This is a genomic window from Ignatzschineria indica (assembly GCF_003121925.1).
GTDB lineage: Bacteria > Pseudomonadota > Gammaproteobacteria > Cardiobacteriales > Wohlfahrtiimonadaceae > Ignatzschineria > Ignatzschineria indica.
The window spans coordinates 57,672-115,342 of the sequence record NZ_QEWR01000004.1 but is presented as its reverse complement, the minus strand read 5'-3'; the positions used below and the strand labels follow the sequence as shown (position 1 = coordinate 115,342).

General features: G+C 40.8%; 56 protein-coding genes, 1 tRNA gene and 1 pseudogene (2 of these 58 cut by a window edge). 24 read left to right on the top strand and 34 right to left on the bottom strand.

Annotation, left to right across the window (positions count from 1 at the left end; all coding sequences use genetic code 11):
• From DC082_RS07960 to gmk, 3 genes are all read right to left on the bottom strand, one after another.
• Nucleotides 1–152, bottom strand: the beginning of a protein-coding gene (locus DC082_RS07960) for a RelA/SpoT family protein (RefSeq protein WP_109236524.1). It extends 2,026 nt beyond the left edge of the window; the window shows 152 of its 2,178 coding nt (coding positions 1–152); the start codon lies at nucleotides 150–152; the stop codon falls past the left edge of the window.
• 556 nt (nucleotides 153–708) lie between these two features.
• Nucleotides 709–936 carry a DNA-directed RNA polymerase subunit omega gene (gene rpoZ, locus DC082_RS07955; RefSeq protein WP_109236523.1) on the bottom strand — a complete coding sequence of 76 codons (228 nt, stop codon included), beginning with the start codon at nucleotides 934–936 and terminating at the stop codon, nucleotides 709–711.
• Nucleotides 937–1,205: 269 nt separating this feature from the next.
• A complete protein-coding gene (gene gmk / locus DC082_RS07950) occupies nucleotides 1,206–1,853 on the bottom strand; it encodes a guanylate kinase (RefSeq protein ID WP_094567574.1) in 648 nt (215 codons plus the stop codon).
• Nucleotides 1,854–2,019: 166 nt separating this feature from the next.
• Here gmk and DC082_RS07945 point away from each other — a divergent pair, with 166 nt between their 5' ends.
• From DC082_RS07945 to DC082_RS07935, 3 genes are all read left to right on the top strand, one after another.
• Nucleotides 2,020–2,604, top strand: coding sequence for an invasion associated locus B family protein (locus DC082_RS07945; protein ID WP_094567575.1), 585 nt, complete (start codon nucleotides 2,020–2,022; stop codon nucleotides 2,602–2,604).
• Between the two features lie 445 nt (nucleotides 2,605–3,049).
• Nucleotides 3,050–4,963 (top strand): tRNA uridine-5-carboxymethylaminomethyl(34) synthesis enzyme MnmG, encoded by a 1,914-nt coding sequence (gene mnmG, locus DC082_RS07940; protein WP_109236522.1) that lies wholly within the window; start codon nucleotides 3,050–3,052, stop codon nucleotides 4,961–4,963.
• 7 nt (nucleotides 4,964–4,970) lie between these two features.
• Complete coding sequence (locus DC082_RS07935; RefSeq protein ID WP_109236521.1) at nucleotides 4,971–8,228, top strand: peptidoglycan-binding protein; 3,258 nt, start codon at nucleotides 4,971–4,973, stop codon at nucleotides 8,226–8,228.
• 144 nt (nucleotides 8,229–8,372) lie between these two features.
• On the opposite strand, the gene DC082_RS07930 is transcribed toward DC082_RS07935, so the two are convergent.
• The 22 genes from DC082_RS07930 to DC082_RS07825 form a co-directional block, all read right to left on the bottom strand.
• Nucleotides 8,373–9,503, bottom strand: a complete 1,131-nt coding sequence (locus DC082_RS07930) for a biotin--[acetyl-CoA-carboxylase] ligase (RefSeq protein ID WP_109236520.1) — start codon at nucleotides 9,501–9,503, stop codon at nucleotides 8,373–8,375.
• A 361-nt stretch (nucleotides 9,504–9,864) separates the two neighbouring features.
• Entirely contained in the window at nucleotides 9,865–11,061 is a 1,197-nt protein-coding gene (locus DC082_RS07925) for an amino acid aminotransferase (protein WP_109236519.1), read from the bottom strand.
• A 24-nt stretch (nucleotides 11,062–11,085) separates the two neighbouring features.
• A complete protein-coding gene (locus DC082_RS07920; RefSeq protein ID WP_109236518.1) occupies nucleotides 11,086–12,897 on the bottom strand; it encodes an SLC13 family permease in 1,812 nt (603 codons plus the stop codon).
• A gap of 24 nt (nucleotides 12,898–12,921) precedes the next feature.
• A complete protein-coding gene (gene ppk1 / locus DC082_RS07915) occupies nucleotides 12,922–14,994 on the bottom strand; it encodes a polyphosphate kinase 1 (protein ID WP_109236517.1) in 2,073 nt (690 codons plus the stop codon).
• 423 nt (nucleotides 14,995–15,417) lie between these two features.
• Nucleotides 15,418–15,831, bottom strand: a complete 414-nt coding sequence (locus DC082_RS07910) for a F0F1 ATP synthase subunit epsilon (RefSeq protein ID WP_109236516.1) — start codon at nucleotides 15,829–15,831, stop codon at nucleotides 15,418–15,420.
• Nucleotides 15,832–15,844: 13 nt separating this feature from the next.
• Nucleotides 15,845–17,233 (bottom strand): F0F1 ATP synthase subunit beta, encoded by a 1,389-nt coding sequence (gene atpD, locus DC082_RS07905; RefSeq protein WP_094567583.1) that lies wholly within the window; start codon nucleotides 17,231–17,233, stop codon nucleotides 15,845–15,847.
• A gap of 45 nt (nucleotides 17,234–17,278) precedes the next feature.
• Nucleotides 17,279–18,175, bottom strand: coding sequence for a F0F1 ATP synthase subunit gamma (atpG, locus tag DC082_RS07900; RefSeq protein ID WP_109236515.1), 897 nt, complete (start codon nucleotides 18,173–18,175; stop codon nucleotides 17,279–17,281).
• A 47-nt stretch (nucleotides 18,176–18,222) separates the two neighbouring features.
• On the bottom strand, nucleotides 18,223–19,773 hold the full coding sequence (gene atpA / locus DC082_RS07895; RefSeq protein ID WP_094567585.1) for a F0F1 ATP synthase subunit alpha: 1,551 nt from the start codon (nucleotides 19,771–19,773) through the stop codon (nucleotides 18,223–18,225).
• Between the two features lie 31 nt (nucleotides 19,774–19,804).
• A complete protein-coding gene (locus tag DC082_RS07890; RefSeq protein WP_109236514.1) occupies nucleotides 19,805–20,353 on the bottom strand; it encodes a F0F1 ATP synthase subunit delta in 549 nt (182 codons plus the stop codon).
• Nucleotides 20,354–20,412: 59 nt separating this feature from the next.
• On the bottom strand, nucleotides 20,413–20,883 hold the full coding sequence (locus DC082_RS07885) for a F0F1 ATP synthase subunit B (RefSeq protein WP_094567587.1): 471 nt from the start codon (nucleotides 20,881–20,883) through the stop codon (nucleotides 20,413–20,415).
• A 68-nt stretch (nucleotides 20,884–20,951) separates the two neighbouring features.
• The gene (gene atpE, locus DC082_RS07880) at nucleotides 20,952–21,185 is read right to left on the bottom strand and encodes a F0F1 ATP synthase subunit C (RefSeq protein WP_094567588.1); all 234 of its coding nucleotides are present in this window, start codon (nucleotides 21,183–21,185) and stop codon (nucleotides 20,952–20,954) included.
• Nucleotides 21,186–21,258: 73 nt separating this feature from the next.
• Nucleotides 21,259–22,080: a F0F1 ATP synthase subunit A gene (atpB, locus tag DC082_RS07875; RefSeq protein WP_109236513.1), complete on the bottom strand. Its 822-nt coding sequence runs from the start codon at nucleotides 22,078–22,080 to the stop codon at nucleotides 21,259–21,261.
• 8 nt (nucleotides 22,081–22,088) lie between these two features.
• A complete protein-coding gene (locus DC082_RS07870) occupies nucleotides 22,089–22,442 on the bottom strand; it encodes an ATP synthase subunit I (RefSeq protein WP_094567590.1) in 354 nt (117 codons plus the stop codon).
• A 102-nt stretch (nucleotides 22,443–22,544) separates the two neighbouring features.
• A complete protein-coding gene (locus DC082_RS07865) occupies nucleotides 22,545–23,390 on the bottom strand; it encodes a ParB/RepB/Spo0J family partition protein (RefSeq protein WP_189363337.1) in 846 nt (281 codons plus the stop codon).
• A gap of 35 nt (nucleotides 23,391–23,425) precedes the next feature.
• Entirely contained in the window at nucleotides 23,426–24,202 is a 777-nt protein-coding gene (locus DC082_RS07860; RefSeq protein WP_094567591.1) for a ParA family protein, read from the bottom strand.
• 61 nt (nucleotides 24,203–24,263) lie between these two features.
• Nucleotides 24,264–24,908, bottom strand: a complete 645-nt coding sequence (rsmG, locus tag DC082_RS07855) for a 16S rRNA (guanine(527)-N(7))-methyltransferase RsmG (RefSeq protein ID WP_109236511.1) — start codon at nucleotides 24,906–24,908, stop codon at nucleotides 24,264–24,266.
• Nucleotides 24,909–24,916: 8 nt separating this feature from the next.
• The gene (locus DC082_RS07850; RefSeq protein ID WP_094567593.1) at nucleotides 24,917–26,119 is read right to left on the bottom strand and encodes a molybdopterin molybdotransferase MoeA; all 1,203 of its coding nucleotides are present in this window, start codon (nucleotides 26,117–26,119) and stop codon (nucleotides 24,917–24,919) included.
• A complete protein-coding gene (gene mobA, locus DC082_RS07845) occupies nucleotides 26,106–26,720 on the bottom strand; it encodes a molybdenum cofactor guanylyltransferase (RefSeq protein ID WP_109236510.1) in 615 nt (204 codons plus the stop codon). The genes DC082_RS07850 and mobA overlap by 14 nt, the downstream gene beginning before the upstream one ends.
• Entirely contained in the window at nucleotides 26,702–27,187 is a 486-nt protein-coding gene (locus DC082_RS07840; protein WP_109236509.1) for a molybdenum cofactor biosynthesis protein MoaE, read from the bottom strand. The genes mobA and DC082_RS07840 overlap by 19 nt, the downstream gene beginning before the upstream one ends.
• A 2-nt stretch (nucleotides 27,188–27,189) precedes the next feature.
• Entirely contained in the window at nucleotides 27,190–27,438 is a 249-nt protein-coding gene (locus DC082_RS07835) for a MoaD/ThiS family protein (protein ID WP_109236508.1), read from the bottom strand.
• 229 nt (nucleotides 27,439–27,667) lie between these two features.
• Complete coding sequence (locus tag DC082_RS07830) at nucleotides 27,668–28,546, bottom strand: metal ABC transporter permease (protein WP_189363331.1); 879 nt, start codon at nucleotides 28,544–28,546, stop codon at nucleotides 27,668–27,670.
• Between the two features lie 3 nt (nucleotides 28,547–28,549).
• Nucleotides 28,550–29,272 carry a metal ABC transporter ATP-binding protein gene (locus DC082_RS07825; RefSeq protein WP_094567597.1) on the bottom strand — a complete coding sequence of 241 codons (723 nt, stop codon included), beginning with the start codon at nucleotides 29,270–29,272 and terminating at the stop codon, nucleotides 28,550–28,552.
• Between the two features lie 303 nt (nucleotides 29,273–29,575).
• Between DC082_RS07825 and DC082_RS07820 the strand changes: the two genes are divergently transcribed.
• From DC082_RS07820 to DC082_RS07775, 10 genes are all read left to right on the top strand, one after another.
• Entirely contained in the window at nucleotides 29,576–29,911 is a 336-nt protein-coding gene (locus DC082_RS07820) for a PilZ domain-containing protein (RefSeq protein WP_094567598.1), read from the top strand.
• A gap of 109 nt (nucleotides 29,912–30,020) precedes the next feature.
• The gene (locus DC082_RS07815) at nucleotides 30,021–30,821 is read left to right on the top strand and encodes a TatD family hydrolase (RefSeq protein WP_109236507.1); all 801 of its coding nucleotides are present in this window, start codon (nucleotides 30,021–30,023) and stop codon (nucleotides 30,819–30,821) included.
• Nucleotides 30,822–30,871: 50 nt separating this feature from the next.
• Complete coding sequence (gene hldE / locus DC082_RS07810; protein WP_229821680.1) at nucleotides 30,872–32,293, top strand: bifunctional D-glycero-beta-D-manno-heptose-7-phosphate kinase/D-glycero-beta-D-manno-heptose 1-phosphate adenylyltransferase HldE; 1,422 nt, start codon at nucleotides 30,872–30,874, stop codon at nucleotides 32,291–32,293.
• Nucleotides 32,294–32,508: 215 nt separating this feature from the next.
• Nucleotides 32,509–33,564 (top strand): recombinase RecA, encoded by a 1,056-nt coding sequence (gene recA / locus DC082_RS07805; protein ID WP_094567600.1) that lies wholly within the window; start codon nucleotides 32,509–32,511, stop codon nucleotides 33,562–33,564.
• A gap of 236 nt (nucleotides 33,565–33,800) precedes the next feature.
• Entirely contained in the window at nucleotides 33,801–34,745 is a 945-nt protein-coding gene (locus DC082_RS07800; RefSeq protein ID WP_109236506.1) for an RluA family pseudouridine synthase, read from the top strand.
• A gap of 104 nt (nucleotides 34,746–34,849) precedes the next feature.
• On the top strand, nucleotides 34,850–35,242 hold the full coding sequence (ybgC, locus tag DC082_RS07795; protein ID WP_109236505.1) for a tol-pal system-associated acyl-CoA thioesterase: 393 nt from the start codon (nucleotides 34,850–34,852) through the stop codon (nucleotides 35,240–35,242).
• 15 nt (nucleotides 35,243–35,257) lie between these two features.
• Nucleotides 35,258–35,965, top strand: a complete 708-nt coding sequence (tolQ, locus tag DC082_RS07790; RefSeq protein ID WP_109236504.1) for a protein TolQ — start codon at nucleotides 35,258–35,260, stop codon at nucleotides 35,963–35,965.
• A 30-nt stretch (nucleotides 35,966–35,995) separates the two neighbouring features.
• On the top strand, nucleotides 35,996–36,421 hold the full coding sequence (locus DC082_RS07785; protein WP_109236503.1) for a biopolymer transporter ExbD: 426 nt from the start codon (nucleotides 35,996–35,998) through the stop codon (nucleotides 36,419–36,421).
• A 29-nt stretch (nucleotides 36,422–36,450) separates the two neighbouring features.
• Entirely contained in the window at nucleotides 36,451–37,518 is a 1,068-nt protein-coding gene (tolA, locus tag DC082_RS07780) for a cell envelope integrity protein TolA (RefSeq protein WP_109236502.1), read from the top strand.
• 144 nt (nucleotides 37,519–37,662) lie between these two features.
• Nucleotides 37,663–38,346 (top strand): cytochrome b/b6 domain-containing protein, encoded by a 684-nt coding sequence (locus tag DC082_RS07775; protein WP_109236501.1) that lies wholly within the window; start codon nucleotides 37,663–37,665, stop codon nucleotides 38,344–38,346.
• Between the two features lie 283 nt (nucleotides 38,347–38,629).
• On the opposite strand, the gene DC082_RS07770 is transcribed toward DC082_RS07775, so the two are convergent.
• A complete protein-coding gene (locus tag DC082_RS07770) occupies nucleotides 38,630–39,391 on the bottom strand; it encodes a tyrosine-protein phosphatase (protein ID WP_109236500.1) in 762 nt (253 codons plus the stop codon).
• A gap of 178 nt (nucleotides 39,392–39,569) precedes the next feature.
• Between DC082_RS07770 and DC082_RS07765 the strand changes: the two genes are divergently transcribed.
• Nucleotides 39,570–39,659: transfer RNA gene (locus tag DC082_RS07765), tRNA-Leu, on the top strand.
• Nucleotides 39,660–39,771: 112 nt separating this feature from the next.
• Here DC082_RS07765 and DC082_RS07760 read toward each other — a convergent pair.
• The 4 genes from DC082_RS07760 to DC082_RS07750 all read right to left on the bottom strand — a co-directional run bounded on the left by DC082_RS07760 (nucleotide 39,772) and on the right by DC082_RS07750 (nucleotide 42,506).
• Nucleotides 39,772–40,143 carry a PAS domain-containing protein gene (locus tag DC082_RS07760; RefSeq protein WP_109236499.1) on the bottom strand — a complete coding sequence of 124 codons (372 nt, stop codon included), beginning with the start codon at nucleotides 40,141–40,143 and terminating at the stop codon, nucleotides 39,772–39,774.
• A gap of 353 nt (nucleotides 40,144–40,496) precedes the next feature.
• Complete coding sequence (gene ric, locus DC082_RS07755) at nucleotides 40,497–41,210, bottom strand: iron-sulfur cluster repair di-iron protein (RefSeq protein WP_109236498.1); 714 nt, start codon at nucleotides 41,208–41,210, stop codon at nucleotides 40,497–40,499.
• Nucleotide 41,211: 1 nt separating this feature from the next.
• Nucleotides 41,212–41,352, bottom strand: a complete 141-nt coding sequence (locus DC082_RS10765) for a hypothetical protein (RefSeq protein ID WP_157957423.1) — start codon at nucleotides 41,350–41,352, stop codon at nucleotides 41,212–41,214.
• 23 nt (nucleotides 41,353–41,375) lie between these two features.
• Nucleotides 41,376–42,506 (bottom strand): NnrS family protein, encoded by a 1,131-nt coding sequence (locus DC082_RS07750; protein ID WP_109236497.1) that lies wholly within the window; start codon nucleotides 42,504–42,506, stop codon nucleotides 41,376–41,378.
• 223 nt (nucleotides 42,507–42,729) lie between these two features.
• Between DC082_RS07750 and hmpA the strand changes: the two genes are divergently transcribed.
• The 5 genes from hmpA to DC082_RS07725 all read left to right on the top strand — a co-directional run bounded on the left by hmpA (nucleotide 42,730) and on the right by DC082_RS07725 (nucleotide 48,404).
• Nucleotides 42,730–43,911: an NO-inducible flavohemoprotein gene (gene hmpA / locus DC082_RS07745; RefSeq protein ID WP_109236496.1), complete on the top strand. Its 1,182-nt coding sequence runs from the start codon at nucleotides 42,730–42,732 to the stop codon at nucleotides 43,909–43,911.
• A 76-nt stretch (nucleotides 43,912–43,987) separates the two neighbouring features.
• Entirely contained in the window at nucleotides 43,988–44,425 is a 438-nt protein-coding gene (locus DC082_RS07740) for an Rrf2 family transcriptional regulator (RefSeq protein ID WP_109236495.1), read from the top strand.
• A 631-nt stretch (nucleotides 44,426–45,056) separates the two neighbouring features.
• Nucleotides 45,057–45,476 carry a site-specific integrase gene (locus DC082_RS07735; protein ID WP_268245784.1) on the top strand — a complete coding sequence of 140 codons (420 nt, stop codon included), beginning with the start codon at nucleotides 45,057–45,059 and terminating at the stop codon, nucleotides 45,474–45,476.
• 83 nt (nucleotides 45,477–45,559) lie between these two features.
• The gene (locus tag DC082_RS07730; RefSeq protein WP_229821678.1) at nucleotides 45,560–47,506 is read left to right on the top strand and encodes an AbiJ-related protein; all 1,947 of its coding nucleotides are present in this window, start codon (nucleotides 45,560–45,562) and stop codon (nucleotides 47,504–47,506) included.
• 4 nt (nucleotides 47,507–47,510) lie between these two features.
• Entirely contained in the window at nucleotides 47,511–48,404 is an 894-nt protein-coding gene (locus DC082_RS07725) for an HNH endonuclease (protein ID WP_109236492.1), read from the top strand.
• A 322-nt stretch (nucleotides 48,405–48,726) separates the two neighbouring features.
• Here the strand turns inward: DC082_RS07725 and rhuM are convergent.
• A pseudogene (gene rhuM, locus DC082_RS11105) lies at nucleotides 48,727–49,302 on the bottom strand (RhuM family protein); the annotation flags it as partial.
• Between the two features lie 318 nt (nucleotides 49,303–49,620).
• Between rhuM and DC082_RS07710 the strand changes: the two are divergent.
• Together DC082_RS07710 and DC082_RS07705 are read left to right on the top strand one after the other, a co-directional pair.
• Nucleotides 49,621–50,511: a hypothetical protein gene (locus DC082_RS07710; protein WP_109236490.1), complete on the top strand. Its 891-nt coding sequence runs from the start codon at nucleotides 49,621–49,623 to the stop codon at nucleotides 50,509–50,511.
• A gap of 107 nt (nucleotides 50,512–50,618) precedes the next feature.
• On the top strand, nucleotides 50,619–51,872 hold the full coding sequence (locus DC082_RS07705) for a hypothetical protein (RefSeq protein WP_109236489.1): 1,254 nt from the start codon (nucleotides 50,619–50,621) through the stop codon (nucleotides 51,870–51,872).
• A 216-nt stretch (nucleotides 51,873–52,088) separates the two neighbouring features.
• Here DC082_RS07705 and DC082_RS07700 read toward each other — a convergent pair whose 3' ends face one another.
• The gene (locus tag DC082_RS07700; protein WP_109201611.1) at nucleotides 52,089–53,387 is read right to left on the bottom strand and encodes a CitMHS family transporter; all 1,299 of its coding nucleotides are present in this window, start codon (nucleotides 53,385–53,387) and stop codon (nucleotides 52,089–52,091) included.
• Between the two features lie 471 nt (nucleotides 53,388–53,858).
• Here DC082_RS07700 and DC082_RS07695 point away from each other — a divergent pair, with 471 nt between their 5' ends.
• Both DC082_RS07695 and hflD read left to right on the top strand, forming a co-directional pair.
• Nucleotides 53,859–54,554 (top strand): DUF1345 domain-containing protein, encoded by a 696-nt coding sequence (locus DC082_RS07695; protein WP_109236488.1) that lies wholly within the window; start codon nucleotides 53,859–53,861, stop codon nucleotides 54,552–54,554.
• A gap of 360 nt (nucleotides 54,555–54,914) precedes the next feature.
• Nucleotides 54,915–55,517, top strand: a complete 603-nt coding sequence (hflD, locus tag DC082_RS07690) for a high frequency lysogenization protein HflD (protein WP_109236487.1) — start codon at nucleotides 54,915–54,917, stop codon at nucleotides 55,515–55,517.
• 135 nt (nucleotides 55,518–55,652) lie between these two features.
• Here hflD and DC082_RS07685 read toward each other — a convergent pair whose 3' ends face one another.
• Nucleotides 55,653–56,621 carry a KamA family radical SAM protein gene (locus DC082_RS07685; RefSeq protein WP_109236486.1) on the bottom strand — a complete coding sequence of 323 codons (969 nt, stop codon included), beginning with the start codon at nucleotides 56,619–56,621 and terminating at the stop codon, nucleotides 55,653–55,655.
• Between the two features lie 51 nt (nucleotides 56,622–56,672).
• Between DC082_RS07685 and miaA the strand changes: the two genes are divergently transcribed.
• Nucleotides 56,673–57,608, top strand: a complete 936-nt coding sequence (gene miaA, locus DC082_RS07680) for a tRNA (adenosine(37)-N6)-dimethylallyltransferase MiaA (protein WP_109236485.1) — start codon at nucleotides 56,673–56,675, stop codon at nucleotides 57,606–57,608.
• A 55-nt stretch (nucleotides 57,609–57,663) separates the two neighbouring features.
• Here the strand turns inward: miaA and DC082_RS07675 are convergent, their stop codons facing one another.
• Nucleotides 57,664–57,671: the final stretch of a TAXI family TRAP transporter solute-binding subunit gene (locus DC082_RS07675; RefSeq protein WP_109236484.1), read on the bottom strand. Its footprint extends 928 nt past the window's final position; only the last 8 of its 936 coding nucleotides appear in the window; the start codon falls outside the window, past its right edge — the gene reads right to left on this strand; it ends in the stop codon at nucleotides 57,664–57,666.

The window sequence follows — 57,671 nt, the reverse complement described above, 5'->3', positions numbered from 1 at the left end:
TGCGCAAACGCACCATAAATACATGCTCGTTCAACCTCTTTTACTTCTTCTTCCGAAAGATAGCGACCTACGATTCGCAATAAGCGACCGACCTTAATCTCAAATTCTTTACGCCAGGGAAGAAGATTTGGAGGCAATTGATATTTCTCCATAATCTACTCCTAATTAACAACGATAATTATTGTCACTCAACTGCTACACCTCTCTACAGAGATTCTATAAATTCTATAATCTATAAACTCTATAGACTCTATAGACTCTATAGACTCTATAACGATAATAACTCGAAAGAGATTATCGATGATGGATCGTAACAATAGAGTAAACAACAACTCAAAATATTCGACTGATACTTGATACTCACTTGATCATGACTTGATAAACGCGCAACAAATATGCAACAGATACCCTCATATCCCCTCAATATTTAATAGGGGCTTTAAGGGGATATACTAAAAATTTCTAGAGACTCAAGATATTTCAGGCATTTTAAGGAGGTAAATATCTCAAATAATCCTCTTAAGGCATCTTATCCTTTATATGAGCAATAATCTATCGAGAGATTCTATAGAAAGAGAAAAAAAGATGAGAAGCAATCTGCCTCCCATCTTCTTAAGATCTCAAACTATTAAGCGATCCTTTTAAACTATTTTGTAATCGCTCTTTAAATCTGTTTCCAACTGAAAAGTTTAAGTGAAAACTCAAATATTAGAAGCCTGCGTGAAAATCAGCCTCTTTTGCATTGATCTCATCCGGTGAAATTTCACCTTTAGCAATCTCACGAAGTGCAATCACTGTCGGTTTTGATGCGCGACTACGGCTTACTGTCGGCTCTGCACCACGCTCTAACTGTCTTGCGCGCTTTGCTGCAACAGCTACTAATTGAAAACGGTTATCAACCTTCTCTAAACAATCTTGTACGGTTACTCGTGCCATAAACTTATCTCCTAACAAACACTAAACATTAAAATATATTGGGAATACTTCTGAAATACTCTGGGAATATATTGAGAATATACTGAAAACACTATTGATAGCATATAAGGGAGTAAAAACGCCCTAAATCTATTTAAGAGTGAGTATTCGGGCTATCACAATGATATTCAATAACCCATCGAGCCGATATCAATCCGCTTATTACCCTAAGGTCGGCATCATACCACTCATTCTATCGATTTTAAAAGAGTCTCAGCTGAGACAGAAAATTAGAGAGACTCACCTAACAAAGCTGTCAATAAATCTCTATTTTTAACCTGCTGATAGGCGGTACGCAGTCGATTAACATGAAAAATCTCCTGTAGATCGCTGAGAGCTCGCTCAAAATCATCATTAATCACAACATAATCAAACTTCTCATAATGCTTTATCTGATTAACAGCATCGGCCATTCGTTGATCGATAACTGCTTGATCATCCTGATTCCGAGAGGAGAGGCGCTCTTCTAATGCATCTAATGAGGGAGGAAGAATAAAGATAAGTTCAGCTTCCGGCATAATTCTCTTCACAGAAGCCGCGCCTTGCCAATCGATCACTAACACCACATCTTTACCGCTCTCTGTATGTTTCTCAATCTCCCAAAGCGATGTCCCATAGAGATTACCGAAGACTTCGGCATACTCTAAAAACTCACCACGATCCACCATTGCGATAAACTCTTCTTTCGAGGCGAAGTGGTAATGAACCCCATTCTCTTCCCCTTCTCTTGGCGCCCTTGTTGTATGTGTCACCGCTCGTGTCACATAAGGATCGCGTGCCATCAGCCCATCTACCAATGTTGTCTTTCCACCACCTGATGGCGCAGAAATTACATAAACCTTACCATTACCTAATGCGCATTTTTGCGATAATTGCATTTTACCCTTCCTGAACAGATATCTATCAATCTTAACAAGGCTTCCCTTGATCGATTATCGAACTAGTATATAATAAACCTCTTGTAATGTTATTCTATTTCCATCAAAAACAGTAGAATAGTAAATCATTTGTAGCGTTCCCAATTATATGGAGTAAAAGCCAATCATGTTGAAAAAATTACTACTTAGCGCCAGTGTTGCTCTCCTTTTAGGGGGCGTAGCTGCAGCACAAAACCAAACTGAAGTTGTCTATCTCAAGCAACACGGTGATTGGAAAGTTGAGTGCTTACAAGATACCGTTCCTGAAGGAACATTTGAAAGTTGCTTAATGTCTACAACAGGCGATATTGAGTTAACCAATCCTGAAGATGAATCACAAAAGCAGAAAATTAAAGCGTTAAGAGCGTCTGTGATCTATATCGATGGCAATCCAACTTTAATCTTCAGTGCGCTTCCAGGAACGCTCTTAATTCCTGGTCTTGAATTTAAGATCGATGGCAAGCAACTTGAAATTGATGGCACAAAAGTAACCGGCTTAAGCTTTGAGCGTTGCTTACCAGATGGCTGTATCACGGGTCTTCCGATCAATGATCCTAAAGTTCTTAACAGCTTGAAAAATTCAGGCAAGCTTAATGTCAGCTATACCCATGACTTCTTAGGTCCTGAAACAAACAATGTTAAAATTGACCTCTCCATGAAAGGTTTTACTAACTCTTTAGAAGATTTAGCAAAACAATCTGAGAAGAAGTAATTCACCGATCAATTTGATGAGACCTTAAAGGTTAATGCTTGATTGATATTCAATTAATATTCAATTAACCCTCGATTAATCCTTAAGTACTTATTGAAGAGATAGTGTGAAAAGAATCGATTTTTGAAGGGATCAACATTGGTTTGATCCCTTTTTTAGATTATAATTACCGCTAAAAGATCACCCTAAAAAGAGATCTCTCAGAGAGCATCAATAGTAGAGATGATCGAAAGAAGATATAGATTCCTTCACTTCTACCACTTATCGAATTAGCGATAGAGTTGCATCTCCTTCTCACAGCAGTAATTGATGATGAAACTCCCTATAGATAGCGTCAAATCGTGACGCAACCGATGAATGCAAAATCTTTCGTTCTCCGCTCTCCCTCACTTATCCATTCAAAGATTAAAACTAAAAATTTCATAAAATTAATATAGAGATATCTATGAACTACCCACAACATTTTGGCGTCATTGTTATTGGCGGCGGCCATGCAGGAACAGAAGCAGCGCTTGCATCGGCTCGTCTTGGTGTTCCTACACTCCTTCTCACCCATAATATTGAGACTTTAGGTCAGCTTAGCTGTAATCCTGCTATTGGCGGTATTGGCAAGGGACAGATTGTAAAAGAGATCGATGCCTTAGGTGGATCGATGGCACATGCAACGGATCTTGCCGGCATTCAATTTCGTATCTTAAATGCCTCCAAAGGTCCTGCCGTTCGCTCAACTCGCGCCCAAGCTGATAGAACTCTCTATAAAACTGCGATTCGTAAGATCTTAGAGAATCAACCCAATCTCTATCTCTTCCAGCAAGCAGCTGATGATCTTATCTTAGAGGGCGATAAAGTTGCTGGCGTCATTACTCAAACAGGAATTCGTTTCCGAGGTGAGACCGTTATTTTAACAGCCGGTACATTCCTCTCTGGGTTAATCCACATCGGCATGGAGAACTATAGCGGTGGCAGAATGGGGGATACCGCTTCGATCTCCCTCTCCCACAAACTCGCTGAACTCAATCTTGGGAAAGGCCGCCTCAAAACAGGAACACCTCCCCGTATTGATGGTAAAAGTATCGATTTTACCAATATGACAGAGCAACCGGGAGATGAACCGACACCAGTCTTTTCCTACTTAGGATCACGCGCTGAACATCCCCGTCAAGTCTCCTGCTGGACAACCTTCACCAATGAGCGGACCCATGAGATTATTCGAGGCGGACTCGACCGCTCCCCCATGTACGCTGACAATAAGACAATCGAAGGCTTAGGTCCGCGTTATTGCCCTTCTGTAGAAGATAAGATCATGAAGTTTGCCGATAAAGATCAGCACCATGTCTTCTTAGAGCCGGAGGGTCTCGATACCCATGAATATTACCCTAATGGTATCTCAACAAGCCTCCCCTTTGATGTTCAGGTCAATCTTGTTCGCTCAATCCCCGGCCTTGAAAATGCACATATTACTCGCCCAGGTTACGCTATCGAATATGATTTCTACGATCCGCGCAATCTTAAGTTTACTCTTGAGACAAAAGCGATCGACAATCTCTATTTTGCGGGCCAAATTAATGGCACAACCGGCTATGAAGAGGCGGGCGCACAAGGTCTATTAGCAGGTCTTAATGCGGCTCGTCGCTATCTTGAGAAAGATCCATGGTATCCAAAACGTCATGAAGCTTATACCGGCGTCATGATCGATGATCTTATTAACCTCGGCGTTCGTGAACCCTATCGCATGTTCACCTCTCGTGCTGAGCATCGCCTCATCTTACGAGAAGATAATGCCGATGAGCGCTTAACCCCGATCGGCCGAGAACTCGGTTTAGTCGATGATTATCGCTGGGAAAAATTCTTAGAGAAGCAGGAAGCGATCGCGCAAGCAGAACAACAATTTAAAGATTGGATGATTCGGATCGATTCACCTGCTGGGAAGAAAATTGTTCAGGAAAATAAGGTTGCCCTCAAACAGAATATTCGGGCGATCAATCTTCTTAAACGCCCTGAGATCTCCCTAACAACTCTAGTTCAATTAGAGGATGAACAGGGCCCGGATCTCTCTCAATTTTCAGATGAAGTACTGCAAAAAATTGAGATTCATACTAAATATGAAGGCTATATCAATCGCAGTATTGAGGATATTAAGCGCAATCAAAAATTTGAAAATGCGCCACTTCCTAGTAATGTAGATTACAGTCAAGTGGAAGGGCTCTCTATTGAGATTCAAGAGCGCCTCAATCAAGCACAACCTGAGACATTAGGCCAAGCATCCCGAATTCAAGGGGTTACACCTGCTGCGATCTCATTGATACTCGTTCACTTAAGAAAAGGGAAACTCCCAGTCAAAAACCGAGAAAAGGATTAATAGCATTATGCGTAAAGCCATACTAAGAGTCGCGTTATCATCACTACTTGCACTATCGTTAGGCTCTGCAAATAATCTTGAGAGTATTTTACAGCAGACTCAAGATTCTAAAGTGACATCGCTCTTACAATATCAAAGTGATCCTCTACTTCACTTTCGAGATCATTATGGCTTTACGCTCTATGATTACGCCTTAACACAGAAAGAGCGGGACCTCCTTGCTTGGTTGGCAGCGGAGCAGATTCAAAGTGGAGTCGAATCTAAACTGGTACAACAGACTCAAATTTGGCTCTACCTACTAAAATATCCAGTTGATAACTTAGAAGGAAAGATCACTCCTGCGTTCCAAAATGATATCGCCTACTATCAAGAGAAACAGAGTCTCCCCCTAATTAATGCGATTACGCCAGAATGGTTTATTCCTTTAGAACGTAAAGCGCTACAACCGCTGATCGATTCCCTCAAGAAAGAGAATCCTAACATTACAGAAGCGGAATTACTCACCTTACTCAATCAGAGAATAGAGGAGAGACTCCCTTCATCAGCAAAACTATTACAAACGCCTTTTGTCACAGCGACAATGCTCAAAAATATTGAGGCAGGAACCATCTCATTCCAATTACCGAAAGGTAAAGTGGCAGAAACAGGCACAACAACAACGCTTCCTCTCTCATTCCTAACAAAAGCAGAAAAACTCAATAATACACCCCCTTTTCCCGGTCGGAAATTGCAGCTCTTCTTCGACTTTAATAATGATGAAATCGAAACGCTTCTCAAGCAGAGAGGCAGTCGCAGCAAAATCTTCACTCTGCAGACATGGTTAAGAATGGCGGGCTACTTCCCATTACCATTAACAATTGATGGTCAGCGAGGCGCTAATACACGCACAGCTATTGAGCGCTATCAAGCATCTCTAGGACAGAAACAGGATGGAATCCCTAACCCCACCTGGGAAGCGCCGCTTGAAAAAGAGGTTCGTAAAGATGTTCAACGTCAACTCACCCTCTTAGGTTTTTATGATGGAGAGATCGATGGAATTAACGGTATTGGTACGGAAAATGCGATTAAGGCATTTGAAAAGAGCATCAATCTTCCTGAAGTGGGGACCCTCTCTCCCAATATGCTCTTTCATCTCTTCAATGCTCACTTCTTGCCTGAATCGATCCTCAAAGCGGCAGAGGCAGAACAGAAACAGATAATTCAAGAGCAAAAACTTTTAAAGCCTTTGGCAAAAGAGGTCGAGAATCCTCACCAGGATGCATCCGTAACAACAATCAATCAGCAACCTGAAGAGAGCACCCCATCTAAAAGATCGAATGAGACAGATCTATCGACATCCTCTTTAGAATCTCCACTGCCCTCACTCATTCCCCCGCTACTCCAAGTAGCACTTGAAAAACTTGCCGAATCTGATGCTACAACGGAGAGTAAAGAACAGGAAGAGATCACAACAGAGAGAAGCATAGAAGCTGAGGATCGCCCAACGACCACTCTCGATCATCAGAGTCAAAATAATAGCAATGAATCAAGCGATGCGAAGGATACCGACGAACTTGATGAGGCAGAAGAGCCTACCATCGATGAGGTACGTTCACTAATCACCCTTGATGAACCTCTACGCAACTTCTCCCTCTCTCGTAGCGAGATCGATAACCTTGTGATCAAAGCACGTGTTCCTAAGATCTTCTTTACGCAGACAGCTCTCTCCCTGCTCGACCTCTATGATGGTCCACTTGATGGCGCTAATGGTCCTGCAACAAGAGAAGCAATCCGTGCATTTGAGAAAGCCTTAGGACAAAATGAGACAGGAGAGCTCCTTCCTCGCTGGGAAAACCCTCTCCGGCAGATTGCTTATCGCTTTGTACAATATCGTCTTAAAGAGGATGGTTTCTATAAAGGTGATATCGATGGATTACGTGGTCCCGGCACTCGAGAAGCGATTAAAGCCTATGAGAAATCAACTAATACTGAAGCTGTCGGCGCCCTCACGCCGGTACTACTCTTAACGCTCTTTAATGATGATCTCTCTGAAGATTCCATCAGTGATGAAGAGGTTCCTAGCGACTCTGTAGAAGATGTCTCAGAAGATGGAACTGCCCCTATTACGGCTGAAGAAGACCAAGAGTTACAAGCAGATAGCAATAAGATGGAAGAGCAATATAAAACATCTGTTAAAGCCTTTGATCTCTCCCACCCCAAAAGTAGCGAAGAGACTGCACTTGAACAGCTTCAACTTGCTTACCTAGGTTTTTACACCGGCACGATAGATGGCCTAAAAGGACCGGGTACCAATCGTGCAGTTGAAGCGTTTCAGAAATCCTTCTCTCTTCCTGTTACCGGCAAATTAGATCAGAAGAGTCGTGCACTTCTTGAAGAGGAGAATATCAATAAGTTCCAACGTTATCTTCAACGGACGGGCTATATGAAAGATCGCACAACAGGGACTTTAGGCCCTAAAACACGCCGCGCAATTGGTATTTTAAAAAATCGTTATGGCTATCAAGTAAGCGATAAACTCGATCTCCCCGCTTATCTCATTCTCATCGATGAAGAGCAGGAGACACAATTTGCGAAAAGCTACTATGAAAAGGTCGTTAAAGAGCGAGAGGCGGCAGAAAAGATAGTCGATACACAAGCCTATCTCATCGGCTTTGGTATCTTAAATGGTCGTGCTGATGGAAAGATGGGGCCAGCAACAGAGGGAGCTATCCAAACCTACCGCTCACAACAAGGGCTTAAAAAAGGAAAAGAGATCGATACTGCGCTCTTAGAGTCCTTTAAAAAGAACGCTCCCAAACAGGCTCAAACTTACCTTCAACAGTTAGGTTATCCAATAAAACCTGATGGTATTTTTGGTAAAAACTCTAAAAAGCAGTTGAATGCTTTCCTAACAAAAGCGAAAAAACCACAATCGGAAATTGTAACTGCCGAGATTCTTATGGAGTTACAGAGAGCTGTTGCCGCAAAAGTAGCAAGAGAACGTACAGCAAGTAGCAGTAGTAATACACGCAGTAGCGCACCGCGCCCTACCGCTGCCGTTCCCCCACTTAAGAAAGGACTCCAACAAGATGCAGCCTTTGCTCGAGCACCGGGAGGGACAGTAAATGGTCGCCTACAGATCGTAAAAAATGGTTCTGGCCAAGTTGTCGGCTGTAAAGTTAACAACATCACCATGGCTGCCGATTGGTGTACCGGAAAGCGTAATGGTGCTCAATGTCGCGTCCTCTACAAAAATCAACGCGTTCTCTCAATGAGTTGCAAATAGTTCAAGTAAATAGTTTAAATAACTTGAAAACAACTTGAAAAGTAGATAAGCAATATTACAAAAGAGTCATTCAAATACTATATTGCAAAAGACCTCAAAAGCTCTATTCGCTTTTGAGGTCTCTTTTTATCCATGTTCTCTCAATCAAAGCTCTCGAAGGGATAGATCTCCGGAGATAATGGTGCGAATCTCTCCATCGGGCAACTCGACTAATAGTGCACCACTCTCATCGATCCCTACTTCGCTACCAATCAATAGATCACGATCCGAGATAAGTTGCACACGACGTCCATAGAGAAGGCTAATCTTAGGCCAGATTAGAGTGAAATCAGGTAACTTCTCCCTAACAGGAATACCCTGTTCAAGGGCATAAGATTGGGCCTCAACCAATTCACAAAGATGGTAGATCTTTTCACTTAAACGCGCAATCAGTCGATTTCGATCTAACGGCTCACCCAAAATCGACTCGCAACAGGTAGGATGATTTCCCACTAATTCTAATTCTGAGTCATATTGATTATTAACCCCGATACCAATAATAACCTCAACATCATGACTATTGAAGAGACTCTCTACCAATATCCCTGCTAATTTTGATTGTCCAACCCAGATATCATTTGGCCATTTCACCTTTCCTCCCCGAATGCCTAAAGATTCTAAAACCTCTAGCAACAACGCACCGATGCGAAGACTTAAAGCGCTCAAGTAAGGGATCGATCGATGAGAAAAACGGTACTTAAAAGAGAAGTAGAGATTTTTTGCTAAAGGTGAAACCCACGTTTTTGATCTTCTTCCACGACCGCCCGTCTGCATCTCAGCTACAGCGATCTTTGCAATTACCTTCTCAGAGAGATTATTAGGGAGAGATTGATAATATTGCTCACCCCAATAGGATATGGGGCGCTGAAGATCACTATTGGTAGAATCTGTGATAAAACGCCGGATAAAACGCAATTTATCTTGTAGTGAAGATGGCAAAAATTGTGATATTTGCTGAAGATCGAGAGGATGATAACCCTTAGAGATAATCTTTCCTGCCTTGAGATCAACATCAATCAGATCCGTTAGAGTCGATAGATATTGGAGAGCCTTCTGGAAGATTGCTTCACTCCCTTTCTCTCGTAACAGTAAAGGTCCATCCCCCTGTTGCAACAACTGCTGATAGAGTTGATAATCTTCATATCCCCCTGCTGTTGCTAATTGCAAAAAGAGCTGATCAAGAAGAGCCTGCTCCGCTCGCCCTTCCCAACGATGACTCTCCCAATGATTATCCATCGATACCTGCCTATTCTCTATTAATATTCACGATTCTGTTAATGACCCTGTTAATAACCATTTAACGATCTTACCAATGATTCCCTTAGTTACTCCATTAATAATTACATTAATAGTTTCATTAACGAATCTAAGCTTAAGCGATCTAATAATCGTCAAATTATCAATCACAAAGAAAAAGAGTGCTAAATAGCACTCTTTCTACAACCGCTCTATCTCTTCAATTAACTAAAAAAGATAACACTAAAGAGAAGCGCCCAACCTACAATACAGAGTAAGGCAATAATGTAGAGCGGAAGCTTATATATAAATACACTTTCTGACATATAAAACCCCCTACAAATAGATCAATCAAATATTGCTATAGTACATTAACTACCGCATTCGCCGCAAGCTCAATATTCTGGTCATTCAACGCAGCAATACAGATACGACCGGTATCAACAGTATAGATAGCATAATCCTTTTTCATTTTTGCCACTTGATCTGCGCTAAGTCCTGAGTAAGAAAACATTCCCGCTTGATCATTGATGAAGCTAAAGTCAATCTTATCTTGCTTACTATTGAGAAGCTCTACAAATTTTGAGCGCATTGTCTTAATTCTATCTCGCATCTCTGCAAGTTCTGCCTCCCACTCTGCTCGTAGTTGGTCATCCGCTAAGACATAGTGGACAATCTGAGCACCATAAGAAGGGGGTGAAGAGTAGATTGCACGCACCATAATCTTCAATTGTGAAGTAACACGCTCTTGCTCCTCTTTATCGGAGGTAATGACCGTTAATGCTCCAATTCGCTCACTATAGAGTGAGAAAGATTTAGAAAAGGAGGTGGCAATAAAGACCGGCATCTCTTTTTCTGCAAAGATATGGATCGCTTCTGCATCTTCACGAATACCTTTTGAGAATCCTTGATATGCCATATCTAAGAATGGAATTAAATTACGCGCTTTAAAGAGCTCTGCTAACTGTTGCCACTCTTCTGTAGAGAGATCTGCCCCGGTAGGGTTATGGCAACAAGCATGAAGCACAACAATCGACTCCTCTGGAATCTCTTCCATCTTCTTGAAAAAAGCTGCAAAATCAACCCCTTTCGTTTTAGGATCAAAATAGGGATATTCCTCTACTTCAAACCCGGCGCCGGCAAAGATCGCAATATGGTTATTCCATGTCGGTTTTGAGACATAAACCTTACTATTAGGTTTAATGCTATGTAAGAAATCAGCACCTACTTTTAATGCCCCCGTTCCACCTAAAGATTGCACCGTTGCTAAACGTTGTGTCTGATAGAGCTCATGATCCTCTGTAAAGAGAAGCTTCTGTACACAATCGATATAACTTCCTAAACCTTGCATTGGAAGATAGACGCGTGGTCCTGAGTGTTCAAAAAGATAAGCCTCTGCTGCTTTTACCGCTTTTAAGACTGGCACTTTTCCTTCAGCATCTGAATAGATACCAATACTTAAGTTCACCTTCTCTTCTCTAGGGTCATTTTTATATGACTCTACTACCCCTAAAATCGCGTCATCCGGCGCTAATGGAACATCGTTAAATAGTTTCATCCTAATTCCTTATTATCTTTACTTTTATAGTGGCCAAAAATAGATCACTGCCGGCACTGCTGTTAAAATCAGTAACAGATCGAGCAACAACCCCATTCGCCAATAATCCCCAAACTGATAGCCTCCTGGTCCCATCACCAATGTATTTGAATGGTGCCCTATCGGAGTATTAAAAGCACAAGAGCAAGCGATTGCAATGATCATTAAATAGGGATCGATATTGTGCCCCATCATATTTGCAACACCTACGGCAATAGGTGCCATTATGACCGCTGTTGCTGAGCTATTAATTACATCGGTAATCAGCATCGTTACGAGCATGATTATAGATAATACTAGCATAGCAGGAAGCCCTTCTAAAAGGGGAACAATCGATGAGACAATAATATTTGTTGCCCCACTCGAGTCGAGCGCAGCACCCACGGTGATAAAACATCCTAAAAGGACAATAAGAGGCCCATCAATACTTTGGTAGACCTCTCGAAGTGAGACTAGACGGAAAATAATAAGAAGAAAAATTGCCAGCGGGAAAGCGATATGAGGCGGTAAGATCTGAAATGCCACCAATAGAATAGAGACAATAAAGATTCCAACTGTTGGCAATAATTTTGAAGAGGGCTTTAAACGTATATTACGCTCAGCAAGTGGTAGGCACCCGAGATAATTCATTGTTTCGGGTAACTCCTTCTTATCGCCCTGAATAAGCAGAATATCCCCCGGTTTTAAGGTTAAACGGGAGAAGCGTTGCCGTATACTCTCGCTCTGGCGTGAGATCCCTAATATATTGATTTTATAGCGCTCTCGAAGATAGAGCTCTGAGATCATATGCCCTGCAATTCTAGCCCCGGGATTAACAACAACTTCTAACGTCTGTAGAGAGTCGATGCCATCCCCCTCTTTTCCCTCTTTAGTAAAACGGATATTCACTCCCGAGAGGAGCTCTAGCTGCTTGAGATCTTCCGGCTGCCCTTCAATTAAGAGGACATCATTTTCTCGCAATATCTCCTCTTTACTCGGAGAGAGGAGTCGTCTTGCCCCACGAAGAAGCGTCACAACATTGACATGATCTTCTGTCACCTTCTCTAGTTCTGCAATCGTCTTCCCAATAAACTTATTATTCGGCAAGATCTTTGCCTCTAAAAGATAATCATCGGTCTCAAAGAGACGACTATTATTCTCTGTATCCCGAATCGGAATAAGGCGCCAACCAATAAATGAGATATAGAGGAGACCAACAATAACCACCACGATTCCAACGGGCAAAAAGTCGAACATCGCAAAGGCTCCAGCCGCAGGATCCACTGTCTCTCGATATTGAGCAATAATCATATTAGGGGGCGTACCAATTAATGTCGCCGTACCCCCTAAAAGTGAAGCAAATGCCATCGGCATCAGTAACTTCGAGGTTGGAATATTATAGCGCTGAGAGACCTGTAACGCGACCGGCATAATGAGCGCTAACGCCCCCACATCATTCATAAATGCTGAGAAGAAAGCCACCAACCCCGTTAGCGTTAAAACCAATAATACGGGGCGATCAGAAAAACGACTCAAATGTTGAGAGAGATGGTAAGTCACCCCTGTATTTCCAAGCGCATTACTTAAAACCAAGACAGAAGCAACCGTAATTACAGCGCGATGACTAAAGCCGGAAAAAGCATTATTGAGCGGAACAACGCCCACCAGCACCATCGCTAATAGTGCCCCGAGAGCGACAACATCAAAGCGCCACTTTCCTAACATGAAAGCGATAAAACTACAGAATAGAATCAATAATGCATAGAGCTGCGTATTGGTTATTCCGCTGATAAGTGGATCAGAAAATATTGTCAGCATGTGACTCCATCTACTTCCGAATGTCTACTGTCGGGATATTAATAACTTTTCTTGTGCTGAAAGCATAGCGCCTCTCTCCTCCATTGTAAATGGTTCCTGAGAGTATTCACCACTCTTACCATCGAGAATCCATGCCGTATAATCAGCAAAGTAAGCGAGCAATCCTTCATTGATAAGATGGCGCTTAATAGAGGGATGCTCTATCGGAACTGCCACCTCAATACGACGAAAGAAATTACGATGCATCCAATCGGCGCTCGAAATATAGACTCGCTCCTCTCCTGCTCGATAGAAATAGAAAACGCGAGAGTGCTCTAAGAAGCGTCCGACAACTGAATAGACTCGAATATTCTCCGAAAAGCCTTTTAAACCAGGTCTCAAAGAACAAGCGCCACGAACTAAAAGATTGATAATTACGCCGGCATTAGATGCCTCATAGAGTTTTTCAACAATGCCCTCCTCTAAGAGCGCATTCATACGTGCCATAATCGATGCCGGTCTTCCCGCTTTAGCTTCCTCAATTTCAAAATTAATATGGGCTATTAAATTATCATAGAGATTAAAAGGCGCTTGCCATAGCCTCTTTAATTGTGGAGGACGCCCTAAGCTGCCCAAATTCACAAAGATATTGGTCACATCTTGTGCGATCTCGCGATTCCCCGTCATAATCGCAAAATCAGTATAGAGTCTTGCTGTTCCCGTATGATAATTGCCGGTACTCAGGTGAGTATAATACTCAAGGTGATCGGGATTTTCTTCAGTCGGCTCATTGCGAACAATCAACAACATCTTCGCATGTGTTTTATAGCCAAAGATTCCATAGACAACCTTAACACCGGCCTCTTCGAGAATCGCAGCCCAAGTAAGATTGGTCTCTTCATCAAAACGTGCCATCAACTCACAGACAACATTAACCTCTTTACCATTTTTTGCGGCAGTTATCAGATGCTTCATCAATTGTGAGTCGTTACCGGTACGATAGATCGTCATCCGGATCATCTGTACTTGAGGATCATTAGCGGCAACTTCGAGCAACCTTACCGTGGGGGCAAAGCTATCAAACGGATGGTGAAAAAGTTGATCTTTTCCCTTAATAATGGAAAAGATATCATCAGTATCGACCCACTTCTCCGCATATTTTGGATAGAACTCTGGATAGAAGAGTTCATCTTTATCTTTTACAAAGTGACTCAACTCTCGAAAGCGGCAAAGATCGATAAAGTTCGCGATCGGATAGATCTCTGTTGTCGGCAACTCAAACTCTTTTGCTAAAAACTCTACCAACTTCTTCGGCATCTGAGCACTAATTTCAAGGCGCACCGCATGCCCAAAATTTCGTTGATGAAGCTCCCCTTTTAATGCCTGATGTAAATTTGTAAGCTCCTCTTTATCGATAAAAAGATGGCTATTGCGCGTCACTCTAAATTGATAAGCCGCTTTTACCACAAAGCCATCAAAAATCACTTTCAATTGATCACGAATAATTTCACTAACAGTGGTAAAACGGACATGTGATGGATCATTACTTGGCAAACGGATCAATGCCGGCAAATTCTTCGGGATAGAGAGCATCGCTGTATCAACCTCTCGCCCGTAGATATCTTTCCCCTTCAACTCAATAATATAGTTGAGCGACTTGTTGTAGATATGTGGAAAAGGATGGGCAATATCGAGCGCTATCGGCGTTAAAAGCGGATTAATTGACTCATTAAAATAACTCAGTAATTGAGCTTTATCAGCATCAGTCCAATCTCGTCGATGGATAAATTCTATATTCGCCTCAGATTTTAAGAGCGGCAAAATCTCCTGGTCGAGAAGTTTATATTGCGCTTTAACTAATGCTGTTACACGCTGATAGATCGCTTTTTGCCAAACATCAACAGGCTCCCCATCAATCAGAGTCTCTCCAGCAAAGATGCGCTCCTTAATATTTGCAAAACGCACCTCAAAAAATTCATCAAGGTTAGAGGAGACGATCGTCATAAAATTGAGTCGCTCCAATAGTGGAATATGGGGATTTTCTGCCTGCTTTAAGACTCGCTCTTGGAAAGCGAGAATAGATTTTTCACGATTAATTAAAGGCAATTCAAATTCCATACTCTCATCCCATTATTAAAATAGTCAAAATGACAACACCCAAACAACTCAGCAGCTCAGCAATTAGCAGTTAGCAGTTAGCATCAATATCGCCTTTCTCTATCAAAGCGTTCTATTAAGCCTCTCTTCCACGTCATTATTATAACGTAATTTATCGCAACGTAATTGATGATCGCCAATAACCGATCCTCTGCACAATAGTAACAATCACAAGATATAAGGGTAACGATAATATATAACAGGCATAATAAAAAATATAACTTAAATACAATGATAAATATAATAAAAATACAAAAAGAGATACAAAAAGAGATACAATAAAAAACCCACATTTTAATGTGGGTTTTACTTTAATACTTCTTAACTACTGATACTTAATATCATCGATATCGTCGATCTCTAAAATCTTAAATACTTTTCGACTTAAAGACTTTTCAATCTATTTACTGCATCTAATTGAGATTTTGCTAATGTTAACTCAATTAACGCCTTCTCAATATCGAGCTCAGGTTTACCTGAGTCAAGTACAGCCTTAGCTTCAGCTCTCGCTTTTTCAACCGCGGCTTGATCAAGATCTGCAGCACGCTCAGCACTATCTGCTAAAACAATCACTTCTGTCGGTTGTACTTCAAGAATACCACCTGAAATCCAGAAGACCTCTTTTGTACCATTCTCGAGCTCTAAGCGAACTTGTCCTGGCTTGAGGTGTGCTAAAGTTGGAACATGACCAGGATAAACGCCTATCTCACCAGTAATTGCTGTAACTGCAAAGAATGTTGCAGTGCCAGAGTATAGCTCTTTTTCAGCACTTACAATAGTGACTTTGATAGTTTTCATATTATCCCCTTATTTACTTATTCTTCTCTTTCGCGTAACGATCAAGAACTTCGTTAAAGTTACCGGTCATGTAGAACATCTGCTCAGGAATATGGTCACCTTCACCTGCAAGAATCGCCTTGAAGCTTGCAATAGTGTCTTGAAGTGATACATATTTACCTGGTGCACCAGTAAATACTTCTGCTACATGGAATGGCTGTGATAAGAAACGTTGAATCTTACGAGCACGAGCAACTGTTAACTTATCTTCTTCTGAAAGCTCATCCATACCAAGAATTGCGATAATATCTTTAAGTTCTTGATAACGCTGAAGGATCATCTGTACGCCACGAGCAACATCATAATGCTCTTGACCAATAACTAATGGATCAAGCTGACGTGATGTTGAGTCAAGTGGGTCAACAGCAGGATAGATACCTAATGAAGCGATATCACGTGAAAGAACGATTGTCGCATCTAAGTGAGCAAACGTTGTCGCTGGTGATGGGTCAGTTAAGTCATCCGCAGGAACATATACTGCTTGTACTGATGTGATCGAACCTTTTTTCGTAGAAGTGATACGCTCTTGAAGAACACCCATCTCTTCTGCAAGTGTCGGCTGATAACCTACCGCAGATGGCATACGACCTAAAAGTGCAGAAACTTCTGTACCCGCAAGCGTATAACGATAGATATTATCGATAAAGAGAAGAACATCACGACCTTCATCACGGAAGTACTCAGCCATTGTTAAGCCTGAGAGTGCAACACGCAGACGGTTTCCAGGTGGCTCATTCATCTGGCCATAAACCATCGCAACTTTATCTAATACGTTAGAGTCTTTCATCTCGTAGTAGAAGTCGTTTCCTTCACGAGTACGCTCACCAACTCCCGCAAACACTGAAAGACCTTCATGTGCCTTAGCGATGTTATTGATCAGCTCCATCATGTTTACGGTTTTACCAACACCCGCACCACCGAAGAGACCAACTTTACCACCTTTTGCGAAAGGACAGAGTAAGTCGATAACCTTAATACCTGTTTCGAGAACTTCTGTAGAACCTGCTTGATCTTCGTAGCTTGGTGCTTTTCTATGAATTGCCCAATGCTCTTTAGCTTCAACAGGACCTGCATAGTCTACTGGACGTCCTAAAACATCCATGATACGACCTAGCGTACCTTCACCTACTGGTACTGAGATTGGCTGCTTAGTATCTACAACTTCAACACCACGCTTAAGCCCATCTGAACTACCCATTGCGATCGTTCTTACAACGCCATCACCTAATTGTTGCTGTACTTCAAGTACGAGATCATCTTTTGATCCTACAACATTAAGTGCACTATATATACTTGGAACAGCATCGCGTGGGAATTCCACGTCAACAACTGCACCAATTACCTGTACAATTTTTCCTGACATACTCTATCTAAACCTCTATTAACCCAAATTTTTGTTAACGTCGTATTAATTGATTGCTGCTGCACCACTAACAATCTCAGTAATTTCCTGAGTAATTGCTGCTTGACGAGCTTTGTTATAAACCAATTGCAACTCATCTATTAAATCGCTTGCGTTATCGCTTGCGGCCTTCATCGCAATCATACGAGCTGCCATTTCACAGGCAACGTTTTCAACGACTGCTTGAAAGATCACACTTTCAATATAACGATCTAATACAGTATTCATTAGCTCTACAGGCTCAGAATCATAGACATAGTCCCACGCAAGATTTGAATCTTCCGCTAAACTCTCAATGCCTATCTGTCTCTGAAGCGTTCCTGGAATAACAGGAAGGACTTGAATACCGATTGGCTTTTGCGTCATTGTATTCACAAACTCGTTAGCAAAAACATGGAGTTCATCAATTTTTCCTTCTTGGAAAAGATCTAGCATTGCAGTTGTAATACCAATCAGATCTTTCGACGCAGGTGCATCACCTAAATTATTCACAGTCGCAACAAGATCATGCCCAAATCGACTAAAGAAAGCATTTGCTTTATTACCGATCGTGGCAATTTCAATCTCAATACCCGCTTCCTGCCACTCTTTCATCTTCGTGACAACGAGCTTGAATAGGTTGTTATTTAACCCACCCGCTAATCCACGGTCGGAGCTGACAACAATCATTCCCACGCGTTTCACTTCTCGTGGCATTAAGTATTCATGTTTGAATTCTTCAGGTGTTGCCTCAGCCAAATGCGCAGCGAGCTTAATAACCTGTTGCGCATAAGGTAGAGATCGATTGCGTCGAAGTTGCGTAGCCCGCATCTTACTCGCTGCAACCATCTCCATCGCACTAGTAATCTTCTGAGTATTACTAATACTTTTAATCTTACTACGTATTTCTTTTCCAACAGCCATGAAATTCCTACCTAATTGCTATGTGTTATGAACTGAAAAGCAGCTTATTAAGCTACTTTCCAGCTTCCACCTTTCTTATACTGACTAACAACTTTATCAAGTGCATCTAACACATCTTGGTTATAAGCACCTTTGCTGTTGATGTCTTTTAAGAGCTCTTGGTCTGTTGCATTCGCTGATGCAATAAGACCTTGTGCAAATGGACGAACTTCTTCAACTGGCAAATCATCAACATATTTGTACTCAATTGCATAGAGGATAAGTGCCATCTCAGCAATTGTGTAAGGACGATATTGCGCTTGCTTCATCAATTCCATAACGCGAACACCACGTGCTAACTGTCTGCGTGTTACTTCATCAAGATCTGAAGCAAACTGGGAGAACGCTGCGAGCTCACGATATTGAGCAAGTGCAAGACGTACACCACCACCAAGCTTACTGATTAACTTCGTTTGTGCCGCACCACCAACACGAGATACCGAGATACCCGCATTCATTGCTGGACGAACACCAGAGTTAAAGAGGTCTGTTTCAAGGAAGATCTGACCATCTGTGATTGAGATAACGTTAGTTGGTACGAACGCAGATACGTCCCCACCTTGTGTCTCAATGATTGGTAATGCAGTTAATGAACCTGTTTTACCTTTTACTTCACCATTTGTGAACTTCTCAACATAATCAGCGTTAACGCGTGCCGCACGCTCAAGAAGACGTGAGTGAAGATAGAAAACATCCCCAGGATAAGCTTCACGACCTGGTGGACGACGAAGAAGAAGGGAGATTTGACGATATGCAACCGCTTGTTTTGATAAGTCATCATAGATGATTAATGCATCTTCACCACGATCACGGAAATATTCACCCATTGTACAACCGGTGTACGCTGAGAGGTATTGAAGCGCCGCTGACTCAGAAGCACTCGCTGCAACAACGATCGTATGATCCATTGCGCCATGCTCTTCTAATTTAGCTACAATATTGGCGATCGTAGAGTTTTTCTGACCAATTGCAACATAGATACATTTCACACCACTATTTTTTTGGTTGATAATAGTATCGATTGCAATAGCAGTTTTACCTGTTTGACGGTCACCGATAATCAATTCACGCTGACCACGACCGATTGGAACCATTGAGTCAATTGCGATGTAACCCGTTTGCATTGGCTGATCAACAGATTGACGATCGATAACGCCAGGCGCGATCTGCTCAATAGGTGCTGTCAATTTAGTACCAAGCTCACCCTTTCCGTCGATAGGATTTCCTAGTGCGTCAACAACACGGCCAAGAAGTTCTGGACCAATAGGAGCTTCAAGGATACGGCCTGTACATTTGACTTTGTCCCCTTCAGTAATCTTTTCATAATCACCTAAGAGAACAACACCCACTGAATCTCTCTCAAGGTTCAGTGCAAGACCACGAACGCCATGTGGTAATTCAACCATTTCACCTTGCATCACAGAATTGATTCCGTGAACGCGAGCAATCCCATCAGTTAAACTTACTACCGTACCTTCAGTACTCTCTTCGGGCTTGAGCTCAAATTCTTCAATCTTGGATTTAATGAGATCACTGATCTCAGATGGATTTAATTGCATCTTTTAAATCTTCCTCTTATATTCATTAAACTTAATTCATTGATCGGATCATGCCGTCTAAACGACCTAAAATCGAACCATCAATGACTAAATCATCTATTTTTAAAATAGCACCACCTAACAAGGAAGGCGAAATGGTTTCTGTTAATTCGATCTCTTTATTAAAACGCTTTTGAAGAGCTTTAACAAACATCTCTTTCTGCCCATCCGTTAAGGGATATGCGCTCTGCACTTCAGCCTCAAGAATGTTTCTTTCCGCTAATAAACGCGCTCTGTACTCGTCATAAACAGAAGGCAAAATCCCAAAACGCTTATTTTCACTAATGGTTAGTAAGAAATCATTCTCTTCTTTAGTAAGCTCTCGCTTTAAAATCTTAGCTGATAACTCACCTAAGAATGCTTTTTTCTTTTCGAAACCTAATTCTGGTAAGCCCATCACTTCACGAGTCGCCTCTGTTCCCATTAATAGCTTTAATGAGCTGAGGAAATCCAACCAGTTATCTGCACTTTGCGGATTTTCCTTCGCAATCATAAATACGGCTTCAGCGTAAGGTCTTGCTACTGTTGCTAATTCTGACATATTACTCTTACATCGTTTATTAGTTATCAAAATGCTCTTCAATAGTGAAGAGCAGGCGATTACAGTTGCTTTGCCAACTCTTCTAACATCTTAGCATGAGTCGTCTCATCAACTTCTTTTTCTATGATTTTGCTTGCACCCATAATACTCAAAGCAACTACCTGTTGTCTCAAGCTCTCTTTCACTTGACTCAACTCTGCTTCGATTTTAGCGTGTGCCGCATCAATCTCTCTTTGCCCAACTACCTTGCTCTCTTCTTTAGACTGTGCAATTAAGCTATCCGCTTGAGCTTGTGCTTTACTTACTAGGGTTGCCGCTTCGAGATGAGCTTGCTTAAGAAGACCATCTACCTCAGCTTCAGCCGTAGCTTGTGCTGCAACACTCTCTTCTGCAGCTGCTAAACCTTCAGCAATTTTTGCACGTCTCTCTTCAATCGCTTTGATTAAAGGTGGCCAGATAAACTTCATAACCACCAAAACCAAAATGAAAAAGACGATAAATTGGGCAATCAAGGTTGCGTTAATATTCATTTTACTACCTATCCTTTATATGCCTGTACAACAAATGTCTTTACCACTTAGCTTTAAGTGTAGTGGAATTACGCACCTGCGAATACAGTCATACCGAAGAATACAGCAATACCAACACCGATTAAGAACGCCGCATCAATAAGACCAACAAGGATAAATACTTTTGGTAAAAGTGAATCCATGATTTCTGGTTGTCTTGCAGATGCTTCGATATATTTAGAACCTAACATTGAGATACCTAATGCTGCACCGATCGCACCAAGACCTACGATGATACCACAAGCGATTGCTACTAAACCCATAATATAACTCCTTAAAATAAGATAATACTAACGTTAACAAATAATTATGAAACACAATCTTTCGATTGATTCTTTAATGAGATTCATGCGCTTGACCAAGATAAACAAGTGTCAATGTCATGAAAATATATCCTTGTAAAATAACGATCAAGATATGGAAGATTGCCCATGCTGCTCCCGCAAATACATGAAGACCCATTCCCCATAATGTTCCTGTCGCCCCTAATAAAGCGATCAACATGAAGATCAGCTCACCTGCGAACATGTTACCGAAAAGTCGCATACCTAATGAGAAAGCTTTAGAGATGAACTCAACGAGGTTTAATACGAAGTTAGCAGGCGCTAACCAGATACCGAAAGGAGCACAGAAGAGCTCTTTTACAAAGCCCATGCCTTTCGCTTTAATAGAGTAGAAGATCACAACTGCAAGCACTGCTACAGACATACCTAAAGTAGCACTCACATCAGCAGTTGGAAGAATTTTGTGGTAAGGGAGAGAGTCTGAAAGACCTAACACCTCAATCATTTTAGGAGCAAGATCGATAGGTAAGAAGTCAAGTGAGTTCATCACAACAATCCAGAGGAACACAGTTAAACCTAAAGGAGCAATAAAGCCTTGAGGACCATTGACTAATGTTCTCGATTGTTTCTCTGCGAACTCTACTAAGATTTCAACAAAAGCTTGGAAGCGTCCTGGTACCCCAGATGTCGCCTTGCGCGACGCAGCCCAAAGAAATAGAACAACAATAATACCACACAAGATTGACCAAAAAACGGTATCGAGGTTAATGAGACCGAAGTTAACAAACTCATGAGCTTCTTGCGGCGTCCCTCTTTGGTTAAGGTTAACGAGATGGTGTCCAATATACGATGCATTTGTTAATTCACTAGCCATAGTTCTCTCTATACAATTACTTTGTCTCTTCTAATAGAAGATATTAACACATATCCAAGGGGAACTTGTGATACGACTATAATCCCAATTAGGAACGCGAATAGATTCGGATCCTTGATCAGCAGAATGCTTACTAAAAAGAGCATTAAGATGATAATTTTATTGAAAAAGACGCCAATCCAGAAGAAAACCTTATGGAATCGCACCATAAACATATTCGCCGCCATAAAAAGATTGGGTATTAACATTGAAATACCCGCTGCAAACAAGGATATCGCCGTCACACCATCATATAAAACCCAAGCTAGTGTAGCTGTTAGGATTAAAACAGCGAGTTGTGCAATCACAATTTTAGGAATCATCAGATCATCGCCTTTAAATTCATGCCAAGATTATAGTCGGCAAGAGGGGCTAGGTCAAATTATTCGTAGCGATTTTGTAGCAGCCAAGCGTGGCAATTACAACTACTGTTTAATTTTCCCTAAAATCCCATCTAGCTCTTCTAGTGAGTTGTAACGAATAACAACTTCCCCTTTTCCCCGATTTTTCTGTTTGATCTCTGTTTGTGCACCTAAAAACTCACTCAAAGATCGCTCTAAATTGAGGACATCACGATCTTTCTCAGAACGCTTTGTCGGCGCAGCTTCTTCCGAATCGGGTGCTAAAAGCTTCTTAACTAACTGCTCTGTTGCCCGAACGGTCAACTGCTCTTTAATCACTTGCAATGCGACCCTACCCTGATCACTCTTAGGCAGTGCTAAGAGAGCTCGCGCATGGCCCATATCTAACTTCTGCTCAGCTAATAGCGCTTGAACAGAAGCTTCTAACTCTAATAGACGCAAAGAGTTGGTAATCGAGGAGCGAGACTTTCCAATCACCTCCCCTGCCTCTTGATGCGTTAAAGAAAACTCATCGATAAGACGCTTTAGCGCCATCGCTGTTTCAACAGGATTGAGATTCTCTCTTTGAATATTTTCAATAAGTGCAACAGCTAATGCTTCCTGATCGCTCATCGGCTTGAAGATTACTGGAACACTCTTCAATCCTGCTAATTGCGATGCCCGCCATCTTCTCTCCCCAGCAAGAATCTCCACCTCTTTTTGCCCTTCCACTTCACGGACAACAATCGGCTGAATAATTCCCTGCGCTTTAATAGAGGCAGCTAAAGTCTCTAATGCTTCCTGATCAAAGTGACGTCGAGGTTGATACTTACCCGGCGTTAAACGCTCTATCGGTAACTCTCTGATCCCCTCCTGCTCCACTTTTACACTATCCGTTGCAATCTCTGCACCCGTTTGACTTAAGAGCATCTCTAAGCCACGACCTAATCCTCGTTTCTTCACAGCTACCTCTTCTTACTTCTTGAAATCACTTCACGCGCAAGCTCCGTATAAGCCATTGCCCCTTTAGACTTCGCATCATAAACGGTAATCGGCACACCATATCCAGGCGCTTCCGCTAAGCGAACATTTCTTGGAACGATCGCTTCAAACATCTTATCTCCAAAGTGGGCCGCTAAGTTTTCAGAGACTTGTACCGAAAGGGTATTACGTCCATCAAACATCGTTCTTAATACACCCATAATATTGAGATCTGGGTTCGTCGCCTCTTTCACCGTGGAGATCGTATCCATCAATGCTGAGATTCCTTCTAGGGCATAATATTCACACTGAACCGGAATGACGATATCTGTTGCGGCAGTGAGCGCATTGAGCGTTAACATATTGAGAGAAGGCGCACAATCTAAGACGATATAGTCGAAATTACTTCCGATCGGCGCTAAGATCTCTTTCAATTTATAGATGCCATTTTGAGCTTGTGCCAACATCACCTCAGCTCCTGTCAAATCAGCATTCGCACCAATTAGGCGCAAACCTGCTTTATCAAGATCTAAGATAACATCGGCAATGGATGCCTCACCCAAAAGAAGATCAACAACACTATGTTCTAATTCATTCTTATTGACCCCAATACCTGTAGTGGCATTCCCTTGAGGATCGAGATCGATTAAGAGCACATTAGGCCTCATTTTGCTCTCTGTTAAACTTGAGGCAAGATTAACTGCGGTGGTTGTTTTACCAACCCCCCCTTTCTGATTCGCTACTGCAATAATTGTTGCCAACGGAGATTCCTACCTTTCCAAATTAATCGTCAAATTATATCAAATAACTATTTCGATAGAACTATTTCGATAAAAGTATCAGATGCCGCTCCTCATTTAAGCCCGGTACCTTCAACTCCACAACCTCCTGAGTGGGAAAATCCACAACATCTTCCCATTCAGAATGGATCACTTTTCCTTTCATAGCGACCATCATACCCTCCTCTTTAAGAAGATGCTGAGACCACTTCACCATATCATTGCCACTTGCAAATGCACGCGAAAGCACACCATCAAACTTCGTTTCCGGCTGATAATCCTGAACTCGAGAGGTAATAACAGTCACATTAGGAAGGCCGATCTCAATCTTCATCTGCTGAATAAAGCGTGTCCGCTTCGTTGCACTATCTAGTAGCGTAAACTGAAAATCGGGCATCACAATAGAGAGGGGGATTCCTGGCAATCCAGCACCTGTTCCAACATCGATCAAAGATGCAGAGTGAAAACGCTGACGCAATTCCGGCACCAAGACCAATGAGTCGAGAAGATGCTTAATAATCATCTCCTCAGGATCGGTGATCGCAGTTAAATTATAAGCTCTATTCCACAACAACATACCTTGCAAATATTGTGTTAACTTCCCACAAGCGTCATCATCGATTGGAAATGGGAGTTGGTCGAGCGCAATTCTCACCTCATTTTTGACAATATTATCAATATTATTCATCTCAACCTTTATGCTTTCGCGACCTCTTTAGGCAAAGGATAGATTCTAACACGACTACCTTTTGCCGTTGCCTGATTCTCCTTCATCTCAATTAAACAATTTGCATAACTAAGACCACTTAACATGGCGGAGCCTTGTAGCCCCACATTATCAACGAAATATTCGCCCCGCTCATCTTGATAATAATTTCCGCGAAGGAACTCTCTGCGAGGCTGGATACGGTCACTCCCAAAATTGATCGTCGCCATAAGTTGAGGCAATTGTGGAGAGAGCCCCATCAATGCCTTAATAGCAGGATACGCGAGCAGGTAGAAGGTGGCATATGCTGACACAGGATTCCCCGGCAACATAATAATATGACATTGACCAATTCGCCCCCAACCAAAAGGCTTACCAGGTTTGATCGCTAACTTCCACATGTGCAATTCACCAAGTTCTGTTATCGCTTTAGCAACAAAATCTGCCTCCCCAACAGAGGCGCCACCACTTAAGATAATCAGATCATTCTCTTTAGCTGCACCTGATAGTGCCGTGAGTACCGCATCATATTGATCCTTTAAGATTCCACCATCTTTAGCTTTAGCAAGCGATGAAACCCAGGCGAGAAGTTGATAGCGATTAGCATCATAAATCTCACTGCCGGAGATCTCTTCCCATGGCTCTTTAAGCTCATTACCTGTTGAGAAGATCGTAACACGAAGATCATGATAGACCTCAACCTCCCAAACACCCTGTGATGCCAGCAGTGCAATTGCCGCAGGATCGAGAACATGTCCTGCATGAAAAAGGATATCGCCCTTCTTAATCTCCTCCCCACAGTAGCGAATATTTTGCCCTTTTGGACAATCTTCGGTGAGGTAGAGCTGATCACCTTCTACCTTTGTAATCTCTTGCATTACAACAGTAGTCGTATTCCCTGGAGTCTTCGCTCCCGTAAAGATCCTTGCAGCCTCTCCTTCCTGAAGCGAAAAGTTAACATCATCACCCGCCATAATGCGCTCAACAATCTTAAACTCATTACGACCACCCGAAAAATCACAAAGTGCATAGCCATCCATCGCACTATTATCAAATTGAGGCGTATCATAATTTGCCACAACATCTTGCGCGAGTTTACAACCATATGCTTGAGCAAGGGTTACGCGATGCGCTGTTCGCTCTAATGTCATACCTGCTAACAACTCTCTTAATGCCACATCATAATTCTTCATGATTCTTCCTCTCTAGCGCTTCTAGATCCTGCGGTTGATTACAATTAACAAACGCAGACTCATCATCAAAATAGATAGGCGCAGCTGATAACTGCTTCAGCAACGCTCGAATTCTTAAATCCCCTGCCTCAAGCAGCGATTCTACAACTTGTAAATCTTCTCCTAAAGCTTGCAGATAGAGATAGTGCTCCCGTTCTCTTGTTGCGGGATAGGCCGCCTTAATCTCTAAATTATCTTCCTGCAACTTTGATAAACCACCTCTCAAGCGACAGACTAAATCGATCGGGATAAAGGGGCCATCACAACTGACAATCTGTACCCGTTGATTCTCCTCTAAATAGGGAAGTAGGGAGGCGATACCTGCCAAAGGTCCTAATCCTCGCCACTTTGGATCATCAGAGATAATCGGCAATCCCAAGGCTCGATAGTGATCTAGATCTCGATTGGCAGAGAGATAGAGCTGATCAACTTGTGGAGCGATTCGATCAATAACATGTTCTACTAACCGACGCCCTTGTAATGAAAGGAGCCCTTTATTTTGGTAGCCCATTCGCCGGCCTTCACCCCCCGCAAGAATTAAGCCTACGATTTTTTGCGCCACTTCGCTAACTCCTGCCAACGGGATAAGATCTCTTGATCACTCTTTTTTGCCTCAACCCAATAAGATCGACCATCGACAAGATACTCTTTCTTCCAAAATGGTGCTTCTGTTTTTAGATAATCCATAATAAATTCTGCCGCTAAAAATGCATCGAGGCGATGTTTTGCCGTAACTATTAGAAGAACAATCGGATCATCAGAGAGAAGCTCCCCCACTCGATGAACAACACGGCATCCGGCTATATTCCAGTGACTTTGAGCGATCTCAATAATACGTATAATCTCTCTCTCTGTTACTTCCGGAAAATGCTCTAGTTCCATCTTCGCTAAGGGAGTCGCTTGATCAAACTCTCGCACCATTCCCTGGAAGAGGACTAAGGCTCCAGCATCTCCTGATGCCGCAATCAATGTGTCGCACTCTCTCTCTAAATCGAATGGCTCCCGTTGAACCGCAACTGAAATAGTCATCTTTAACCTCCTGTTACAGGGGGTAAAAGTGCAACCCGATCACCTGGTTTTAAATCCATTGGGGCAAAAGTCATCTCTTCATTGACAACCACTCGAAAGATATTTTCCGGCGCTAATGCTTCTGCCCAAAGATCCCCACGGCCACGCAGTTGCACCAATAATGTATCGGTATCTCCCCCATCCCAAGAGAGTTGCTCTTCAGTTAGCTGTAAAAGATCTTTTAAATTCCCAAAGTAAGTTACTGTAATCATGACCTATCCCTTATTCTAATTATCTAGTAATCTGTAATGTGATTTGCAATATGTTTTGCAATATGATCTGCAATATGATTTGTAATTTATTAATAATCATTAACAGCTATTAATAGCTTATAAATGATCCTTATAAAGGAGCTATTAATCTATCAAAAATTCTCAATAAGCTTTCAATAAACTTTCAAATCAATCCCTTTCAAAATCACCCCTAATTGAGCAAACGATCCTAAGCCTTCCGATGACGTCGCCCCCCTTTACGCCTTAAAATACCCCCCTCAATTCCAAACAGCAAGGAGATCAGATAGAAGGAGGCTAAGACAATAATAATCATCGGCCCCGAAGCAATATCATAGTGAACTGAAGCGACTAACCCTAAATATGCACCGATAGCCCCTAACAAGATAGCAATCAGAAGTACCACCTCCATACGATTACTCCATAGACGCGCAGAGATAGCTGGAATCATCATCATACCAACCGTCATCAATGTTCCTAAAACCTGAAAGGAAGCGACAAGATTGAGAACAACTAAAAAGAGAAAGAGCGCATAGTAGAAGAGTCCGCCGGCACTCTTTAATTTCAGGTAGAGCGGGTCAATAATATAGAGCAGAAGTGCCCGATAGATAATGGAGAGTAGAAGTAACGTCGTCAAAAGCACTCCCCACACAAGATAGAGTGATGATGCATCTACCGCTAAGACAGAACCAAAAAGAATATGCATCAAATCAGCTTGTGAGCCAATCTCCATAATGAGAACAACACCGATTGCTAACGATAACAGGTAGAGCGCAGCGAAGCTCGCATCCTCTTTTAAATTAGTATAGTTAGAGATAATAGAGGCGATAATCGCTATCAAGACTCCCGCTATAACACCGCCAATACTCATCGCATAGATATTAAATCCAAAAAAGAGAAAAGCGATCGCAATTCCTGGCAAAACGCCATGACTGAGAGCATCTCCCACCAGACTCATCCGATTGAGTAAGAGGAAGACCCCCACCAAACCTGATGAGACAGAGATCATCAATGATGCTGCAAGCGCTCTTCGAAGAAAGGGGAGATCAACAAAGGGGTCGATAAAAATGAGATTCAATAGATCGATCATTAGCTATGCCTCACACCAAGAATCACTCTCCCATCCGAGAGAGACCGATTCCGCTTTAAGAAGATTCTCTTCCGTTAAAACCTCTCGGCTAGCACCAAAAGCGATCTTCTCCCGCGCCAAAAGAAGCGTATTACTAAAGTATTGTCGCGCCAAATGAAGATCATGAAGAACGGCAATAACGGTCTTTCCCTCAGCTTCCCAGCGCTGTATAAGATAACAAAGCTCCTGCGTAGTTCTCGCATCCATCGCATTGAATGGCTCATCTAGAAGAATTAGATCTGCACCTTCAACAACAATCCGCGCAAAGAGCGCTTTCTGAAACTGCCCGCCGGAGAGAGAATCGATACTACGCTCACCAAAATTCTCAAGCCCAACGAACTCAAGTGCAGCAAAGACACGTTGGTGAATATCAGAAGAGAGCCGTCGAAAGAGCCCAACCTGGTTAAGCGCTCCGGCACTGACTAACTCAAAGAGCGTTAAAGGGAGATCACGACGAATATGGGAGATCTGAGATAGATAACTGACTCGCAATGTTTCACTGCGGGTAATCACCCCTTCCGAATAGGGTACGAGCCCCATAATTGCCTTCAGTAAAGTACTCTTTCCTGCACCATTAGGTCCCACAATAGCGCAACTCTGCCCTAACGGAAATTGAGCCGTTAAGTGATGAACAACAGGATGCGCCTTATAACTCACCGTTAAGTTGGAAATCTCTAATGCTCTCATCTATATCCTTAAATTCTTTAAAGTCAGAATCGTGAGGTTGATCCACAAGCATAATTTTACTACGCCTACTACGCTCACTCTTATCAAAAAATGGATCAATCATCGATTATTCTGCAAGAGTCTATCATACCGCAAAATCGATTTTCCCACCTCTTCTCCCACAAATTTTCATCTATTTTCAAAAAAAGAATCTCTTTGTCTATCTCAATCTCGAATCTCCTTCTACTTCATGCGATAATAGATAGCGATACATAGATAGATATATGGTCGAAATTACCGCAGATAGAGAGATCCGTAATAAATATGAGTAATCCTAAAAAAATTGAAGCTAAATTTGCGCATGCTAGCCAAGTTCCTCAATACTATCTTCCATTTTTAAAAAATGGAGGGTTCTTCTTTAATACCGATTATCCATTTAAACTCGATGATCTTATTATCTTAGAGATCACCCTTCCCGATGGCGATCCGACACCTATCAAAACAGAAGGTCGAGTAGCTTTTGTCACCCCCAAAAGCGCTAAATCTATTCACCATATTACAGATCATCAAGGAATTGGCGTTGCGATTGAAAAAGAGCATAACTTACTCCAAACAAGAATCAATGCACTATTGAGAATGCATGCAGCGACGACACGTTAATCTCTCTATCTCAAACTTGAGCTTGCTACATAAATTCAATACCCTTATCGATTTCAGTACCATCATCAGCTAATCATTAATAGATTAATAAAATCAATAGAAGATAATAATGTTAAATATCGCAGATACGACCCACTTTATCGATTCACACTGTCATCTCGACATGGTGGAGCTCTCCGCTTATGATAATGACTTTCAAAAGCTTATTGCCGCTATTAAAAAGAATCATGTCGCCCAGATGCTCTGTGTTAGCGTTGATCTTGAACGCTGGGATGCTATGGAACAATTAGTTGCCCCTTACGAGGAGATCTTCCTTTCCGTAGGGATTCATCCTGGTGCTGTACCGGCAAAAATTACCGCTTCCATGGAAAATTTCAGACCGATGTTGGAAAATCCCAAGGTGATTGCCATCGGTGAAACTGGACTCGATTACCACTACTCCGTTGAGCATAAGCTAGAGCAACAAGCCTCCTTCATTACTCAAATCGATATTGCGAAAGAGACTCAAAAGCCACTTATTATACATACGCGCGATGCACGCCAAGATACTATCAATATCTTAACCCATGAGGAGGCTCGTGATGCCGGCGGTATCTTTCACTGCTTTACAGAAAATTGGGAGATGGCTAAAAAAGGTTTAGATCTTGGATTCTATCTCTCATTTAGTGGCATTATCACTTTTAGAAATGCAGAAGAGCTACGGGAGGTGGTGGCAAAAGCACCGCTTGATCGCATACTCATTGAGACTGACTCCCCCTATCTCACCCCCGTCCCCTATCGCGGAAAGGCAAACCATCCTGGACTTGTTCCCTTTGTAGCGAAAACGATTGCAGAGGTGAAGGGTATCTCCATCGACGAGGTCGCACAAGTCACAACGCAAAACTTTCGTACTCTCTTCTCTCAACCTTAATTATCAAATTTTTGTATCACCTGTTATACCACCTGTTACTTGAGGCCAACATGAAAAACTCCATTGGTAAAATTGCTGTTTTTGGCGACATTATGATTGACAGCTATTGGATCGGCTCTACAAATCGAATATCACCAGAATCTCCCGTTCCTGTCGTCAATATCAACCATACTGAAAACCGTTTAGGCGGCGCGGCCAACGTGGCCCTTAATATCAGTAAAATGGAGTGCCCTGTAACCCTATCAGGATTAGTCGGTGTCGATGGTAATGCAAAGGAACTTCAAGAGCTCTGTCACCAACACCACATCACAACTCAATTTGTAGCGGAAGCAAGCTTCCCAACAATTAAGAAGCTTCGTATTATCAGTCGTCAACAACATATTGTTCGCTGCGACTTCGAAGAGGCGCCAGATCTTACACCGGCACTGACCGCCAAAATTACCCAATCGCTCAAAACAACGATTGATGAAAATGATCTCATCGTCCTATCTGATTACAACAAAGGGTTTCTCTCGGATCCTCAAGCGCTTATCCAGCACGCACGAGCCCAGGGAAAATTTGTGATTATCGATCCCAAAGGAGATGACTTCTCCAAATATCGAGGCGCTTCTCTCTTAACCCCTAATACTAGCGAGTTTGAGATCGTTGCTGGCAAGTGTCGTGATGAAGCTGAGCTCTTTGCTAAGGCGGAAAAACTTCGCATTGAGCTCGATCTTGAAGCGCTATTGATCACCCGTAGCGAAAAGGGGATGACCCTCTTTGAACGTGACAAAGAGCCGGTAACATTCTCAGCAAAAGCGCAAGATGTCTTTGATGTTACAGGTGCCGGTGATACTGTTATTGCAATGATCGCAACTCAACTAGCAAAAGGAACCCCCCTCCCCCAAGCTTGTAAAATAGCTAATATTGCCGCATCTATTGTGGTTGGAAAGATGGGCGCCTCCTATGTTACTCAAGAGGAGCTCGACTATGAGCTTGGTCAATCAGATCGTCCACACAACCTCGTTCTGTCAAAAGAAGCGCTACTTCATGAAGTAAAACGCGCTAAGATGAATAATGAGACCATCGTGATGACCAATGGCTGCTTCGATCTTCTTCATCGTGGGCATGTTAAGTATCTTGAAGAAGCGAGTAAGCTAGGACATCATCTTATTGTTGCCCTCAATTCCGATGCCTCTGTTAAGCGCTTAAAAGGGGATCTTCGTCCCATTATGGATGAAAAGAGCCGAGCAACAGTACTCGCCTCCCTCTCTTCTGTCGCCTGGGTAACGCTCTTTGATGAGGATACTCCTGAGGCGCTGATTCGTGAGGTACTCCCTGATGTTCTCGTAAAGGGGAGTGACTATCGTGTGGAAGAGATCGCCGGCGCTGATGCCGTCATTAATAATGGTGGTCGCGTCGAACTGATCGATTTTGTCGATGGATACTCAACAAGCAGTGCCATTGAAAAGATTATCGCCTCTCAACAATAGGCGCAACAATCGCCGTACAACCATTGTTGAGTTAGTTTTGATATTTATTTTGATATTTATACCAACTATTTAACATTTTTTAATAATTTTCAGTAATTTTTAGTATTTAACAAGCGATCCCAAAACACTTAAATGTAATTTTTGTGATAATTTTGTGGCATAATTAATACTTAAATGTAATATTATAGCCCTCCCGTAGATAAGGACTTTATAAAATGGATGAGAACAAACGCAAAGCCCTCCAAGCTGCCTTAGGGCAGATTGACCGTCAATTTGGGAAAGGCTCAGTTATGCGCCTCGGAGATCAGCAGACTCCTACCAATATTATCCCCGTCTCTACCGGTTCAATCGGTCTAGATATTGCATTAGGCATTGGTGGCTTACCACGAGGCCGTATCGTTGAGATTTATGGTCCAGAGTCATCTGGTAAAACAACACTTACACTACATGTTATCGCTGAAGCGCAAAAAGCAGGTGGAACCGCTGCATTTATCGATGCTGAACATGCACTCGATCCCACATATGCCGCCAAACTGGGGGTCGATGTTGAGAATCTCTACATCTCTCAACCAGATAACGGAGAGCAAGCGCTCGAAATTACCGATACATTAGTACGCTCTGGCGCAATCGATATCGTTGTTGTTGACTCCGTTGCAGCCCTCACCCCTAAAGCAGAGATTGAGGGGGAGATGGGAGATTCTCATATGGGGCTTCAGGCACGTTTAATGAGCCAAGCATTGAGAAAACTCACTGCCAATATTCAAAAATCAAATACTCTTGTTATCTTCATCAACCAAATTCGTATGAAGATCGGCGTGATGTTTGGTAACCCCGAAACAACAACGGGTGGAAATGCGCTTAAATTCTACTCTTCAGTTCGCCTTGATATCCGTAGAACAGGTGCTGTGAAGAAAGGCGATGAGGTCATTGGTGCAGATACACGTGTTCGTGTTGTTAAAAATAAGGTCTCCCCGCCTTTTAGAGAAGCAAAATTTGAGATTATGTATGGCGCTGGCATTGATACACTCGGAGAAGTAATTGATCTTGGTGTTGATGCCGGAATTGTCGATAAAGCCGGGGCCTGGTATAGCTATGGTGACACCCGTCTTGGGCAAGGTAAAGAGAACTCAAAGCAGTATCTTCGTGAAAATGAAGCAACTGCTAAAGAGATAGAACAAAAAGTGCGTGAACACTTCCTTAATACTAGCGCGCCCCTTGCCGGCTCACTCGATGACAAAGAGGAAGATCTCCTCTCAATCGATGAAGAGTAGATTTAAAAACTCTAATCATTGAATTAATCAGTGAAAATAGCTTCCTAAATGGAAGCTATTTTATTTTTAGCACAATTATGTCAATCTTATCGCTCTACAACCACATTATTATTCCATTTTATTACTTCTAGTTTTATTATTTCTAACTGTATCTAACTTTATCTAACTGTACCTAATACCAGCTTTATGGTTTTCAGTTTATAGTTTTGATTAATGACCGATGTAAAAGGCCTTCTATGTCAGACAATCACGCTTTTGAGTTTATCCCTGCCACAATGGTCACCATTACAGAGCATCAGGAGACACAACGCTTAGATAACTTTCTTCTTACCTACTTCAAACAACTCCCTAAAAGCAGAATCTATCAGATGATTCGCAAGGGAGAGGTGCGTATTAATAAAGGGCGAGCAAAGCCAACAACTCGTTTAAAAGCGGGGGATCAATTGCGCCTACCCCCGGTAAAGATAGAAAAGAGCATAAAAATCACTATTCCGCCAGAAGCTTGGCAGCAAGTAGCGCAGAGCATTCTCTTTGAAAACGAGGATCTTCTTATTATCGATAAACCGACAAAATTAGCGGTACATGCCGGCTCCCATATCCCTTATGGCATTATTGAGATTCTTAAAAATTATGGAGAGGGGGATTATCATGAGCTTGTTCAACGATTAGACAGAGAAACTAGTGGGCTTTTAATGATTGCGAAAAATGGCAAAAGTTTAAGAGCTTTACAGGAGAGTGATATTCTTCGCGAATACCATCTTTTAGTGGAAGGTCGCTGGTCTGATCAGCATCCCGAAACTCTCACTGTAACAGCACCATTAGATACAGAAAATCGCCACCAAGGGGAGCGACATGTCATTGTCTCTCCCGATGGAAAAGCGGCAGTTACTCACTTTCAACTTCTCCAGGAAGGAGATAAAATCTCTCTTTTAAAAGCACGACTTGAGACAGGTAGAACGCATCAGATTCGCGTCCATAGCGCACATCTCGGCACTCCTCTGTTAGGCGATAATCGCTACAACTCAGACTCAAAATTAAAGGAGAAATCTCCCCGCTTAGCCCTCCATTGCCAACATCTCCAGTTCACCCTAAGTGGAAAGAGATACCAATTTGAAAGCCCAATCCCTCAAGATCTTAAAGTAATTTTCAATAAGATAGAAAAGAGAGATATCGGCCTATAAAGCGATAAAGGGAAGATAAACGGCGAAATTTAGTCAAAGATCAGGTAAAATGACGCTGTTTATGACCTTAATTCATTCTAAAAGAGAAGACGGCCCTATTCACAATGGAACAGAAAATCGATACCTTTGAGCTCCCGATTCGGGTCTACTATGAAGATACAGATGCCGGCGGAATCGTCTATCACTCTACCTATCTCAATTTTATGGAGCGCGCACGCACCGAATGGCTAATGGCAAAAGGGGTTAATCTCAATACCCACGCAGCAACAGCCAATGAGATGTTTGTTGTCCGCAAGTTGGAGATCGAATATCTTCAACCGGCCTATCTCTGCGATGATCTTGTTGTAAGATCCTCTATAATTAAGCGAAGTAGAACCCGAGCGCTATTTGAACAGATTATTATGCGTAATGATGAAGTTTTAACAAAGGGTATTGTCGAAATAGTTGCGCTTGATGTTGAGTCGCGACGCCCTAAAGCCCTTCCCAAATTCTTTTAATTCAGGAGTTGTACGATGTCCTCTGATTTACAATTTTGGCATTTAATTGCCGGCGCAAGCTTCCCTGCGAAGATTATTATGTTGATTCTGGCAATCATGTTGATTATTGCCATCTTCTTAATCTGGAAAAAATATATCTCTATAAAACTGTCAAAGCATCGTGTAAATCAATTTGAACGCGTCTTCTGGTCTGGGGCTGACATCAATCAATTGGCCTCTGAGGCGATCAAAAAAGGAAAGAATTGCCGCGACTTAGAGAAGGTCTTTCTCTCAGGATTTCAAGAGTTTACACGCTTACGTGGCTATGCGAACTACTCGCCTGACTTTATTGTTTCAAGTGTCAAAAATGCAATGTTCGCCGAAACACAAAGAGAAGAGACTATTATCCAAAAATTTCTCTCATGGCTTGCAACGATCGGTTCAGTGGCGCCCTATATCGGACTTTTAGGAACCGTTATCGGCGTTATGAACTCCTTTAGTGCATTAGGAACCGTAAAACAGGTCACACTTGCACAGGTCGCGCCGGGGATATCGGAGGCTCTCGTTGCTACCGCTATCGGTCTTCTCGCGGCGATCCCGGCGGTAATGGCTTATAACAAATTTAGTAATGATATTAATAATCTTATGACTCGTTATGATAGCTTTATCGATGAGTTTGCCAATATCTTAGCGCGACAATATGTACAGATGTCACAAAAAGTAGCGCCGCAACACTATTCATAATCTATCGAACTTACTTAGGGAAATATCGTTATGAGACGACGTAAACGGATCAACAAACTCTCTTCAGACATGAATATTGTCCCCTATGTCGATGTCATGTTTGTTCTCCTCACTATTTTTATGGTGACAGCGACAACCATCTCCGTCGGTATTGATGTTGATCCACCACAGATGGAATCGAGTCAAGCCGTTGCGGTCGAAGGGGAAGAGATGATGGTGATCTCTGTGGATGCTTCTGGCAGTTTCTTCTTCAATCTTGCTGACAACCCTAGCATAGCCCTTCCTGAAGGGGAGATTGAAGTTTTAGCCCGTAATATTTTTGCAGAAAACAACAATATACAAGCTTTAGTTAAAGGGGATAAAAATGCTCCCTATGGTCGTATCATTGATGCTATGGGATTGCTTCAAGGCATCACCAATAAAAATGTCCAACTCATGACTGCCCCGACAGAGTAGGCGACTGTGCTTAAAAAGAGTAGATCATTATGAATCGCGAAACACAAGATAAGATTATCAATATCAGCAGCGCGCTCTTAACAGGGCTTGTTATCGCTATTGTTGGCTACTTCTCATTCTCTTCATTTCAGAAGATACAGATGGCAAGTATCGATGATCCATCACTTAAAATCAGTGATGAAAATCGTATCGCAAAATCTGAAAGGATCGATACTCAAGAGGTGATCGATGAGATGAACCGTATTGCCGAAGCACAAAGACTCGAAAAAGAGCGTCTTGAGGCAGAGAAACGGGCAAAAGAAGAGGCTGAAAGAAGACGAATAGAAGAGGAAAAACGTGCTGCACAAAAAGCCGCTGAAGAGAAAGCTGCTCGTGAAAAGGCTGAAAAAGAACGTATAGAGGCAGAGAAACGCGCCGCCCAGAAGGCTGAAGCAGAGAAAGTTGCCCGTGAAAAAGCGGAAAAAGAGCGTGTCATCGCAGAAAAAAAAGCTGCTGAAGAGCGCGCAAAACAGGAAAAGATTGCCGCAGAGAAGAAAGCAGCAGCTGAGAAAGAGGCCCAAGAGAAGAAGTTAGCAGAAGAGAAACGTGCTAAAGAGGCTGCGGAAAAGGCGGCAAAAGAGAAAGCTGCGAAGGAACAGGCAGAAAAAGAGCGTTTAGCTAAAGAAAAAGCAGAGAAAGAGCGGGCGGAGAAAGAACGTTTAGCCAAAGAGAAGGCCGCAGCAGAGAAGCGAGCCGCTGAAGAGAAGGCTGCGGCAGAGCGAAAAGCTGCAGAAGCAAAAGCGGCAGAAGAGGCGACAAGAATTGCGGCGGCTCTTAATAATGATTACTTCGCTAAGGTTCACTCCTACCTCTATGCGCTCTGGATCACACCTCCTGGTAGTTATGGATTAACCACTACCGTCCAATTTAAAGTTAAAGAAGATGGGACTATTATTGGCACGCCCGTTATTACTCGATCAAGTGGCAATGAGGAGTTTGATAATAGTGTTTTTGTTGCAATTTTAAGCGCAGATAAAGTACCGATGCCGGAAGATCCCGTCGTACGTAAATATCTCGCTAAAGAGGGATTTGAGATTCGATTCCGCCCAACCAATTAGTAGATCGGAAAGCGTTACAATAAGTTGATCGCATCATTGGGGCGTACCATTTGAAACGAACCATCTAATCAACTAAATAGGTCAACTAAAGCCCATTAATGTTATGATTTCTATAGAAGAACTCAATTGATAAGGAGAGAACAGATGATAAAAGTGTGGGATTTACCAACACGCCTCTTTCACTGGCTATTAGCGCTTGCGGTATTAGTATGTGTCTATACATCCTATAATTTTTCAGATTATTACGACTTAAAGTTTTTAGGAAGCTACTCGGCAATGGCGATTCACCAATATGCCGGTACATTGATCCTTGCACTACTCATATTCCGTCTTATCTGGGGAATTATTGGCGCAACAACAGCACGTTTTAGCAACTTTGTTCGTGGTCCTTACCACATTATGCAATATCTTAAAAAGTCGGTTACACCTACCGAAGGGCATAATCCTTTAGGGGCGCTGATGGTTGTTGCCTTGATCCTTCTACTCCTCATCCAAGTCGTAACAGGTCTCTTCTTAGAAGATAATACCTATATGTTTGCCAATGCTCCTTTAGCAAAACTGGCAGATAGCGATATGAGAAGCAATATGATCGCAATCCACGGAAATGGTCGAGCTGTACTCCTATGGTTTATCGGATTACATATTACAGCGGTATTTGCTTACCTTATTGTTAAGCGCCAAAATCTTATTCGCACCATGATCACCGGTACAAGAGATCGATCTGCAGCGCATACCGAAAAACCGGTGTCAATTTCCGCAGATCGCCCGCTTATCGGCCTTGCTTTAATGATCATTATTATCTTCTTAACTTTTTATATTCTCTTCTAATATGCATAAACAACCTAAAAGTCTCTTTCTTAACTCCGTAGCACAGAGGCTTCTCTATGCAGCAATTCTCTTTATACCGCTCACAATCCTCCTCTATTGGGCATTACAATAGAGCTCATGGGGCAAAGAGGGATCGAAAAAGAAGATCATAAAAAGCAAAAGCAACCAATAAAAAGAGCGATCAACCGATCGCTCTTACTCATTATGATTATTCTATTTTAATCTCTGAACTCAGTATTCCGGCACTCTAGATAACTCAACTAATTTACATACAGCATTGGAGCTATTTTAAGAGTACGTTCTTCAGTGCTTCTGTATCGACCTTTAAAACCTTTTCCACATAAGGCACTGCACCCCCATAATTTTCGACTAGCGTCTTATCTAAGACATCTAAATATTCTGGTGCAACATAACGGATCTTCTTAAAGAGTGCTTCAAGCTCTTCACTAATAGTCAGATGATGCCCTGCCTTGCGGCGATTCTCTCTAAAGAGCTGATGGAGTGCTTCGGCATAACGATTAGACTCCAAGTAATTTTCCATAATATCGTCATACGGAACGCCTAGAACTGAAAGAATCAGATAACTCATCACCCCTGTTCGATCTTTGCCGGCACTACAATGATACACAACCCGTTCATTCGCCAAAATAGCATCAAAAACCGTCTTAAACTGCACGGCACCACAGGTGGGGAACTCTTGGTACATCTTTTCAAAAAGTCGCCCAATATCTTCCGATTTTAGCTCACTCAACGCAGAGATCTGATCAGGACTAAAAAAATTTCCCACATCGATCGGTTTCGCCTGATAATCGATCGAATCGAGTATCAATTTAATACCCTCTCCCTGCTTTTCCCCTTCAAGGCGAAAATCGACAACAACATCAGGCGCTAGTGATTGAAGTAGATCCATATCATTAGGGGTTGCAAAATCGAGCAGAGCACTACGATAGATCCGCCCATCCTTGATGGTAGCGTTTTCCGCAGTCTTCAATCCGGTAAAACTTCTAAAGTTTACAATTTTTTCAAAATTAAATAGTTGACCCATCGATTAAAACCCTTATACTCTATAACCCTTAGTTAACAGACCTTTTCGGTAGATCATCTATCCTACCATGTTTTCGATTTAGCAGGATAGTCCACCAACAAATGAATCATTTTTAATCAGCTGTTGCTTTTTAGAAACTTCCCCTGTATCATTTGTCTTCTACTGAGTTACACCTAATGCCTGGGTGGCGAAATTGGTAGACGCAGCAGACTTAAAATCTGCCGACCCTTATACGGTCGTGCCGGTTCGATTCCGGCCCTAGGCACCATTACAAAGTCTCAAAGCCCGCTATTTAGCGGGCTTTTTGCTGTCTGGAATTTTAACTATCACAGATCTTGTCACAAGTAACTCCAATCAACCAAACATACTTCTTAGCAAGACTAGCCAGTTACTTTTCGCGCAATAGAAACACTACCTTGCACCTGATTTTGATGATCTTTAATCAGCGCAAAGCTCATCTCTACATATAATTTTTGTGTGCGATCTTTATGGAGCGCGCGAGTGACTGTCGGCTTTCCGGATAATTTTAAATTCCCACTCTCAATTGCTACATAAAATCCATGCCAATGTGGTTTACGTAGATGTTCAGGAATAATCAAATTCAGACTTTCCCCTAATACTTCCGCCTTAGAATATCCAAATAGTTCACAAGCAGCCGCATTCCAATAACCAATAATCCCTTCACGATTACTGTAAATAATCGCATCATTCGCTTGCTCAATAATCCACTCAGAAAGTTGATTGCTCTCCATAAAATCCTCCCTACGCTATATTGCTTATTTTTTTGATTTATTATCTTTTATAGTGAAATCGGCTTAAAGCTACCTAATTAAAGATTCTATTTAAAGGTCGATGCATAACTGGCGAGAATGGCTGCTCACTTTTAGCAACTCCGCGCCGGCAATTATAAAAGCACTTTTTAAATACAAATGACTATATAACTTCAAAAGTTAGCATGATGACCAGCATATAACCACACAAAACTAAAAAATCACCGACACGAGATCGCTCTCCTCAATCTCGTACCAGCAATTATGGCAATGATCCTTCAAACACGATAACTATAAAGTCAGTCTACTCTTGTTTTATATCGCAATCATCCGTACTACGACAACGCTTTTGCACGACGAATTGCTTCAGGAAAGATCATATTATTTTCAATATGAATATGCTCATGCAGATCCTGCTCAAATTTTTGTAACTGCTTCATCATCACCCTATAGCTCTGACAAGCATCGGCGGGAATCGTATAACCGGCAGTTAATTGCGCTATTTTTCTAAAACGCGCCCCTTCTTGATCATGCTCGTGCATCATAACTGATATAGGCATCTCGATAGAACCAAAACAGGTGCTATCTTTTGCCGCTTCATCATTTTCTAACATCTTATAAATAAATGGAAATAAAATCGTATCTTCCTTTCTTAAATGGCTCAGTAGATCATTTAATGATCCCCGATATAAATCAGCTACTTCGACTAACTCAGGATACGTTCCGCCGTGTACATTTGCGACCTTTTCACATAGCTTCAGTAGTTCTGGACCTTTTTCCCGAATTTTTGCATGATGATATTTGGTAACATAATCTACTTGCAACTCTAGTGGCCACTCTTTGAAATTAAAATTACTACGAGTTGCCTGCTCCTTCGCTTGACTCAGTGCCTCGATTAATTTATCTGAATCAATATTTTTATCAGCCACAATGACTGATAAAAGCTTATCGCCACCACAACAGAAATCAATATCATAAGCGCTGAAAACCTCTGAAGTTGCAAAATTATCTGCGACAATATTCCCAATTTTTTGATTTAAATAATCCATATTAACCTCCACAACATCCGCAACAAGGCGCACTCTCTTCTTCATTTGATGCTTCAAGCTCCGCATCTTCTGATGCCGAATCATTAACTGTTTCTGTCTCATCAATTTCGTGAAGATCTTTCTGAATTTCTTTCGGTTTCATATAAAACTCCTTATATCCTAATTTTAAGCTCGACTTTTCGTTAATAAAATCGGCAGATAGCAATATAAATAGATGATAAAAGCTGAGCTGAATAACACCGCGCTCGCTATCAGTAATAATTGATTGTCTGTCATAATCGTGGCCATAACTCGGATCACAACACTAAGTAAAATAAGCATAAACGCCGCCTTCATAAAAGGCGGAAGAATCATCGCTCTTCCCGTATGTCCAAGCGCTGTTCGCGCCATCATGCCAATGGTCAACGCACCAATACCGCCTATCGCAATCAAATGCGTGGAAAGCGACAAATACTTTAAATTGACACTATAAGCATACGCCAGCACGAAGATACCGATCGTTGTGAACAAGAATCCTACATGCAAAATCCATAGTAGTGGCTCTTTTAAAATACCGGGATTCCACCAACGATATAACTGATAACAATTCGTGCCGGCAACAATCACACCGAGTGCGAGAACAACTACTTTAGGAAGATTGAGCACCATTACGATCATCATCAATACAGGGAGCAAAAAAGCAATCATCGTCAATGGCTTTGAAAACTGATTCGTCTGCTTTAAGGTAATGCTCGTAAAAAAAGGTGTAACTCGACTTCCAATTAAGCCAATGAATGCCGCAACACCAAGCAATCCTAACTGCATCACCGTTAATAATGATATTTTGATAACCCCTATCATCGCCATGCAAAAGAGAATATTAATACTGCCAAATAACAACAATACAATCGGCACTAAAATATTGGGATAGTTCTTACTTTTAATCAGCGCGATGAGCATAAAAATAGCCGCACAACCATAAAATAGCGAATCAAAAACCGTAGAGAGATAGATCGCCTGACTTACTGGCAGATAAACAAATAAGCGCGCTAATACCCAGAAGATCAAGAGCATTAATAATTGATAATGACGAACCGGCGGTGTATTAGTCCAATTACTCACAGCCGTTAATAAAAATCCGACGATAATGGCGCCGGTAAACCCCCAAATCATCTCATGCCCATGCCAAAAAAAACTTGGGTAATGCTGATTTCCTTGAAAGCCGAGCGGATACCAAAGCAAAATAATTAACGCCACATACAATGCCGCTGCCGCATAAAAAGGACGAAATGCGTAGGAAAATATTGTTTTAAACATAAACGCCTCACCTCTATTAAGATGTATTTACTATACATCTATTTAAAATCCCTGTATACACAGATTGTCAATTCCACCATACAATAGAATACAATACAGCTATAACGAAGCCTTAAAACCAACAAGATATGTCGCATTGAGTAATTTTAGATCTATTTCAAACCTTTCCATTCGCATTCATTTTTAATAAGATGTATTTTTTAGTTATCTATCTGGAGACGAAATGTTATCAGCACAGCAGATTGAATTAGTACAAGGAACCATTCCGGCCCTACGAGAAAATGGCACCGCTTTAACTACCTATTTTTATCAAAGAATGTTAAAAAACTCCCCTGAACTTAAAGAAGTTTTTAACATGGGACATCAAAGAAGCGGTGGACAAGCTAAAGCATTAGCCGATGCCGTATTAGCTTATGCCGAAAACATTCAAAAACTAGAGGTTTTAGGTGATGCGGTAAAACATATTGTGTCTAAACACGTCAGTTTAAATATTCAACCTGCGCAATATGATATTGTCGGTGAAAATCTATTACATTCCATCAGTGAAGTTCTCAGCATTTCCATGGAGAGCGATCTCATTTCAGCATGGGCAACTGCTTATCAACAATTAGCAAATCTATTAATTGCCGCAGAAAAAGAGGTTTATGCGGAAAACTTATCCCAAACAGATGGCTGGAATGGTTGGAAAGACTTTATTGTCGTGCGCAAAGAGAAAGAGAGTGACAATATTACCTCCTTCTATTTAAGCGCCGCCGACGGTAGCTCACTACCGAAATACAACGCCGGGCAATTTGTCTCAGTTCGTGTTGATGTGCCGGAACTTGGCTTTAAACAGCCGAGACAATACACGCTTTCCGATAGCGCAAATGATCAAGTTTATCGAATCTCCGTCAAGCGAGAAGATGGCGGTTATGTTTCAACAACCTTACACAAGAACATCAAAGAAGGCGATCATCTGGAATTAACCTCTCCTACCGGCAACTTCTTCTTACAAGATCAGGAAAAAGAGAATGTCTTCATCAGCGCCGGCGTTGGAATTACACCAATGATCTCCATGCTTATGACTTTAAAAGAGCATGATGCTAAAATGCCTATCACTTTTATTCACGCATGCAAAAATGAGCAAGTATTCGCAATGAGGCAACAACTCAATGATGCAAAAACTGCGCTACCGCAACTCAAGACGTTCTTAGCCTGTGAAACACCAAGCGATAAGATCACCTTTGATAAAATTGGTCGCGTGGATTTATCAGAACTTGATAACACATTATTGCCAGAAAATGCCGATTATTACATTTGTGGCCCATTAGCGTTTATGAAGGCACAACATCATGCGTTAATAGAACGAGGTATTTCGCAAGAACAGATTCATATGGAGCTATTTAATACCGGCAACATTGTGTAATCGCACCGTAAATAATGAAGGATTAGGAGAATATGCTTTATAATGTCGTGATATTTTTAAAGCTGAAAAATTTATTATGCAATTGAGCAAATTTACCGATTTAGGCATTAGAGTTTTACTCCTCTTAAGTGGAACGACCGATAAAACCTTAACGATTGCCGATGTCGCCGACCGATTAAGTGTCTCCAAGAATCATTTAACGAAAATTGTACACTTTATGTCCAAGCAAAAGTGGGTATCCACTATTCGCGGTAAAAATGGCGGCATTCAATTAGCAAATTCTCCTGAATCCTATAAAGTTGGCTATTTAATTCGAGTATTAGAAGAGAGCCTTCATACGAATCACGGCATTGTTAACTGTCATACGCCAAGATGCGTTTTAACACCAGCTTGCCGATTACCTTTTCTTCTTAATGCTGCAATGAATCAATTTTACAGCCATTTGGATCAATACAGCTTACAAGATATCCTTAGCTATCCGATTGAACATATTATCCCTTTGAAAATTAATTAGCCGGCACTTCTCTACCTGAGAGCTCCACATTAAAAATCTGCCATACATCAACCTCATGTAGATTACAGCGGCATACTGTTTTTGTTAGTTTTAGCCTAAAAATTCAATTTTAAGGGCTTTAAAATTATTTTTGTGATGAAAGCTAGGGATAAGCAATAAAATGCAATATTGGCGGTTTTTGATGCGTCCCTTTTCTTACAGGTAACGTGTAATACTTCAATTGTAAGCTGTATTTCTAAGACCTAAAAGTGTACGGATTGCTCCAACTTTTACTCCAACTCAAAGGTTTTATATAACAATATATATATTTAATTTTTAGCTATCTTGCTGATATTATTAGATATACCATTATATATGTGTCCCTAAATTTCCGGCCCTAGGCACCATTACAAAGTCTCAAAGCCCGCTATTTAGCGGGCTTTTTGCTGTCTGGAATCTGACTTGTCGGAAAAAATGACGGAAACAGACACCTTTTTATTGCCCTTTATGCCCTACTTTAACTTCCTAATTAAGTACAATATTACGAAATCCAAATCTATCTCTGAACAAAAGAATAGACTCAATAAGTACGGACAAATAGCACATGAAATAAAATTACTTACTATTATACTGGTAGTAAAAACTAGACTTAATTTTCCTTTTTGCCTTAGAAATAGCAATGCGCCAAAGTGAAATTACAACACTCACATGGCAACAAGTTAACTTAAGAGGAAAGTACCTCACATTGATAGAAACCAAAAATGGTTATCGTAGGCACGTACCTCTAAGTAGCAAAGCTATCCAGCTACTACAGATCATGGCCCCTAAAAAATCAGGAGACATCTTTGGCATTGATGCAGATACGGTTTCAACACTTTTTAGAAGAAGCGTTAAGAAATGCAAAATAGAGAACATAAGGTTTCATGACACAAGACACGAAGCATGTACTCGATTAGCCCAACTAATTCCCTTACTAGATTTAGCTAAGATGATTGTCCATAAAGATATTAAATCCTTGATGATTTACTATGATGCAACACCTACAGAAATAACAGATAGCAAACAGGCTTAGGTAAAAGAATCCCTCTCTCTTTTTCAATATATAATTGTTATAGTAATCAATAATCAAAATTCATGATTACTGGGAAAATACTAGTGAATACTACTCAATTTAAATACCCTAAAAAAGCAAAACTAGATATTATTAAAATTCTAATATCTGAAGAAAATCGTTTATTTAAAAATATCGAGGCTATTGACTTTTTTGATGAAATTCTTGATCTCAGATTATTACCAACTACAGATCCCCGACCTGAGTATAACGATGCATTTAAAGACCTACAGCAACATTATATTAATAACCCTGACTGGTCTTTAAAGTATATATTCCTAGAACACCCTCCTTTTAAATTTCTCGATTCTGATGATATTTTCACAAAACTACTAAATCTGATAATCTCACCAAAAGTAAACTCAAATGAAAATGACATAAAGTTCTTTTACCACTCAATAAATCCAATATTAAAGCTCGATAAACTTGAGTATAAAATACAGTCATATGATGACTCAAATCTACCTATTTATAAAATAGCAAAATTAGATGAACATGATGCCCTAAAAAATATCCCAAACAATAAAATCACATTCTACATTTCTAATGCATCTAATTTATCTATGCCAAAAGAGTCAGAGTATTTTATTCTAACGCCTACTACAAATTGGAATGATTATGGTTTAAAAAATGGGTTTACCTTATATTTTTACAACAACGATATAGAGCAACGTATTGGCGAACTAAAAATAATTAACACCTACGAGAAAAGTTCCATAGAAATCTTAAAAAAAGCTTTCTCACAACTTCCTGATGAATTCTGTTCTTTAGCAGAGGACATAAGTTTCTATAGAGAAATACGGGCTATCTTTAAAAATGGTTATTTATCAATTTTAAAGGCATTAAATGACGTTGCCTTTTTCCCTATTCTAGAAGAAAAATTTGATACCCTTCCTTCATTCCAAAGCAGCCTTATTCGCTATGATAAACAAGAACAATTACTTCGCCAAGCAAAATTCTTAATTGATAATTATGACTTAGATAATCTATATAAATTTAATTACACTTATCAATCTGGAGAAAATGAAGTTTTAGCAAACTTTTCATTCTCAGAAAATATCCCTCTAGAAAGGGTGTATGCGATTATAGGAAAAAATGGTGTCGGAAAAACTCGTTTAATATCAAAGCTACCGATAGACATAGCTAAGCAAAAAGCCATGCTTTTTTCTCCTAAGCTACCCCTCTTTAGTAAGATAATAGCTGTTTCTTATAGCGCTTTCGATAAATTTGAAATCCCTGATCCTGAAGCTCATTTCAACTATCTTTATTGTGGCCTACGCCAAAAAAATGAAAAGAATGAAATCACTTCTCTTTCTGAGACTGAACTAAATAATAGGTTCAAATCATCTATTACAGAAATTGAAGGACGAAACCGATTAGGTGAATGGAAAGTTATTTGTGAAAATTTTTTCTTAACTCAAGAGACTGAAAAATGGCTAGAGGAAGCTCCTAACTCAATAGGTTATACTTTGAAAATGGATGCAGTTGAACAATCTATCGAGCAATTTAGCTCAGGGCAAAAAATTTTCATTTATATCATGACAGAGATTCTTGCGAATATTAGACTTAACTCACTAATAATATTCGATGAACCAGAAACTCATTTACATCCTAATGGAATATCTCAATTAATTAATAGTATACATATGCTTGCAAAAAAATTTAGATCATTCTGTATCATTGCAACACACTCTCCAATTGTTATACAAGGCTTATTATCTAAAAAGGTTTATATTTTAAGGAATGAAGATGGAGTAATGAGTTTATCTCATCCTACCATTGAAACATTTGGGGAAAATCTTACTGTGCTTACTGAAGAAATATTTGGAACAAGAGATATACCAAGTTACTTTAAAGAAGAAATTCAAAATTTAATACAAGAGCGATATAGCTATGAGAAGATCGTTGATACTTTAACAAGCAACAAAGACACTCCTTTAAGCTTAAATGTATCTATTTTATTAAAAAGCCTATTAAAAAAAGGGGAATGACAAAATGAGGAACTTAAAACATTACTCTGAGTCTAGTTCTGATTTCTTAGATAAAGTTATCCAGTCTAAAAGAACAAGAAAAAATGATATCTCTCCTCCTTACAAAGAAAGAATAACAACTCTTTCCTCTCGTATAAAAAAGAACTTTGAAGAATATGAAAATTGTTTTGAGCGTAACAACCTAGAAGATCTTACCCCAAGACATACCTATAACTCCAAAGAAGAAAAAGATATTAAAGAGCTATATAGTTATTCTTCTACTCATTTTAAACAATTAAGAAAAAATATTTTAACTTTAGATGGTAACAGACAATTAGATACTTGTCAGTACTGCACTATCGATAGCATCAGCTCATTTGATCATATCGCTCCACAGTCAATTTTCCCCCAGTTTTCAGCACATCCTAAAAACCTATTCCCAGCATGTTCTATTTGCAATACAAAGAAAGGGAATGCTTGGCTAAATCAAAACTCAGAACTACATGTATTAAATTTATATTTAGATATACTACCTGAGACTCAGTACCTCTTTGTCAAAATAACCAAAGAAGATGATTCTTTTTCTGTATCTTTTTTCCTTGAAAATCGAAATAACATATGCCCTGAATTATTTCAGAAAATTGAAAATCATTATACAACTTTAAATTTACTAGAGAGATTCTCTCACAAAGCTTCCGGTATTATTTCCGAATTTGAAACTACTATAAAAAACTTTTTGAAATATCCTCTTACATTCGAGGATATTATACAGACTCTAAGTCAGATAACAGCTGATAAGTCTCGTATAACAGGACTGAATCATTATAAAAATGTTATAGAACTTGAGTTATGTAATAATTATGAGTTCAAAAAATTTATTAGTAGCAAATACCTTACTACTAATAGAACCACATCCTAAAATGAGTCAATTATTGCTCCAAATAAAAAATGCAATATATATTTTTTATCTATCCCTAATTTCAACAACGTGATTGATAAAGCTACATATATAGCTATATATACTTTTAAGATTCCGACCCTAGACACCATCACAAAGTCTTAAAGCCCGCTATTTAGCGGGCTTTTTTCTGTCTGGAATTTGATTTGCTCCAACTAATATTAAATTTAGATAGTATCGCATGAGTCGAGCATTTCCCTCATTATGCAAGAAACTAAAGCATTAACTTCTAACCAGAGTCTTACCTCTGAGCTTCTCTTGGAGTTTTGAAGATTCCCACTCCTTATTTTTTATCTCCTACTAATGTTTCAAGTGTACGAAAATATTGCCGTTCTCCCTCTTTTTCTCTATTTTCTCTGCATCTTTTTACAAAAAAATCATACTCTGTGCCAGCTTTTGATCAGCTAGTTTTTTTAGTGATCGTTCCCGCTCCATCCAAGACTGCTCTCTTATTAAATTCTAAAAACTGATCTGGTTTTTCCGTCCAATCTTTCAAGAAAACTTGTTTACGATGCTTTGCTTGATTCTCTGCAAAATCAAACCACATAATTACGATTTTTTTGAATCACTTGGAAAAATTATGTTGTTTCCCTCAAAGTCGGATCATAATCCGCTACCATAGCAAAAATCTCTCTCACTCTTAGATAAACATCCCGTATAGCTCGAGTAATTCATCAAAATAATCTGGAAAAAATAAGTTTGCCGCCGGTATGTTTTTAAGCTGCTCATCATCAAGGACAAAACCTTTCGTTAAATATTCACCTAATATACGCGTTGCTCATTTCCGAAATTAGGCCTCTCTTGTTGAACGAGCGCGATAACCAACGATAAAAATCACATCTGAATTATAATGATCAATTTTATCTGAAAGCCTTTCTACTACACTATTTTCGAACTATCCGGAATTTCCGGATAGTTGAATTTTTACACAGCTCTTCTTCATCAAAAATATAATAAAAACCAAAAAGATAGAACCTAAAAAATAAATGAAGAACTTCTATCTCCTCATCATATCGATTAAAAACAAAATGTTTCACATAAAACATTTTAAAAAATAATGACTATATCGATCGATAAGTCAAAAAGTAAGATAATTTAGAAACACTTAAAATATCGCCGGTTTATAATGTGAAAATAATTTAAAAATATTGATTGAAGCGATACTTTAGGAGAGCTTATGAGAAAAGCCGCGATGATGCTCTGTGCAGTAGGTTCTATTGCTACAGCTGCTTATGCTACACCTTTCACCTGGAACAGTGGTTTTGGGCAAGGTTATCTTGAATATAGTTTAGAAAATAATGACGGTGCCGAGCTATTTATTAGTTGTAATGTAGGGGCCGGCGCGGATTATGATCATGGCGTTACTATCTACTTTCAAGGGAATCAAGTCCCTGCCTACGATGATGATGGCGTACTAGCACCGATTGAACTTGCCATTGATGGGCGATCCTACTCCGTTCCGGAAGAGACCTTTAGTGATAAAGGCGCTCGGGAATGGAATCAACTTACACAGGCGCTCTCTCAAGCGAGCTTCTTTGAGCTCTTTTGGAATGGAGAATACTTAGGGGTATTTAACCCACAAAATAGAGAGATTAGCAAAGATCTTGCTGATTGCCGGGCAATGCGAGATCAGAATAGTCAGGATATCGAAACCGCTATCGATACAGTCAACCCTACCGCGAAGGAGCAGAAAATAGCGACTAACCACTTAGACTCCTCGGCATTATCAGCGCCTAGTTCCACACTGCTCGCAGCAGAGTACCGTGTTAGCAGAGAGACACCTAATAGCTCAATAACGATGATTCTTCTCACAGCGCCTCATAGCACAGTAACAATTCAAGATATCTCTCTCAATCAGGGAAATTGTCCCCTCTTTAGAGCCAATCAAGGTGCGATAACAGGTCATGAACATCTTCCCCAAGCGCTTAAAGATCTTTACGGCACAAAATCTGCCTTTCCACTAACGATCAAAGCAGGAGAAGCGAGCTATCTTCTCTTTAAAAACTGTCCTGATCCCAACACTCTCGAGATCAAAACAGAAAAAGGGAGTGAGTTCATCACCTTTTAAAGACTCGGTTTATTTCTGTTTATTTATATATTGAATCATTGAGTCTTCTAATAAACAGGATCAAATCCCCACAAATCCGATATTAATTATTGAATAGAGAACTATTTATGAAAAAAGTATGGTTACTTGCACTTCCGCTCATTATCGCGGGTTGCGGTGAAGATAGCGCTAGAATTGAGACAGTAAAAAACTCCTTCATGGATGATGAAAGAACAATCCAAGTTGGTAAAATTCTTGATAATCGCAAAATCTGTAAAAAAACTGATTGGAGTAGCGCGACAGATAACCTTGGTCGAGATCTCGTCGTCTATGAGTGTCAATTTGTCGATTCGTCTAAAGAGTTTAAAGCACGTAGAGATGCTCTACTCTCCTCCCTTAAACGCATGCTTCAAGGTGAGTTAACGGCAGCAGAAACAACAGCGAATAATCTTCAAAGTAGTGCAGAGCAACGCTTTGATAATAAGATTGAACAGATCGATAATATAATCGCCACTGCAGAAGAGCAACTGAAGGCTCTTAATGAAAATCCTCTCGTATCGCCAACGGATTTAGGCTTCAATAGCTATGCTATCGATGGCTTATCAGGAATCGAATATCATATCTCGATGCTAGAATCTCTCATCGAAAAGTTCCAACAATTTAGAGATGATACGCCACCGCCCAATCCTAACGATTTCCAATATCCTCTCGATTACCAAAACAATCTTTCGATGTGGAAGAGTATCCGTAGCTCAAGAGTTGAAAATTTTCGCCATAATCTGATTCGCAGCGATCTTCCACCATCACTTTTAAATAATCTGATATTACCGCTCTATTTAACGAATGATACAAGGTTTCATGGTGCACCGCTCTCTGACATTTATCTCCAAGAAGCAGATTTTGATACTATCAAAGCAAATCTCCCCAAGATTGAGGCTGAATTGCAATCACAGATCAAAGATCTTTTAGTCGCTCGCTATGAGTTGGTATCCAACCTCCTAACAGAAGGGATCGCTCAATTGAAGCAAGAGCGAAAAAATCTTCTTGCTGATCGCCCTGACCTCTCCGATATTTTACCCCGTAACGAATATCAACGTTATGAAGCTGCTCGAAATGAGGAAGCACGTCTTCGGGCTATTTTAGATAATTTTGATAATTACACTGCGGATTACTACAAAGATTTCCAATATCAAAACATCAAAGAGACATTAGTTTGGGTCGTCAATGATCGTAAAGAGGTCTTCTTCCTTGAAGGAGTTGTGGAAGGGGATCGAAATAGATCTAACGATACCCTTTTTGAGTACCAAAACTACTTCTATATCCTCAACAACTATGAGAATAACAATGTTATTGACTACCTACAGTTGAGCAATGAACCATAAGCCATTATGTCCATAAAGTTAGTCCATAAAGTTGCTCTATAAAGTTGTTCTATAAAATCGTTCACAACATAGTAATAAAAGCGAGATCACAATCACGAGTCAGGTTATTCTCGATTGATGACTCCTAGCTATTAAAAATCCCTAATAGTCGCAAGCTCCATCGATTTTGCGTCTATTAGGGATTATCTATTTTCGTTTAGCCTATTGCGACTCTACTTATACCGCAATAACACCCATAATAATGGCTGCAATCAGCAATAAGATACCAATCGCCCACATCCAGAAGAAGGAGTAGCGGATATAGCGTCCCATCTCGATATTCGCCAAACCAAGCGCGAGCCATAGTGCAGGAGAGAAGGGGCTAACAAATGTTCCTACAATATTACCAACAATCATCGCATAAGCTGTTGAAGTTGATGCTATTCCATAAGTTGTCGCTATTTGGTCAACAACGGGCAGTAATGCAAAGTAGTAAGCATCTGTACTTAAAAGAAGATCGAAAGGTAATCCTAAAAAGCCAATAATTAGATGGATATAACGCCCCATAAATTCCGGCATAATATTGATAAGATCTTGCGCAATAGAGGTTAACATTCCTGTACCATTTAAAACGCCCAAGAAGACGCCGGCAGCAAGAATAATTGACGCCATCGATAAAGCATTAGGCGCATGACGTTTAATACACTCATTCTGTAGCTGAATTGTTCTGAAATTCACCGGTAAAGCGATCGCAACCCCGATCATAAAGGCAAATCCTGCCGGAATAATTCCCGTCACTAAGATAGCGATGATGCCAATCGTTAAAAGGAGATTAAAGAGATAAAGTCCCGGCTTAAGATCAGATGTCATCGGCGCTAAATCTTCATCACTTCCCTCTACCTCAGATGATGCCGGCAATGCCGCAATACGACGCTTCTCACGCATTCCCAAAACGGTTGCTAAGCCTACCATAAGAATCATTCCCACAACTTGCACAGGAATCAAGGGACGCCACAATTCCGTGACATCCATATCGATTACACTCGCCGTTCTTCCTAATGGCCCACCCCATGGGATCATATTCATGATACTAGCACTTCCACCTATCAAGAGAACTAGAAGGTAAGGGCTAATGCGCATCCGCTTATAGAGGGGCAATAGTGCCGGGATTGTAATTAAGAAAGTAGAGGCTCCCGAACCATCAAGCTGCGCAATTGCAGCAATAATCACACTGCCGATACAGATCGTAATAATATTCCCACGAGTCAATTGGATCATCTTATTGATTAAAGGATCAAAAAGACCGGCATCTTGCAAAATCCCGAAAAAGATAATGGCGAAGATAAACATCACCACAACATTCATCACCGAGCCTAAACCCGATTTAAAGAATCCTCCGATCTCTTCCATTCCAAAACCCGCTACTAACGCGCCGATGATCGGGATCAATGTTAGGGCCACTATCGGGATCACTTTCCCCCGAATTAATAAGGTAACAATTGTTAAAATTGTGGCAAATCCAATAAGACTTAGCACTCCATTCTCCTTTACTGTTTTCTATATAAAAAGTTATCTAACTTCGTTTAACTACTTATAGAGGAGATTAGAACGAAGAACAAGAAGTTAAAATGATTTGTCTACAAATTAACTACATTTAATCGCGAATTTAATCGTACTCAATTCCATAAAACTTCTTTTTTGAGAATTATCTTAGACAAATAGCGCTCTTTTCTTCTCTCGCTTTAAAAATATCTTTACGCAACTTAATATTTATTCGATATAATTCTTCTATCAATTTTGAAAAATAATTCAAAAAATTTAATGCTTTTAGAGATCTTTTAGAGATATTTAAGAGATATTTAAGAACACTCAGAAATATTCAAAAATACTCAAAAAATACTTAGAAACACTGAGAAACTCTTAAAAAAGCCTTAAGAAAACTGAAATAAATTTAGAAGATCCAGATTTAAAATCTCGATATCTGAGCACACAAAGGGAACGCGCATTATGCAAAAACCTCATGCAGAAAGAAAAAATTTTCGCACCATCCACTTTATCCACAATACAATTCTTTCTCGCCCTCGCTTTATCGTCTCTCTCATCGTCGCTATTACGACCTTCTGCCTCTTAATCTCGAAACATACCCCCTGGATGAGCTTTATCATTAGCTGGAATGCCTTCTCTTGGGTCTATATCCTCTTCTTAGCACAAAAAGTGATTCGGCATAAGAATCGGGATATTCGCAAGCTCACAAGTAATGAGGATGAAAGCGCGCGAATGGTTCTCTTCTTTCTTCTTACCGGTTGTTGCGCAAGTCTCCTTGTCCTCTTCTTTGGTCTTGGCGGACATGATGGGTTAACCGGAGATGAAAAAATTCTCCAATATGTCTTAACGGCATCAACACTCATCTCCTCTTGGCTACTGCTTCCCCTCGGATATACGATGCATTATGCCCATCTCTTCTACAGTAGCCCCGATATTGAGAAAAATCCTTGGCTCCTCTTTCCTGATAAAATTACACGTCCTGGCTATCTCGACTTTATGTATTTCTCTTTTACCATTGCCGTTGCTTCACAAACAGCAGATGTCGAGATCGCCTCAACACCGATGAGACGCGCCGTACTATTACAATCGATCGTCTCTTTTATCTTCAACATGGCGATATTAGGCTTATGTATTAATATCTCCGCAAGCCTCTTTTAATGTTTTTGCAGAAAAAGTATCGGCTCTGTTATGATTTACAACAGCTACAACAGTTACAATAGTTACAATAGTTATAGGTTAATAGACTTCAACAGCGGTCATAGCTCTTCACCATTTCCTCAACAGAGATCAAATGGATGAATAATATTAAATAATATTAATAAATAAAATTACTGGATAAAATTAGTGGGTAAAATTGATGGGAACTAAATTAGACCTACTCTCAAAGTGATGAAATAATAGTGGCCAATCACATTGTAAAATGTGACTTATATAAATTGATCTTAATCAGTTAGCCTTAATGAATCAGTCTTAATGAGTTAGACTCAATAATCTATCGAAAGGATGAAATAGAAGGGAATGAATAGAAATCAAGTCATTGCACTATCAGCGGTACTCCAATCTGCGATGTTAGTTGATCGAATTGCAACGGTCGGTTCTATCCCTAATGAGGAGCGTAATCCGCTCCTCCACAGTATCTTCGTCCTAAAACCTGAGAATATTGATGATGTCTATGATGGTGTGAGCAATATCAAGCCGGGATTATCTGCTTTTGCACAAGGATTGAAAAATGTGCCGGCACCGGCAAAAATCTACCTCTACTCCCTTATCTCATTAGAGGCTTCTCTTAAAAAGAATCAGGAGATGCTCAATGTTTTAGGGGCAGGTCTTGAAAATATCGCCTCAAGATTACAGCACTTTGAGATTACCCATGAGAATATTATTGCCGCAATTGCAGATCTCTACTCTCAAACACTCAGCAAACTCACCCCACGCATTATGGTTAAAGGAGAACAATCGATTCTCTCTCAACCCCATATCGCCAACGAGATCAGAGCTCTACTACTTGCCGGCATTCGCTCAACGATGTTGTGGCGCCAATATGGTGGTTCGCGCCTCAACTTACTGCTTCCATGGAATCGCATCCCCCAAACAGCACATGAGATTCTCTTAACGATCTAAGAAATTATCTGCAGATATTAGAGATTAGCCATTAGAGATTAGCCATTAGAGATTAGCTAGTGGAGATTAGCTAGTGGAGATTAGCTATTAGAGATTATCCACAAATACTCCCCGATAGATACTATCAAGAGAGATCTAGGCTAAAACACGCTTTCCCTCGCCTTCTGGTATCTCAATAATCAGGCGTGGAATACAGATTCCGGAGATCTCTTCCCGCAATGCGTTGATCAATGCGATACCCTGCTCATTACTCACGACAAAATGGCTCGTACCGCGCGCTAGATCCATCTGATGGAGATAGTAAGGTTTAACCCCATTCTCGACAAAGGTATACATCAACTCCTTCAATGCCGGAAGATGATCATTAACCCCTTTTAATAGAACAGATTGGGAGAGCAACATCACCCCCCTGCTTCGTAGAGCTCGTAATGCAACTCGCCCCTCAAGAGAGAACTCCGCTGCATGATTCGCATGAAGGACCACAGTAACCATCTTTCCTTGCGCCATGACCTTATCAAACAGTGTTAACAACTCCTCAGAGATCTTATCAGGAGAAATAAGAGGAATACGCGAATGAATCCGAATACTACGCAGATGTGGAATTGCTGCAAGTGCCAATAAAACCTCTTCTAATCGCCGAATAGAGAGGATTAATGGATCTCCCCCTGTTAAAATCACCTCCCACAACTCTTCATGCTGGGCAAAGTAATCGAGCGCATCTTGAAGCTCTGACTTAGTTAGATTCTCCCCCTTTTGCCCGATCATCTCTTTACGAAAACAGAAACGACAGTAGACTTCACACAACTGAGTAATCTTTAGAAGCGCCCGATCTCGATAACGATGTACCACGCCGGCGACAGGTGTAAAGCGGCGATCACCAATGGGATCATCTAACTCTTCTGGCAAAATATGACTCTCTGCGACAGAGGGAATAAATTGTCGCAATAGAGCATCCCGATCCTCTTTACTAGCGCTAACGATCTGTTGCTGCATTGTCGGACTAATCTTAATCTGAAAGGATCGAGCCACCTGCTCAATCTCCGCTCCAGGCTCAAGTAACTTTTCTGTATAAAGGTCATCTAAGGTCGTCCAATACTGACTCATTGCGCTATACTATCCTGTAAAAAATAATCTTATTATCATAAAGGATTTTACATGAATAAGAGAGTAATTTGTTTGATGGGCCCCACCGCTACGGGAAAAACGGAGCTTGCAATGCGAATTGCTGATCAAATTCCGGTGCGGATTATCTCTGTAGATTCAGCCATGATCTACAAAGAGATGAATATTGGGACAGCAAAGCCAGATAGAAAAACATTGAAGCACTACCCCCATAGCTTAATCGATATCTGTGAGCCAACAGAACGTTACTCTACAGCAGAATTTCGCCGTGACGCCCTTACTGAGATAGAAGAGAGCTTCTCTGCCGGAAAAACACCACTTCTCGTCGGCGGGACCTTTCTCTATTTTCAATCTCTTTTAGAGGGAATCTCCCCGATCCCACAAGTCTCTCCTGCGCTTTTAACACAGTTAACCGAGCGAGCGGAGATAGAGGGATCAGCGCAATTACATCAAGAACTCAAAGAGATTGATCCCGATAGCTTCCAACGCTTAAATCCTAATGATACACAGCGGGTAATTCGGGCGTTAAGTGTCTATCTTGAGACCGGGAAACCACTTACTCACTACTGGAATCTTCCGAAAAAGCCGGGAATTCAGTATCCTTTTCTTAAAATTGCTCTAGCTAATAATGATGAGAAGAGAAGAAATCAGCAGATCGCCAATCGTTACCATAAAATGATCGATGCTGGTTTAATAGAAGAGGTTGCAACACTCAGAGAGAGATATCCTGAACTCAATCTCGATTACCCTTCAATGCGTGCTGTCGGCTATCGTCAAATATGGAATTATCTCGAAGGAGAGATGACTTTAGCTGAAGCGGTCGAGCGCGCGATTATTGCCACGAGACAATATGCGAAAAGACAGAGGACTTGGTTAAGAAGCGAGGAAGATCTCGCCATATTTGAGGTCAATACCCCACACTATACGCAAAAAGCACTCGATCAAATTCTACACTTTATCGATCATTAAATTTCGATAATTAGGTACTAGAGTAACGCTAGATCGGATAGATCAAGATTAGCGCCTAAGATT

Coding starts and splice junctions, on each gene's coding strand:
- ppk1 (WP_109236517.1), bottom strand. CDS start 14,994: ATGGAATTTGAATTGCCTTTAATTAATCGTGAAAAATCTATTCTCGCT.
- tolQ (WP_109236504.1), top strand. CDS start 35,258: ATGTCCTCTGATTTACAATTTTGGCATTTAATTGCCGGCGCAAGCTTC.
- mnmG (WP_109236522.1), top strand. CDS start 3,050: ATGAACTACCCACAACATTTTGGCGTCATTGTTATTGGCGGCGGCCAT.
- DC082_RS07935 (WP_109236521.1), top strand. CDS start 4,971: ATGCGTAAAGCCATACTAAGAGTCGCGTTATCATCACTACTTGCACTA.
- DC082_RS07820 (WP_094567598.1), top strand. CDS start 29,576: ATGAGTAATCCTAAAAAAATTGAAGCTAAATTTGCGCATGCTAGCCAA.
- DC082_RS07945 (WP_094567575.1), top strand. CDS start 2,020: ATGTTGAAAAAATTACTACTTAGCGCCAGTGTTGCTCTCCTTTTAGGG.
- DC082_RS07890 (WP_109236514.1), bottom strand. CDS start 20,353: ATGTCAGAATTAGCAACAGTAGCAAGACCTTACGCTGAAGCCGTATTT.
- DC082_RS07865 (WP_189363337.1), bottom strand. CDS start 23,390: ATGCTCTTAAGTCAAACGGGTGCAGAGATTGCAACGGATAGTGTAAAA.
- DC082_RS07850 (WP_094567593.1), bottom strand. CDS start 26,119: ATGAAGAATTATGATGTGGCATTAAGAGAGTTGTTAGCAGGTATGACA.
- recA (WP_094567600.1), top strand. CDS start 32,509: ATGGATGAGAACAAACGCAAAGCCCTCCAAGCTGCCTTAGGGCAGATT.
- ric (WP_109236498.1), bottom strand. CDS start 41,210: ATGGATTATTTAAATCAAAAAATTGGGAATATTGTCGCAGATAATTTT.
- DC082_RS10765 (WP_157957423.1), bottom strand. CDS start 41,352: ATGAAACCGAAAGAAATTCAGAAAGATCTTCACGAAATTGATGAGACA.
- DC082_RS07815 (WP_109236507.1), top strand. CDS start 30,021: ATGTTAAATATCGCAGATACGACCCACTTTATCGATTCACACTGTCAT.
- DC082_RS07710 (WP_109236490.1), top strand. CDS start 49,621: ATGAGAAAAGCCGCGATGATGCTCTGTGCAGTAGGTTCTATTGCTACA.
- DC082_RS07705 (WP_109236489.1), top strand. CDS start 50,619: ATGAAAAAAGTATGGTTACTTGCACTTCCGCTCATTATCGCGGGTTGC.
- DC082_RS07830 (WP_189363331.1), bottom strand. CDS start 28,546: ATGATCGATCTATTGAATCTCATTTTTATCGACCCCTTTGTTGATCTC.
- atpA (WP_094567585.1), bottom strand. CDS start 19,773: ATGCAATTAAATCCATCTGAGATCAGTGATCTCATTAAATCCAAGATT.
- rpoZ (WP_109236523.1), bottom strand. CDS start 936: ATGGCACGAGTAACCGTACAAGATTGTTTAGAGAAGGTTGATAACCGT.
- DC082_RS07920 (WP_109236518.1), bottom strand. CDS start 12,897: ATGCTGACAATATTTTCTGATCCACTTATCAGCGGAATAACCAATACG.
- DC082_RS07740 (WP_109236495.1), top strand. CDS start 43,988: ATGCAATTGAGCAAATTTACCGATTTAGGCATTAGAGTTTTACTCCTC.
- DC082_RS07800 (WP_109236506.1), top strand. CDS start 33,801: ATGTCAGACAATCACGCTTTTGAGTTTATCCCTGCCACAATGGTCACC.
- DC082_RS07840 (WP_109236509.1), bottom strand. CDS start 27,187: ATGACTATTTCAGTTGCGGTTCAACGGGAGCCATTCGATTTAGAGAGA.
- hldE (WP_229821680.1), top strand. CDS start 30,872: ATGAAAAACTCCATTGGTAAAATTGCTGTTTTTGGCGACATTATGATT.
- DC082_RS07685 (WP_109236486.1), bottom strand. CDS start 56,621: ATGAGTCAGTATTGGACGACCTTAGATGACCTTTATACAGAAAAGTTA.
- atpB (WP_109236513.1), bottom strand. CDS start 22,080: ATGGCTAGTGAATTAACAAATGCATCGTATATTGGACACCATCTCGTT.
- gmk (WP_094567574.1), bottom strand. CDS start 1,853: ATGCAATTATCGCAAAAATGCGCATTAGGTAATGGTAAGGTTTATGTA.
- DC082_RS07835 (WP_109236508.1), bottom strand. CDS start 27,438: ATGATTACAGTAACTTACTTTGGGAATTTAAAAGATCTTTTACAGCTA.
- hflD (WP_109236487.1), top strand. CDS start 54,915: ATGAATAGAAATCAAGTCATTGCACTATCAGCGGTACTCCAATCTGCG.
- DC082_RS07925 (WP_109236519.1), bottom strand. CDS start 11,061: ATGAAACTATTTAACGATGTTCCATTAGCGCCGGATGACGCGATTTTA.
- DC082_RS07725 (WP_109236492.1), top strand. CDS start 47,511: ATGAGGAACTTAAAACATTACTCTGAGTCTAGTTCTGATTTCTTAGAT.
- miaA (WP_109236485.1), top strand. CDS start 56,673: ATGAATAAGAGAGTAATTTGTTTGATGGGCCCCACCGCTACGGGAAAA.
- atpD (WP_094567583.1), bottom strand. CDS start 17,233: ATGTCAGGAAAAATTGTACAGGTAATTGGTGCAGTTGTTGACGTGGAA.
- DC082_RS07775 (WP_109236501.1), top strand. CDS start 37,663: ATGATAAAAGTGTGGGATTTACCAACACGCCTCTTTCACTGGCTATTA.
- DC082_RS07885 (WP_094567587.1), bottom strand. CDS start 20,883: ATGAATATTAACGCAACCTTGATTGCCCAATTTATCGTCTTTTTCATT.
- atpG (WP_109236515.1), bottom strand. CDS start 18,175: ATGGCTGTTGGAAAAGAAATACGTAGTAAGATTAAAAGTATTAGTAAT.
- DC082_RS07825 (WP_094567597.1), bottom strand. CDS start 29,272: ATGAGAGCATTAGAGATTTCCAACTTAACGGTGAGTTATAAGGCGCAT.
- DC082_RS07695 (WP_109236488.1), top strand. CDS start 53,859: ATGCAAAAACCTCATGCAGAAAGAAAAAATTTTCGCACCATCCACTTT.
- DC082_RS07760 (WP_109236499.1), bottom strand. CDS start 40,143: ATGGAGAGCAATCAACTTTCTGAGTGGATTATTGAGCAAGCGAATGAT.
- ybgC (WP_109236505.1), top strand. CDS start 34,850: ATGGAACAGAAAATCGATACCTTTGAGCTCCCGATTCGGGTCTACTAT.
- DC082_RS07770 (WP_109236500.1), bottom strand. CDS start 39,391: ATGGGTCAACTATTTAATTTTGAAAAAATTGTAAACTTTAGAAGTTTT.
- DC082_RS07870 (WP_094567590.1), bottom strand. CDS start 22,442: ATGATTCCTAAAATTGTGATTGCACAACTCGCTGTTTTAATCCTAACA.
- atpE (WP_094567588.1), bottom strand. CDS start 21,185: ATGGGTTTAGTAGCAATCGCTTGTGGTATCATCGTAGGTCTTGGTGCG.
- DC082_RS07930 (WP_109236520.1), bottom strand. CDS start 9,503: ATGGATAATCATTGGGAGAGTCATCGTTGGGAAGGGCGAGCGGAGCAG.
- hmpA (WP_109236496.1), top strand. CDS start 42,730: ATGTTATCAGCACAGCAGATTGAATTAGTACAAGGAACCATTCCGGCC.
- DC082_RS07750 (WP_109236497.1), bottom strand. CDS start 42,506: ATGTTTAAAACAATATTTTCCTACGCATTTCGTCCTTTTTATGCGGCA.
- DC082_RS07785 (WP_109236503.1), top strand. CDS start 35,996: ATGAGACGACGTAAACGGATCAACAAACTCTCTTCAGACATGAATATT.
- tolA (WP_109236502.1), top strand. CDS start 36,451: ATGAATCGCGAAACACAAGATAAGATTATCAATATCAGCAGCGCGCTC.
- DC082_RS07910 (WP_109236516.1), bottom strand. CDS start 15,831: ATGAAAACTATCAAAGTCACTATTGTAAGTGCTGAAAAAGAGCTATAC.
- rsmG (WP_109236511.1), bottom strand. CDS start 24,908: ATGAATAATATTGATAATATTGTCAAAAATGAGGTGAGAATTGCGCTC.